This is a genomic window from Aeromicrobium sp. EU05-FHT14F07 (assembly GCF_058790455.1).
The window spans coordinates 333,949-391,619 of record NZ_JBYTCR010000001.1 but is presented as its reverse complement, the minus strand read 5'-3'; the positions used below and the strand labels follow the sequence as shown (position 1 = coordinate 391,619).

Genomic DNA, 57,671 nt, shown 5'->3' with positions numbered 1-57,671 from the left:
GGGCGCGGGTGACACGGCCTTGTCGTCGAGGACGGCGTCGAGCGCCTGGGCGGCGCCGAGCGGGTCGGTCGGGTCCTCGACCACGACGGGCGCGAGGTCGACGAAGACCGGCTCCAGCACGCGGGCGAGGGCGCCGGTGGGGACCGCACCCTCCCCGACGCTGATCCACAGCGAGTTGGCGCCGTTCTCGAGGTCGGTGACGACCTGCTCGGCGGTGACGTCGGGGTCGGGGTCGGTGAACCAGGCACGCACGTCCCAGCCGTCGAGCTCGCGCGTCGCGGCGCTGCCCCGCGTGAACGGCGCCTGCCCGGGAAGGCCCGTCTCCGGGAGGTCGGCCGTGAGGGCGGGGGTGCCCAGCGGGGTCACGCCGATGCCGTCGAGGGTGCGGCGGGTCAGCAGCCCCCACACGCCGGCGTCGGGGGCGTCGTCGGCGAGCTTCTTGGTCTTGCGCAGGACGGCAGCGGTGGCCTTCTCCCAGGCGGCGACGTCGGGGGCGACACCGTCGGCGAGGGGGACAGCGACCGTTGCCTCGGGGCCCACGCCGGAGCCGAGGTCGGATGCCATAGGGGGCATCGTAGGGCGGGCGTGTGAGCCCGGCCACCTCATGTGACGAACCCGACGGTGGGGGGCTGGAGCGGCCCTGGGAGGGCTGAGAGGATGGAGCGGTGAAGATCCCCGCCAGGTTGCTGCCCCAGGACGGACGATTCGGCTCGGGCCCCTCGAAGGTGCGCCCCGAGGCCCTCGCGGCGCTCGCCGCGTCGGGGTCGTCGCTGCTCGGCACGTCGCACCGGGCGGCCCCGGTCAGGAACCTGGTCGCCTCCGTGCGCCACGGGCTGGGCGACCTGCTCGAGCTGCCCGACGGCTACGAGGTCGTGCTCGGACTCGGCGGCTCGCACGCGTTCTTCGACGCCGCCGTGCACGGCCTGGTCGAGCGTCGCAGCCAGCACCTGGTGCACGGCGAGTTCAGCCGCAAGTTCGCGACGGCCGCCGCGCGCGCCCCCTTCCTGCAGGATCCCGACGTGCTGGAGTCGCCGCCGTCGACGCACCCCCTGCCGCGCGCGAACCCCGACGTCGACGTGTACGCCTGGGCCCACAACGAGACGTCGACCGGCGTGATGGTCCCGGTCGAGCGCGTGCCCGACGCCGACCCCGACGCCCTGGTGCTCGTCGACGCCACGTCGGCCGCCGGCGGCCTGTCGGTCGACCTCGAGCAGACCGACGTCTACTACTTCGCGCCGCAGAAGTCCTTCGCCTCCGACGGCGGCCTGTGGATCGCCGTCATGTCGCCCGCGGCCGTCGAGCGGGCGGAGCGGATCGCGGCCTCGGGCCGCTACGTCCCCGCCTTCCTCGACCTGCCCACCGCGATCGAGAACTCCCGCAAGGACCAGACGTACAACACGCCCGCCGTCGCCACCCTGGTGCTGCTCGACGAGCAGGTGCGCTGGCTGAACGAGCAGGGCGGCATGGACTTCGCGGCACGGCGTGTGCGCGACTCCAGCGCCCGGCTGTACGAGTGGGCGGAGGCGTCGACGTTCGCGTCGCCGTTCGTCACCGCCCCCACGGAGCGCTCGTTCGTGGTCGGGACGATCGACCTCGACGCGTCGGTCCCCCAGAAGGACCTCACGGGTGTCCTGCGTGAGAACGGGGTCGTCGATCTCGACGGCTACCGCGGCCTGGGTCGCAACCAGCTGCGCGTCGGCATGTTCCCCGCGGTCGAGCCCGACGACGTCAGCGCCCTCACCGCCTGCATCGACTGGGTCGTCGAGCGGCTCTGACCGGCCCCCGCGCCCGAGCCGGTTTGCGTGGGGCCCCACGTAACCCGGCTCCGCCCCACGCAAACATCGCCCCGATCCGCACGTTCGCGTGGGGCCCCACGTCAACGCGCACCGGACGGCGGGGTGGGTCAGGGGGTGACGACGGTGGCGGAGCGGTGCAGCTCGCGGTGCTCCTCGTAGATGCGAGCGTTGCGGTGGAGTCCCTCGACCTCCTCGTCGGTGAGCTCGCGCCGCACCTTGGCGGGCACGCCCGCGACGAGCGAGCGGGGCGGCACCTGCATGCCCGCGGTCACGAGCGCGCCGGCCGCGACCAGCGACTCGGTGCCGATCACGGCGCCGTTCATGACCACCGCGCCCATGCCGACGAGGCAGTGGTCCTCGACCGTGGCACCGTGCACGACGGCGTTGTGGCCGACCGACACGCCCTCGCCGAGCACGACGGGGTGGCCGCGGTCGACGTGGAAGGCGCAGCCGTCCTGCACGTTCGAGCGGGGTCCGACGGTGATCGGCTCGTTGTCGGCCCGCAGCACGGCCCCGTACCAGACGCTCGCGCCCTCCTCGAGAACCACGGAGCCCACGAGCGTGGCGTTCGGGGCCACGAAGGCGCTCTCGGCCACGCGCGGACGTCGGTCGTCACCCAGGTCGATCAGCATGGGTCCGACCCTAGCCAGCGACTCAGGTCAGCCACCGGGTGATCGGGTCGATCGCGAAGTAGATGACGAAGAGGGCGGTGACCACCCACATGAGCGGGTGGATCGAGGCGATGCGCCCGCGCGTCACCCGCAGCACGACCCAGGCGATGAAGCCGGCACCGATGCCCGCGGTGATCGAGTACGTGAACGGCATCAGCACGATCGTGAGGAACGCCGGGATGGCGATGTCGGGGTCGTCCCAGCTGATGCCCGTGACCTGCGACATCATGAGGAAGCCGACGAGCACGAGCGCGGGGACGGCTGCCTCGTTCGGGATGTGCTGGACGAGCGGGGCGAAGAAGGTGGCCAGCAGGAACAGCAGCCCGGTGACGATGCTCGCCAGCCCGGTGCGGGCACCGTCGCCCACGCCGGCCGCGGACTCGATGTAGGACGTGTTCGACGAGACGCCCGCCGCGCCACCGGCCGCCGCCGCGATGGAGTCAACGACGAGGATCCGCTGCGCGCCCTCGGGCGAGCCGCCCTCGTCGTTCAGGCCGGCCTCGGCGCCGATGGCCGTCATCGTGCCCATGGTGTCGAAGAAGTCCGCCAGCAGGAGCGTGAAGACCAGCAGCGACGCCGCGACGACGCCGACGCGCTCGAAGGAGCCCAGCAGCGAGAACTGGCCGAGCAGGCTGAAGTCGGGGGTCTGGACGATGGTGTCGGGCAGCGACGGGACGTTCAGGTTCCAGCCCTTGGAGGTGGGGTCCCCTCCCCCGCCGGGTGTGTCGGTGATCGCCTGGACGACACCGGCGAGCACCGTGGTCGCGAGGATGCCGATGAGGATCGCACCGGGCACGCCGCGGGCGTGCAGGGCGATCATGAGCAGCAGACCCAGGCAGAAGACCAGCACGGGCCAGCCGGCCAGCTCGCCGCCGATGCCGAGCCCGATGGGCGGCGCGGCGTTCCCGGTGGTGCGCACGAACCCGGCGTCGACCAGGCCGATGAGGGTGATGAAGAGCCCGATGCCGACAGCGATGGCCGTCTTGAGCTGCGCGGGCACGGCGTCGAAGACCGCCTTCCGGAAGCCGGTGAGCACGAGCAGCAGGATGACGAGACCCTCGATGACGACGAGCCCCATCGCGTCGGCCCACGTCATCTGCGACGCGACGGAGTAGGCGACGAACGCGTTGAGGCCGAGGCCGGTGGCGATCGCGAGCGGGAAGTTCGCGACCGCGCCCATGAGGATGCTGAGCACGCCGGCGGCGAGGGCCGTGCACGCGGCGATCGTCGTGAATCCCGAGCCCGGCTCGCTGCCGCCGCCGAGGAAGGTCCCGTCGGCGTCCGGGACACCGGCCAGGATGATCGGGTTCAGCACGATGATGTAGGCCATCGTGAGGAACGTGACGACGCCGCCACGCACCTCCCGGCCGACGCTGGAGCCGCGGGCGGCGATCTTGAAGTGGCGCTCGAGCACGGTCGTCATGGCCCGCAGCATGCCAGACCGGGACGTCCGGCACAGCGCCGTCCCCGTCTCGTGGACGTCGGTCGGCGACGTCGGGAGCTGGCGCCCGCTCAGTCGTCGTCGCGGCGCGTGATCCACACGCCGAACGCGGCGAGCAGGAGCACGGCGAGACCGCCGACGGCGACGACGAACCAGGGACGGCCCAGCTCCGTCGGGGCCGGTGCGCTCGGCGTCGCCGCGGCGGCGGAGGGCGTCGCCGTGGGGGTCGGCGTGGCCGACGGCACGGCCGCCCCGGCGCGCTCGGGCGAGAAGCCGACGCGCTGCAGCTGCCACGGGCTGCCCTCGCTGCCAATGAGGTAGGAGGCGCCGGACGGCTCGAAGGCGAGCGTCTCGCCCTGGGGTTGCTCGGGCAGCGCCTCGGTGCGCACGAGGGAGAGGTCGGAGGCGTCCAGCACGGCGGCGGCGATGTAGTTGCGCACGACGACGTACCGGCCGTCCGGGCTGGTGGACGCGTCGGTGGCCATGAGCAGCGTGGGGGCGCCGACCGGCTCGGGCACGTTGGTGCGCTGCGTCGACAGCGCGTCCGGGAAGCGGAGCACCTGGCCGGACAGCAGGTCCTTCGTGACGAGCAGGAACCGGCCCTCGCCGTCGACGGCGAGCGACTCGACGTCGTGCGGCCCGTCGGAGTAGCCCACCGGGTACCGCGTGGAGCGCACGGTGTGGTCGCCCGGGCCGGGCTCGTCGATGGCGTAGATGGCGGTGTCGCGACGCTGTGCGGCGTTGTCGCCGACGTCGCCGATCCAGAGCTTCCCGTCGTGCAGGGTCATGGCCTCGGTGTCGACCCAGGGCGTGCCGCTGACGGTCGTCGTGCCGACGACCTCGCCGGTGGAGATGCGCACCGCGTAGACGACGTCGGCGTTGCCGGAGTCGTTGATCGTGTACGCCAGGTCGTCGTGCACGGCGCTGACCGCGAGCCCGCTGGACTCGCTGATCCGCGGGTCGCGCACGGTGCTGACCACCCGGGCCGCCACGGCCGTCTCGTCGCCGTCGGCGCGCGGCAGCGTCTCGAGCGGTCGGGCGTCGGCGTCGCGCGTGAGCGAGACGACGGCGGCCACGACGAGCAGCACCACGAGGAGGGCCGGGAACAGCAGCCGGCGACGGCGGGGGTTCATCGGCTCCATCCTCCCAGCGGCCCGCGGGGGACGCACGGGTGCGGTCCGTCACGGGCCGGCGGGCGCCCGGACGCCGAACGCTACCCTGGACCGGTGAGCGACGAGTCGGAGTGGACGCTGCGCGACGGCGACGGCCCTGAGACGGTCGAGCGCAAGCTCGGGCACCGCGAGCGCGAACGCCTGGAGCGGGCGGCGCGCCGCCACGAGCTGGGGCGCCCCGAGGTCACCGAGCTCGAGATCGGTCGCACGACGCACAAGGTCGCGCAGGTCGAGCCCATGGACCTCGACGGCGTCCGCACGATGACGGTCGGCACGATCCTGTGGGGCGTCGTGGCCGTCGCGCTGGTGCCGTTCCTGGGCACGCTCGAGGAGCAGGGCCGCACGTGGTGGCTCTGGACGGCGATCGCCGGGTTCGGCCTCGGGCTGCTCGGCATCGAGTACTGCCGTCTGCGTCGCAACGCCCTGCGGCACCAGCCGGGCCGACGCCGCGACGGCTGACCCCGTCGCGTGGCTAGAGCTCGTCGACGTCGACGGTGTCCCACACCGGCGGCGGCAGCTTCTGCGGGCCCGCGGACCGGCTGAGCCGGGCGCCGGAGTGCGCACCGCACCCGTGGTCGAGCGCGACCACGCGTCCGTCGTCGTTGGCGGAGCCGTTGGCGCACACGCCGAACCGGTCGGAGAGCGGACCAGCGAGGCTGACGAGGAAGCCGCAGGAGTCGCAGGTGCCCGGGGCCTGCTTCGTCATCGGGGTGTCGGGGCCCTGCTCGCCGTCGTTCCAGCGCTGGGCAGCCAGGTCGCGCCCCTCGAGCGAGAGCACCCAGGTGCGCCCCAGGCCGACCTCGCGCGCGAAGGCGCGGTCGACGGTGTCGAGGTGGTCGCCGGCGGACCAGGCGGGCACGAGACGTGCGTCGTCCTCCTCGGGAGGCAGCACGTCGCCGGGGCTGAGGTCGCCGGGCTTGATGCGGTCGCGGTAGGGCGTCCAGGCGGGCGCGACCACGGCGTCGTCGCCGGGCAGCAGGACGACGTCGTTGACGGTGACCGCGTCGTCCTCGACGCCCGCGGACAGGCTCACCGCCCAGGTCCAGCCGCGGTAGCCCGGGCCGGTGCAGGCGAACAGGTGCGTGGCGAGCCGGTCGCCGTCGTCCACGACCCGCAGGTGCTCACCCACGGCCGACTCGTCGGTGGCCTCGAGCAGGGCGGCGCGGGCCACGTCGTGGGCGGCGCCCAGGGCGGGGTGGGTCGTCATGGCTCGATTGTCCCTCATGGGTCCAGCCGACCGCCAACCCCCGTGCCCGACACGGGACGAGGCTCACCCGGTCGGGCGGGGCGGCGTGGGGCAGGATGTGGTCATGGCCCCGACGAGCGACGGAGACGATCGCACGCCCGGCCCCGACTGGCCGGGTCCTGCCGACGGTCGTGCCGGTGGGCAGGCCGGCGAGCAGGACACGCTCGACGACCTCGGACCGGACCAGGGAGCCCAGGCCGGGTCCGACGCCGGCGCACCCCCGCCCCGACGCGGCGCGAAGGTCGCGTCGGGCCTGCGGCGCACCGGACGCACCGTGGCACGCGGCGGCGCGGGCGCGGTGGCGGGCGCGCGCCGCTTCACCCACGCCGGCGGCGCGGGCGAGTCGGGGCTGTCGCGCCTGCTGGAGCTGCACGCCTTCAACACGGCCGGCGACGCGGCCGTCGCGGTCTCGCTCGCGGGCACGCTCTTCTTCACGGTGCCCACGGAGCAGGCGAGCGGCCAGGTGGCGCTCTTCCTGGTGCTGACGATGCTGCCCTTCGCGTTCGTCGCCCCGTTGATCGGCCCGTTCCTCGACCGGTTCCGACGCGGCCGACGGTGGGCCATCGGCGGCACGCTCGCGATCCGCGCGTTCTGCTGCTGGGTGCTCGCCGGTGCCGTGGCTGAGGAGTCGCCCGCGTTCTACCTCGCCGCCCTCGGCTGCCTGGTGGCCTCCAAGGCGTACGGCGTCACGCGCGCGTCGGCCGTCCCGCGCCTCCTCCCCGAGGAGTTCACGCTGGTCAAGGCCAACTCGCGGATCTCGCTCACCGGCACCGCCGCGGCGGCGGTCTCGGCCCCGTTGGCCGTGGGCGCTGCCGCCCTCGGCGCCGAGTGGTCGCTGCGGTACGCGTTCGTCCTGTTCGTCGTGGGCACCGTGCTCGCGGTCCTGCTGCCCGCCCGCGTCGACTCCAGCGAGGGCGAGGAGCAGGTCGACCTGTCCGACCTCAGCGGTCGCCCGGCGAAGCGCGGCATCACGGTCTCGCGGCACGTCGTCGACGCGCTGCGCAGCAACGCCGGGCTGCGGCTCATCACCGGTTTCCTCACGATCTTCATGGCGTTCACGCTGCGCGAGCCGCCCGCGTCGCTCGGGTGGACGGGCAACGCGACGATCCTCATGGGCCTCGTGATCGGGGCGGCCGGCGCCGGCAACACCCTCGGCGTGGTCATCGGCTCGTGGACCCGCTCGCGCAGCCCGCACCGGGTGGTGCTCGCCGTCCTGCTGGTCGACATCGTGGCGCTGGCCGTGGCGGCGGCCTTCTTCCGCTGGCCGGTGGCCGCCCTGCTGGGCCTGACCGTGGGACTGTGCCAGTCGCTCGGCAAGCTCAGCCTCGACGCGCTCATCCAGCGCGACATCGGCGAGGAGGTGCGCACGAGCATGTTCGCGCGCTCGGAGACGCTGCTGCAGCTGTCGTGGGTGATCGGGGGCCTCATCGGCATCGGCCTGTTCACGCTCGACGCCGACGTCGCCGTCGCGATGTTCGTCACGGTCGGCGTCGTGGTGGCGTGGGGCGTGTTCGTGCTGCGCCAGGCGCACCTGACACGGAGCACCCCGACGGAGCCGGTGGGCCCGGTGCCTCCTCCCGCGTCCTGACCTCAGACGGTGACGAAGCTGCGCATCCCGATCGAGCCCATGTCGATGGAGGCGTTGAAGAAGCGCACGTCCTCGTCGGGGTGGAGCAGGCTGAGTGCCGCGACCATGGGCCGGTAGTGCTCGTCGGTGGGCACGGCGATCCGCGCCTCCCGCCAGGTCCCGTAGGGGTTGAGCAGCTGGTCGAGGCGACGGTCGGTCAGCGCGGCCGCGGTGTCGGCGTCGAACTGCTCGGCCCAGTCCCAGGCAGGTGCCTCCGGCTCCCAGCGGGCGCGACCGAGCGCGTGCACGATGTTGCCGCTGCCGATGAACAGCACGCCCTGGTCGCGCAGACGGCGCAGGCGGCCGTACAGCTCGTGCAGCCGCGGCAGCGGCAGGGTGTCGTCGATGCTGATCTGCAGGACGGGGACCTGCGGCGCGGGGGCGAGGTACTTGAGCACCGACCAGGTGCCGTGGTCGAGGCCCCACTGGCTGTCGAGCGCGGCCTCGTACTCCGCGAGCCGGTGGGCGAGCAGGCGGGCGACCTCGTGGTCGCCCACGGTGTCGTACTGCACGCGCGACAGCTCCTCCGGGAAGCCGCCGAAGTCGTAGATGACCCGGTTGCGCGGCGCGTCGGTCACGTGCGTGCGCCCGGGCGTCAGCCAGTGCGCACTGACGACCACGATGGCCTGCGGCTCCGGCAGCCGCTGGCCCTCCGCCCTCCAGGTGTGGGTGTAGTGGCTCTCCCGGATGGCGTGCATGGGGTTGCCGTGGCCGACGAAGAGCACCGGCATGCGCTCGCTCGGGCGCAGTCGCTGCTCGAGGTCGCTCAGCCGGTGCTCGGCCCGCGGGCCCGAGGGAATGGTGGTCACGCGGTGCTCCCGTGCTCAGGTAGTAGATCCTTCAACTACCAGGGTACGCGGCGCGAGGCGTTCGCACCAGCGCCCGGGCCTAGCCGTCCAGCTCGGTCGCCAGCGCACGCAGCAGCTGGGCGACGGGCTTTGCCGAGCGGGCGTCGGGGTGACGGCCGTGGCGGTACCCCTCCCCCAGCCCGTCGAGCAGGCGGATGAGGTCCTCGACGATCGTCACCATCTCCTCCGGCTTCTTGCGCCGGGCGCGCGCCTGCGTCCGCGAGACGGGGGCCGAGCCCTCCAGGACGCGCACCTGCAGCGCCTGGTCACCGCGCCGTCCCTGCGCGACCCCGAACTCGACGCGCGTCCCCGACTTCAGGGCGGTGACGTCGGCGGGCAGCGCGTCCGAGCGGACGTAGACGTCGCCGCCCTCGTCGCTGCTGATGAATCCGAAGCCCTTCTCGGTGTCGTACCACTTGACCTTGCCCGTGGGCATGCGCGTTTCCTTCTGTCGGGGGGATCGGAGAGGTGTGGGACCAGCCTAGGGCGTGGTGCCCTGCGGTTCGTCCTCGTCCTTCTCGAATCGGGCCTCGATCACCTGGAAGCCCTTGTGCCGCTGCGCCTTCGCGTACGCCGTGTACGCGCGCTTGTCGGCCTCCGTGAGCTCGACGTTGTCGGTGAACGGCGTCAGCAGCGCCCGCGGGTAGAGGCGGCGGCGCAGCACGACGTTGACCTCCAGTGCCATGACGACGAGCACGGCGGCGACGAAGATGAACGCGAGCAGGCCGAGGACCAGGGCGAAGGTCTGGTTGACCGTCTGGCTCGCCCGGTTGATCACGCGCGTCACGTAGGAGTTGCCGGCCAGCTGCAGCAGCTGCCAGCCGACCGCCGCGAAGACCGCGCCCGGGAGCACCGAGCGGGTGTGCGCACGGCCCGCGCTCACCAGGCGGAAGAGGCCGACGAAGATCGCGGCGGTCAGCACGAAGCCGGTGCCCCGCACAATCCACCCGGTGGCCGGTCCCACCAGTCCCCCGAAGGCGTCCGGGTTGGCCAGCACCGACGTCGCGACGGCGAGCACGAGGATGCCGATGCCCGCGATGGCGAGGAAGATCAGGCTGCGCAGCCGCATGAGGAACGGGTTCGCGCGACTGTTGCGCGGGACCGACCACGCGATGTTCGCGGCGTTCTGGGCGGCCTGGCCGAGCCCCATCGCACCGTAGAGCGCCGCGAGGGAACCGACGACGATCGCCGTCGTGCTGCCCTGCAGGCCCTGCTCGCTGCCGAGCTGGTCGCCGACGATCGGGAACTGGCTCAGGGCCGTGTTCAGCAGGCTCTCGCGCAGCTCAGGGTCGCCCTGCAGCACGAAGCCCAGGATCGACGTCGAGATGAGCAGGAGGGGGAACACCGCGACGAACGCGTAGTAGGTGACGATCGCCGCCAGGTAGGGGCCCTGGTCGTCGAAGTACTTGTAGACGACCGCCAGGGGCAGCCCGACGACCGGGTGTCGACGCTGGAAGCGGTCGACCTTGTCGATGGCGCTCATGCCAGTTCGAGGTGCTCGGCGGCAGACGCCAGCACCGCCGCGAACCGGGCCTCGTCGAGCACGGCGCCCTCGCGACGCACGGCCTCGGGGTCGACCTCGAGGAGGCGGTTCACCCGCACCTCGCTGGGCCGACCCTGCGCGTCCCACGCGCCGGAGCCGATGTCGAGCCAGAAGCGACCGTCGCGCGCCTCCTGGGCCGCGTCACGGTCGTGGTCCTTGGAGGTGAGCATCAGCCCGACGAGCCGTGTGCCGTCGCGTCCGACGACCAGGACCGGCCGGTCCTTGCCCTGCGTCGGGTCGTCCTCGTACGGCACCCAGGTCCACACGATCTCCCCCGGGTCGGGCCGTCCGTCGGGCTTCGGCGCATACGTCACGTCCACGGCGACAGCCTCCCACACGCCTGCGGCACGGGCCGGGTGACGCGATCAGCGGAGGGTTCCGCTGGTCGAGTAGCGGCGACGGCGAGCGCCAGCGAGCACGTGGCTGCGATGGAGCCGTCGCAGTGGGGCGTAGCCGCGACGGAGCGAGACCACCCGGCAACGGCTCAGCGTCGGCCGGCTCCCAGCGTTTGCTTGGAATGGTCTCGATACGTCGCCGCCCGATACTCCGTCGCGGCGTCGACTACTCGACCAGCGAAACCTCCCGCTGGTCGAGTAGCGGCCACGCGCGACGAAGGAGCGCCGTGGCTGCGATGGAGCCGTCGCAGCGGAGGGCGTAGCCGCGACGGAGCGAGACCACCCGGCAACGGCTCAGCGTCGGCCGGCTCCCAGCGTCCGCTGAGAGTGGTCTCGATACGTCTCCGCCAGCTCCTCCGTCGCGGCGTCGACTACTCGACCAGCGAAACCTCCCGCTGGTCGAGTAGCGGGCACGCGCGACGAAGGAGCGTCGTGGCCGCGTATCGAGACCACCCGGCAACGGATCAGCGCGAGCCGGCTCCCAGCGACCGCCCGGGAGTGGTCTCGATACACCTCCCCTCGCTGGCGCTCGTGGAGGCACTCGACCAGCGGAGGGGTCCGCTGGTCGAGTCGTGCGGTCCCGCTGGGGCTCGTCCGGGGTCAGTCGAGCTCGGGCAGCTCGCGCTTCATGACCTTGCCGGTGGGGTTGCGCGGCAGCTCGTCGAGGAACTTGGTCCGACGCGGCACGGCGAAGCGGGCGACCCGCTCCTTGGCGTAGGAGACGACCTCGTCCTCGCTGAGCGACTCACCGTCCTTGACCACCACGTAGGCGGCGAGGCAGTGGCCCCAGTCGGGGTCGGGCACGCCGACGACCACCACGTCGGTGATCGAGGGGTGGCCGATGAGCGCGTCCTCCAGCTCGCGGGGGAACACGTTCTCACCGCCGGAGATGATCATGTCGTCGTCGCGGCCGGCGACGAACAGCCGCCCGTCCTCGTCGAAGTAGCCGAGGTCGCCCGTGTGCATGAGCCCGTCACGGAAGTCCTTGGTGTTGCCGTCGGTGTACCCACCGAACTGCATCTCGTTGCCGACGTAGATGACGCCGGTCTCGCCCGGCGGCAGCTCGTTGCCGTCGGTGTCGAGGACCTTCGCGACCGTGCGCCACGGCACGCGGCCCGCGGTGCCGGGCGCCGCGCGCAGGTCCTCCGGCGAGGCGATCGACACCCACCCGGTCTCGGTGGCGCCGTAGAAGTTGTAGACCGAGTCGGTGAAGCGGTCCATGAAGTCGATCGCCAGGTCGCCGGCGAGCGCCGACCCGCTCGAGGCGGTGATGCGCAGGGTGGAGACGTCGTACCGGTCGGCCACCTCGCGGTCGAGGTTCACGAGCCGCTGCATCATCAGCGGCACCACGACGAGCACCTCGGCCTTGTACCGGTCGATGTCCTGGAGCACCTGCGCCGGGTCGAACTTCCGACGCAGGACGTAGGTGGGGACGGTCGAGAGGCCGAAGCCGAAGTTGATCAGGCCCCACGAGTGGAACAGCGGCGCCGCCAGGACGACGGTCGAGTTGCCGCGGTACGGGATGGAGCCGAAGAAGGTGAGGAGCGGGTCGAGGTTCTCCGGTTCCTTGCGGTTCGCGCCCTTGGGCAGGCCGGTGGTGCCGGAGGTGAAGATGACGATGCCACCGGGCTTGGACGGCTTCTTGTGGTCGTCGCTCGGCTGCCCCTCCGCGAGGCCCGACAGGGTCGGCAGGCCGTGGGAGTCGTCGTCGGACCAGGCCACGACGACGAGGTCGCGGTCGATCTCGGACGTCACCTTCAGGAACTCCTGGTCGACGATGGCGAACTTCGCGCCCTCGCGTCGGGTGAGCTCGCCGAGCTGGGAGGCACTGGCCATCGTGTTGAGCAGCAGGACCTTCGCACCGATCTGCATGATCGAGACCATCGAGACCACCATCCAGCGGTGGTTGCGTCCCATGAGGGCGACCGCGTCGCCGACCTGCACGCCACGGGCCTTGAGCGCCGCCGTCGTGCGGTTGATCTCGTCGCGCAGCTCGCCCCAGGTGATCTCGCCGGCGTCGTCGATGATCGCCGTCTGGTGGGGGAAGCGGGCGGCCGCGGCGCCCACCGCCGACGGGAAGCCGGGGCCCCAGGTGGCGAGCTTGATGCCCGCCTTGAGGAGCCGGTGGGGTGGCTGGACCTTGAGGAGCCCGATCTGTCGCAGGACCTTCAGCTTGTAGGCGATGTCACTCATGCGGTCCGGCGGCTCCTCGGTCTCGTCACGTCAGGAAACGTCACAGTAACAGTGGGTGACACCGAGTGGCGGGTTCAGAGAGCGCCGTCACGTACCAGCACGGCACGCACGGTCCGCAGCAGAATCCGGGCGTCGAGGCGCAGGCTCCAGGTGTTGACGTACTGCAGGTCCAGCCGGATCGACTCCTCCCAGCTGAGCTGCGAGCGGCCGCTGACCTGCCACAGCCCGGTGAGACCGGGGCGCACGTGCAGCCGACGCCAGACCCACTGGCTGTACTGCGCCGTCTCGCGCGGCAGGGCGGGCCGCGGGCCGACCAGCGACATGTGGCCGAGCAGCACGTTGACGAGCTGCGGGAGCTCGTCGAGCGACGTGCGACGCAGGACGCGTCCGACGGGCGTGACCCGGGGATCGTCGTCGAGCTTGAACAGCGGACCCGCGCCCTCGTTGCGGACCACGAGCTCGTCGAGCCGCTCCTCGGCATCGGCGACCATGGTGCGGAACTTGAGCATCGTGAACGGCGTCCCGTCGCGTCCGGTGCGCTCCTGGCGGAAGACGACCGGGCCGGCCGAGGTGAGCCGCACCGCGAGCGCGATGGCGAGCATGAGCGGCGACAGGACCACGAGACCGACGAGTGCGGCCGTGCGGTCGACGACCGACTTCACCGCGACCGACACGAGGTGCTCGTTCGGCGGCCGCATGGTCAGCGCGAGCTGGTCGGCGACCATGCGGGGGCGCATGTACTCGACGTGGTCCTCCATGTCGGCGAGCACGAGGCACTCGACGTCGGCACGCTGCAGCGCCCAGGCCAGGTGGCGCAGCGCGGGCGTGGTGAGCGCGTGGTCGGACGCGATGACCACCGACCGGGCGCGCTGGCGGTAGACGGTCGCCATGACGTCGGGCACGATCCGCGACAGCGACCCGGCCGACCCGAGCGGGACCGACTCGGCGTCGCCGCGCCAGACGCACGAGGCGACGACGTCGACGTCGTGCCGCCCGGCCCACTGGTCGGTCAGCCGCCGGACCCGCCGCTCCTCGCCCACGAGGACGGTGGGGGTGCGACGCCTGAGGACACGGTGCGCGACGCCGTAGCCGACGAACACGAGCGCGGCGGCCAGCACCGCGAGCAGACCGCGGCGCAGGTCGGGCGTGCTCTGCACGCCGAGCAGCAGACCCGCCACGACGGCCGCGCCGACCACGCCGAGCAGGCGGACGACGGGGGTGAGCGAGCTGGCGCGGTCGGCCGCGGGCTGCGCGAGCCAGCTGTAGACGAGCCATCCCGCGACGCCGACCACGACGGCACGGCCGACGTCGCCGTCGAGCCCGAAGTGGACCGCGAGCACGAGGGCGGTCGCCAGGGTCAGGAGGTAGCCGATCATCCCCTGCCGGACGGCGTCGGTGACGACCCGGACCACGCTGCGCCGGCGACGCTGGGCCCGGGCGGCGAGGAACTCCTCGCCGGCGGGAGCCCGCGTGCTGCGCGGAACGCCCAGGCGCGTGCGCCCCTCGGCGTCGCGGCGCGCCTCGGGCAGGTCGCCGAGCAGCCGGGTGGCCTCGACGACGCCGGCGGTCGGCTCCATCTCCTCCGACCGGGTGCGCAGGGTGCCGGCGGCGACCTCGTCGAGCAGCCGGTGCAGCTGGTCGCGCGACTCCGCGACGTGCACGAGTCCCATCTCCGCCAGCCGGCGGCTGAGCACGACCTGGTGGTCGTCGACGACCTCGTCGTCCACAGGGACGCGCGGCACGACGATCGGGATGCGACCGGCGCGGCGGGCGTCCATGACCCCGCCGGCGCCACCCTGGAGCACGACGACGTCGGCCCGGCGGTAGTGCTCGAGCAGCTCGTCGGGTGCCATCATCGTGCGGTTGTCGGCGCCGTCGATCGGTCGGGTCGAGCCGTGCTGGAAGACCACGGCGGCCTCGCGCTCGTCCGCCCAGGGCTCCAGCCAGTCGACGAAGCGGTCGAACGGGTGGTGGTAGGTCCCGACGCTCGCGACGACGCTGAGCCGCTCGGTCACAGCACCAGGCCGACGGTCTGGGCGCGGGGCAGCTTCTCGGTGAGCTGGTCCCACTGCGTCAGGTACTCGTCGACGAACGGGTAGACCAGCCGGCCGGTCAGCGAGGGCTTGTCGATGCGGTCGATCGTCTCCAGGAAGATCGACCGGGCACCGACCCGGCGGGCCTGGCGCAGGAACGGCACGGCGACGGCGGCACCGGTGCTGAAGACCACGTCGGGGCGCCACTCGTCGATGACTCGACGGGCCAGCACCATGTTGCGGGCCAGGTTCGGCAGGTTGCGCTGCGTGGGCCACGCGCACTCGATCACGCGCTCGTCACGCAGCTTCAGCCGGGCGTCCTCGGTAGGACCGGTGACCCAGAGGCGCTCGTGCTCGCCCCACCAGGGCTCGAGGGCGAGAGCCTGGGCGAGGTGGCCGCCGGAGGAGCAGGCGATGAGGATGCGCATGTCAGATGCCCTTTCCGAAGCGTCGCGCGACGGTGACGACCGCGCCGGGGGTCAGCAGACGCAGACCGACGGCGAACGCCAACCAGGCGCGCAGGGTGGTGGGGCGCAGGGCGAGGGCCTGCCGGGCGTGCCGGCGGCCGGCCCGACGCTGGCCGGACGAGACCTCGCCGAACGCGATCTGCGACAGCATGCGCGCGTGCGCGGCGTCGTCGTCGGCGAACTGTGGGTGCTTGTGGAGGAGGTAGGTGAGCGCGGCGGCGTAGTCGGCCCAGCGCCCGAAGAAGTAGGACTGGCCCTGCCAGCGCACGCGGACGAGGGGCTCGTTGACGAGCCGGACGGGCGCGAGCCGCGAGGCCGTGAGGAGCACGTCGGTGTCCTCGGCGTAGCCCCGCGGCAGGTCCTCGTCGATCATGCCGATCTCGTCGACGAGGGCGTCGCGCCGGAACACGAAGCTGCTCGAGTGCAGGCCCCCGAACCGCTCGCGCACGAGCTCGGCGTGCGAGACGACGTCGGTGGGGACGAGCCGGTCGGTGAGGCGCTCGCCGTCGTCGACCTGCATCGCCGTGGCCACCAGCCGGGCCTCGGGGTGGTCGCGGAAGAGCGGCATCTGGGCGGCCAGCTTGCCGGGCAGCCAGGTGTCGTCGTCGTCCAGGAAGGCGACGAACGGGTGGCTCGCGGCCAGGATGCCGGTGTTGCGGGCTCCGGCGAGACCACGGACGCGGTCGTTGACCACGGCGCGCAGACTCTGGCCCGGCAGCAGCGCGACGTCGGGCAGCACCGGCTCGCAGGCGTCGAAGACCACGACGACCTCGACCGGACCGGCGTACTCCTGGGCCAGGACGCTGCGGACGGCCTCGGCCATGAGCGTCGGACGGTCGTGGGTGGGCACGACGGTGGTGACGGGCGGGGCGTACGGGCTCGTGGCGGCGTCGACCGTCCGGACCGCGGTCTGGACGCTCACGCGAGGCCCTCCAGCTCGGCACCGGTGAGGTGGGCGCGCAGCATCGTGCTCGACGTCTGCCGCGTGTACGGGTAGTAGACGACGTCGACGCCGATCTCGCCCATCGTGCGCTCGAGCCGGTAGCCCTTCGGCGTGCCCTGCCAGTCGTCGCCCTTGAAGATCACGTCGAAGGGACGCTGCTCCCACACCATGCGCTTGTCCTCGGAGCGGTCGATGACCACCTCGTCGACGATGCCGAGGGCGGAGATGATGTCGATGCGCTCGTCGCACGGGACGACGGGCTGCCGGCCCTTGAGGATCTCGACGTACTCGTCGCTCGCGACGCCGACCACCAGGTGGTGGCAGCGGTGCCGCGCACGGCGCAGCAGGTTGAGGTGGCCGACGTGGAACATGTCGAACACGCCGCTGGCGTATCCCACCCCGTAGGTCGTGCGCGTGATGCTCACTGGTTCTCCGATCCCCTGGACGTTCGTGCATGCCTGGAGAGCGGAGGAGGGCGGACACGTGACGCAGGACCACGCCGAATCGGGCGTGTCGGGCGTCACGAACGCGAAGTCAGGACTTCAGTCCCCCGAAGGTCGAGGCCGGAAGACCCTGACGTGGTCGATCTCGAAGGTCGCGGGCAGCCGCGTGGTGCTCGGACGGTCGCGGTCGAGACGACCCCAGTAGTCGCTGCCGACCTGCAGGTTGAGCCGGATGTCGACCGGGCCATCCAGGGCTCGGCGCAGGCGCGGCTCGCGGTCGAGGTCGACGAACCCGGTCGTGCGACCGTCGAGCGAGAACCGCAGGCAGCCGGGCGTCCAGTCGACGGCGTAGGTGTGGAACCCGTCGGCGAGCGGCTCCGCGGCCCGGCCCCACCCGCCCACCCGGCGGTACCCGGGTGGCGCGGTGGTGTCCTCGTGCACCGTCCACGCGTACTGCTCGGCCATCGCGGTCCGCTGCCGGGAGGTGGGGGTGCCCCACGCCTCGACGACGTCGATCTCGCCCGGGAGGTCGGAGGCCCGGAGCCAGAACGCCGGCCACAGCGCACGTGAGCGACCGGGCTCGACGGGCAGCCGGGCCCGCACCTCCCAGCGACCGTGCTGCTGGGCGAAGTGGCCGATGGTGTCGAGGTAGCCGGTGGTGACCGGTCGCTCGGGGTCACCGGCCTGGTCGGCACGTGCCGTGATGCGCAGCCGGCCGTCCCGCACCTCGACCGCGTCGGCCTGGATGCGTGCCTGGTCGAAGGACAGCGTGGTGTCGTCGCGGACCGTCCAGCGTTCGGGGTCGACGCGGGTGCCGGAGAACTCGTCGTGCCACACCAGCCGACCCTGCGCGGGGTCGGAGAAGTCGAGCCGGTCGACGTCTCCCGACCGGCAGGGCACCGCGTCGGTGCTCGGCGCGGCGGCCCGGCCGGCTCCCGGCAGGTCGACCAGCCGCACGGTCACGAGGAGACCCGCCACGACGGCGACCCCCACCCCGACGAGCAGGATCCTGCGACGCACCCGGTGGCCTGAGGGCGTCAGGCGCGGGCGCCGGCGACGGCCTGCTGCGGCGCGACGACGCGGGCGTTGACGTCCTCGAGCTCGAGGTAGCTGGCCATGCAGGAGGGGCAGGCCTCGAGGTGCACGTGGATGCGCTTCTGCTCGCGCATGCCGACGGTGCGCCGCACGAGCGAGGCGAGCCGGGGCCGCAGCTGACGGCACTCGTCGCTGGCCTCGACGCCGTCGGCGGCGACGTGCTGGGCGAGGTAGGCCTCGCGCAGCCCGGCCCGGGCGCGGTAGACGAGCGCGGAGACGCCGTTGGCCGTGAGGCCCAGCCGGTCGCTGATCTCGTGCGGCTTGAGCCCCTCCACGTCGAGGTACCAGAGCACGGTGCGCCAGCGCTCGGGCAGCGACGCGAACGCCGACCGCACGAGGTCGCGCTCGAACGTGTCGAGCTGCCCGTGACCGAACGGCACCGCGGTGTCGATCGTCGCGAGGTCGTCGGTCGGCTGGACGCGCTGACGCAGTCGCCCGCGTCGGGCGGCCTCGTGGCGGACCGAGGTCAGCACGTACGCGCGGAAGGCGCGCTCGGGTCCGAGACCACGGCGGAGCTGGCCGAGCACCTGGGCGAAGGCCTCGGAGACGGTGTCCTCGGCCTCGCTCGGTGCACCGAGGCGCCGGGCGAGGCGCAGGGCCACGGGCCGGTACCGACGGAACAGCTCGGCGTAGGCGTCGTCGTCGCCGTCCCGCGCGAGGGACAGCAGGTGCGCGTCGTCGAGCTCTACGCCGGACGCGCGCGCAGGCATGCGCGATTCATCGATGGACATCTGAACTTTCCCCTGGATCGTTCCCAGCCCTCCACCGTGGTGACGGTCTCCGGCCGAGACTGCCCGCGTTCGTGACACAGACAGTTGCAACTCGGCCATAGTAACCGGGTGAGACAGCGGGTCAATGGCCCAACTCACAGGCACGGACGCCGCCTCGCGGCGTCATGAACGAGGTCGTCGTCGCTCCCAGTGCATGACGTCCCGCACCCGAGGAGCTCCTGCATGCAGTCCGCACCACCCCAGCCCGCCCAGCTCAGCGAGCTCGCGGGCACCCTGCGCCGCCGCTGGCGCGTGCTCGCGCTGGGTGCCGTGGTCGGCCTCCTGCTCGGCGTGCTCGCCTGGGTGCTCCTGCCCGTCACGTACACGGCCACGACGTCGGTGCGGGTCGTGCCCGTCGACGTCGGCCCGTCGGGAGGGTCGAGCCCGACCCTCGACGTCGCGACCGACGCCCAGCTGGTGACGTCCGGCGACGTGCTGTCGGCCGCTGCGGACGACCTGGACACGTCGGCGGGCTCGCTCAAGAGCGGCGTGTCCGTGACGAACCCGCCCGACACCGCCGTGCTGAACATCGCCTACACGGCGTCCTCGCCGCGCGCTGCGGCCGCCGGGTCACGCGCGGTGGCCGAGGCGTTCCTCTCGGTGCGCGGCGAGGCCGCGGCGAAGACGGTGAAGGACCTGCAGGAGGCCACCTGGGACCGCATCGACATGCTCGAGGACTCGGCGGACCGCTATCCCAAGGACTCCCCCGCCCGTGAGTCGATCCTCACCGAGGCCAAGACGCTGGGCACCCGCGCCGCGGAGCTGGCCACGGTCGACACGTCGCCGGGCCGCGTGCTCGGCGCCCCCGCCACGCCGTCCGCGCCGTCGTCCCTGGGCGTGCTCCCCCTCGGCGTGGCGGGCCTGGCGCTCGGCCTCCTGGTGGCGGTCCCGGTGGCCCTGACCCGTCGGGACCGGGCGCCCGACCCGGGCGTCATCGCCAGCGCGCAGGACCTCGGCCCGGCCCAGGGCTCGGCGGTGCTCGACGGTACGGCCGACGCCAGCCCGCAGGACACCTGGGACGTCGCGGCGCTGATGCTCGACGTCCCGGCGACCGCCCCGGCCGACGGTCCCGTCACCCTCCTCGTCGACGGGTCCGTCGGCACCGAGTCGGGCGCGGGACTCGCCGAGGCGCTGCGACGCCGCGGCCTCCCGGTGCGGCACGTCGACGCGTCGGTCCTGCTCGAGAGCAAGATCGCGCGCGGCTGGCCCACGGACCGCAAGAAGGCGACCTGGGCGGGCGAGCTCGTGGTGATCGACTCCTCCGAGCTGGCCTCCGACGCTCTCGTCGCCACCCTCGGCACCCGCGTCGACCACGTGGTGCTGGCGCGGTCGGTCGACGACGACGCGGTCGCGGCCCGGCGGGTGCGCAGCCTGCTGGCCGTGCAGGGCGTCGACGTCGCGCTGACGGTCCTGCTCCCGCGGCGCTGAGCAGCGCCGGGCGCGGTCCGTCGGGTCAGACGGCTCGGAGCCGGGCCAGGGCGACGAGGCCGATCCGCTCGCGCGCCACGACGCCCACGACGACGTGGACGAGCGCGACCGCGGCGGTCGTGGCGACGGCCACCGTCCACGACGGGCCCCACAGCAGCAGCGCGAGCGCGCTCGGGGCGAGCACGAGGACGACGGGCAGGGCAGCGGCCCAGAGGATGGGGCGCCACGGAGGCCGCACGCCCATCAGGACCTGCACCTGGTAGCCCACCACGAGGGTGTCGACGACGATCGTCACCGCCCAGGCGACGGCAGCGCCCTCGATGCCCCACCGCGGGACGAGCAGCGCCAGCAGGACGACGTCGAGGACGAGCGCCCCGGTCTTGTCGGCGAGCTGCCAGCTGCTGCGCCCGGCCATCAGCAGCACGCTCTGGACGGCACCGGCGGCCGTGGCCACGGCCATCGCGGCCGCGAGGACGCGCAGCGAGGTCGCGCCGGAGGTGAAATCGGGGCCGAAGATCGAGAGCACGGGCTCGGCGAACACGGCGAGGACGGCGTAGAACGGCCAGGCCGCCCACACCATGGCGGCCGTGACGACGCCGTACAGACGTCCGACGAGCGCGGTGTCGCCGCGGGCCGACGCGCTGCTGATGGCCGGTCCGACGGCGATGCGGGCCGCCTGCTGCACGACCTCCCCGGCGCGGGCGCAGCGCGTGACGACGGCGTACACGCCGGCCTCGGCCGGCGACGCGAGCACGCCGACGACCACGACGTCGGCCCACTCGAGGACCACCTCGACGCACGCCGTCGCGCCGCGTGCCGCGCTGAAGCGCCAGAACCCCGGGTAGGCGCGGCGCGGCGGCCGCGTCCGCGACACGTGCCGCAGCGCGAGCGCCGTGGCGACGACGAGCACGAGCGGCACGGGCAGCAACCAGGCCGCGACCACCTCGCTGACCCCCCAGCCGGCCAGCACGGCCACCCCGACCGCGACGACGCGCCCGGCGGGCAGCAGGACGTTCTGCAGCAGCGGGTAGGTCAGCGTGTCGCCGGCGCCGCGCGAGACCCCGAGGGCGAGCGCGGTCAGCGAGGCCAGCACGGCGAGCGGGACGGCCGCGACGACCACCGCGGGGGCGAGACCGTCGGGGGCCGTCGCGAGCGCGAGCGGCACCCCCACCAGCACGACGACCACCCCGCCCACCAGGACGGGTCCGACGGCGGTGCGCAGCACCCAGCCGGTGTCCTCCGGCCGTCCGCGCGCCCGGGTGGCGGCGACGAAGCGGACGAGGCCGGTGTCGGCACCGAGCTCGGCCGTGTTGGCGACCACCACGAACACGGCGACCACGAGGAAGTACACGCCTGACCCCTCGACGCCGAGGTGGCGTCCGACGAGGGCGGCGAGCACGAGGTTCACGACGGCGCCCAGCGCGCCGCCCACCAGGTTGGCGACGGCTGCCGCCCCGAGCCCGGAGCGCGCCCCCGCCGTCGTCGGCCCGGCCACCGCCTCAGTCATCGGCGTCGAGACCGTAGCGACGGCGCAGGAGGACCGCCGCGACGAGGGCGATGGCGAGCAGCTGCACGATGTCGAGGCCGTAGACCACGATCGCGAGGCTCGAGACCACGAGCGTGGCGTGCAGGGCGACGTCGACGTCGTCGCGGCAGACGCGGGTGCGCCACGTGGAGCCCCAGAGGAACAGCAGGAAGAGGCCGAGGCCGACGAACCCGAAGCTGAACATCAGGGTCCACACGTACCCCTGCGTGCCGACCGAGAGCGCCTGCTCGGCCGACGGCCGGGGTGCCCCGTAGCCGAGCAGCGGCGAGCGCAGCGTCCGCTCGATCGTCTCCGCGTACAGCGTGAACCGGGCGCCGTTGGACTGGCCGTACTCCTGACGGACCTCGAACTGCGTGAGGAGCCCCTGCCACAGGAGCACCGCGCCGGCGAGGAGCCCGAGCACCGACAGCGCCAGGACGGGCGCCGCACGGTCGCGCAGGGCGTAGCGGACGAGCACGTAGGCACCGGCGAGCGCGAGGGCCGCGAACATGCCACGGTTCGACGTCGCCATGGCGGGCACGACCATCACCCCCGCGCCCACGAGGATCGTGGCGCGCAGCAGCAGCGAGCGGGTGGAGAGGAAGCAGGCCAGCGCGACCGGCGTGAGGACGAGGATCGCGACCCCCCAGCTGTTCGCATACGGGAAGGGAGCCGACGGGCGCACGAACGTCTCGGGCGAGCCCCACGGGTGCTGCACCTCGGCGAACGGCGGGAAGAACAGGTCGCGGACGTAGGAGTTCTCGGCGATGGACCCGGGGAGCAGCATCCCCACCGGCGTCGTGAGGCGCGTCTCGGGCAGCAGCATCCCGAGCAGTCCGCCGACGATGACGAAGAACCACAGGAACGTCAGGCCGTGGACGACCCGCCCCCGGGTGAGCCGGGTGCGCGCCGCGACGGCGTAGACGAAGGCGACCGCGACGAAGGCCATGATCGCCAGGCGGAACGCGAAGCCGAGCAGCCGCGGGCCGGTGTCGATCATGACCGACGAGGCGAGCATCCAGAGGCAGAGCCCGACGATCGCTCCCACGCCCGGCACCCAGATGGCGCACCGGCGGGTCAGCAGGAAGCCGAGCATGACCATGGTCAGGGCGACGGCGCCGGGCACCACGGTGACGCCGAGCAGCCACATGAGGGGGAATCCCCAGAGCATGGTGAGCAGCGGCCACGCGGGGAGCGGGTCGGGCGGCAGCCGCGGCACGGGGACGGCGTCGGGCCTGCCGCTCGGTGCCGTGCTGTCCGACCCGGGGGCGGGCGGGGCCGTCGCGCTGCTCACAGCGTCCGCAGCGCGCGCAGGCGCCGCTGCAGGGTCATGACCAGCAGCACGAGGTTGGCGGCAGCCAGCAGGCCGTAGCCGAGCAGGAACAGCGGGGTGGCCGGCCACAGCAGGAAGACCAGGTTCTGCACGCCCACGTCGGCGGGGAGCTGCACCACCGAGGACCAGCGTCCCGCGGCGGAGGCGCGCGCACCGCGGTCGGGTACGAGCTGCTCGGCGAGGATCTGCGCGAAGAACCGCAGCGACGCGACGAACGCGTAGCCGAGCGGGAGCAGCGCCCAGGCGGGGTCGAGGTCGGTGTGTCGCAGGAGCGCCACGGCCACCACGAGGTGCAGGGAGAGGGTCCGGGCGGCGTCGACGGTGTGGTCGAGCCACTCCCCTGCTCGCGACCCGCCCCCGCGGAGCCGGGCGAGCTGGCCGTCGGCGGCGTCGAACGCGAAGGCGGCCTGCAGGAGCAGCACGACGACCACGGCCGCCAGGAGCGTCGGCGGGACGACGACCAGCAGCACGAGGGCGGCCACCACGAGACCCGCGCTGACGGCGGTCACCTGATCCGGCGTGGCACCGACGCGGTGCGCGAGCGCCGCGACCCCGCGGCCGAGCCTGCGGTTGACCACCCGCATGTAGAAGGGCACACCGGCACCGTCCTTCTGGGCCGCGGCGAGGCGGTCCCAGGAGGTGCGGACGTCGAGGGCGGTCACGGGGCGGGCCTCAGCGCGACGCCACGACGGACGCGTCGAGGCTCGCGTTCGGCGTGGACCGGTAGTTGGAGTGGACCTCGGCGGTCACGACGTTCGTCCCGTCGCGCAGCACCGAGGACGGCAGGTCGACGCGCACCGGCGAGGACGTCGCCGCCGCGGTGCTGGGCGCCGACCTCGCGTAGGTGGTCGACGCGACGGTGCCACCGGGCAGGTTGACCCGTGCCACCTCGACGCCGTTCACACGCACCAGCACGCCGTCGTCGGCACGGGTGGTCAGCACGTAGCGGGTGAACGCGTCCACCTCGGCCAGGTCGAAGCTGGTCCGGTAGTACGCCGTGATCGCTCGACGGGTGCCGCTGGGGACGTCGACGTCCGTCGCGATCGAGCTGCCGCCCCAGCCGAGCGGCGCGGGCCCGCGGTGCCAGCCGGAGGCGTCGAAGCCGTCGCTCGTCCAGGCCGGGTCGACGGCGTTCGCGTCGTCGAACCAGAAGGACCAGGTGGAGCCGGCGCGCAGCACGGTGCTGCTCGCCGTCGGGCGCACGACCGACGTCGAGGCGGACCAGTTGCCCTGGCCGTCGCTCGCGCGCACGAAGAACCGGTCGTCGACGTCCGACCCGGGCACCTGCACCGAGGTCGAGGAGGTCACGGCGACCACCCGGTCGTCGCGCAGCACCTCGTAGCGCACCCCGGCGGAGGACGAGGGCGACCACGAGACCGTCGCCGTCGACCCGTCCAGGGAGGCCGCCGCGGCCGAGGGCGCTCCGGGCGCGGTCGACGGGCGCTGGGCGAACCGCGCGAAGCCGCCGGAGAACTGGTTGGAGCCGCCCTCACGCACGCTCGTCTGGAGCGACCCGCCAGCCCAGAGAGTGCCGTCGGAGGCCACCTCGACGGCCCAGACGCCGTAGCCGCCGCGCGACTTCCACTGCGGGGCGAACGTGCTCACGAACGCACCCGAGGCCGCGTCCCACGCCCCGAGCAGCGAGATCTTCCCCGCCTGCCGCCACGGGACAGGGTTCTGGCCGACGCCCCAGGTGTCCCAGCTCGACGTGCCCTCGAAGACCCAGTCGCCGCAGTGGCACCCGCCGTAGACCACCCGTCCGTTGCTGCCGATCGCCTGCAGGTCGCCGCCCGACTTCGTGATGTTGGTGTCCTGCAGCGCCAGCGTGGAGCGGTCGTAGGAGAACATGCTGTGCTGCGACCCGCCCAGCCACACCTTCGAGGCCACCTGCTTCACGGCCTGCTGGTACGTCGCACCGGAGGTGCTGAACGTCGGGTTCCACGCGGGGTCCGCGACCGGCGCGCCGGCCGCGGTGCTGATCGCGACCCCGTTCTTGACCGCCGTCGACCCGGAGGCCGTCATGTAGCCGGCGAGGTAGACGCGGCTGCCGTCGTCGTCGACGTCGAGCGACGCGACCGCTCCGTTGAGGTTGGGGTTCCACTGCCCGTCGCCGTCGCCGGTCGAGAGCGTGACGCGTCCGGCGTTGCGGGCGAACCAGGACGACGTGCCCTTGACGAGGTGGGTGAAGCTGCCGCCGACGTAGAGCCGCCCGTCGGACACGTCGAGGCTGCGGACGCTGACCTTGCCGGAGCTGCCGCGGTTCTCGACGACGGTGCTCCACGACGAGGACAGCGCGCCGGAGGTGTCGAGCACGGCGAGGCCGGTGCGGCCCTGGCCGTTGACGGTGGTGAAGTCGCCGCCGACGGCGAGCCGACCGTCCGGGAGCGCCTTCAACGACCGCACCTGGTTGTCGAAGGTCGGCCGGAAGGAGGAGATCCACGCGCCGGTCGAGACGTCGAAGGCCGCGAGGTAGGACTGCGCCGCGCTCTGGGACCCGTCCTGGTTGCGGACCGTGGTGAAGTTGCCGCCCACGTACATGACGTCGCCGATCTGGGCGAAGGCCTGCACCTCCGTGGCCAGCTCGCCGGTGCCCGCGGCGCCGGTGCCGGTGACGCCCCACGGCTGGGCCAGGGAGCCGCCCCGCGCGACGGGCAGCGCCGTGACGGCTGCCGTCCCGCTGTCGGGCACCGCCGCGAACGACAGGTCAGCCTGGCGCAGCCTGGGCCGCAGGTAGACCTGCGTGAAGGGCGTGGCGTTGCCCGTGCTCTTGGAGTACAGGTAGCTCGACGCGTCGGTGGTCCCCTGGACGGCGGAGTTGTAGTTGAAGCCGCGGACCCAGCCGTTCCCGCTGTACTCGTTCGTCCAGACGCGACGGTAGTTCTGCGAGCCGCCGTCGTTCGTGCCGAAGTCGAGCGTGGTCTGGCCAGAGAACCGGGCGCCGTCGAAGGAGGAGCCGGTCAGCGGGTGGCCGGCGCCGAACGCCCAGGACCACGAGGCGAGCGAGCGGAGGGAGAAGCGGACCTCCTGCCACGAGGTGCCCTGCGCGTCCTTGGCGCGTCGCAGGCGGACGCCGTCGGGCAGCGCGTCGACCGCTCCGCCGCCCAGGAGGGCGTCGATGGTGGGCGACGACAGCCGGCGCGGCCTGAAGGCCGCCTGGCCGGTCACCGGCGAGGCGACCTGCGCCGTGGTGCCCTGGGCGTCGCCGTCCCAGCTCCACCCGTCACGCCCCCGGCCCACCAGCACCCAGCCACCACCGTCGGTCGTCATGTCGCAGTAGAACTGCGTCGGCGTCCGCAGCTGAGGCGTCAGCAACCAGTACACCCCGTCCGGAGACGACGGAGCCACCTGCTTGACCTCCCAGCACGACGCCGCCGCCGACCCCGCACTCGACCCGTCCGGCACCACCTCCACCGCACTCGCCACCGACGGCACCCCCACCAGGCTCGCGACGACGGTGGCGGAGACGACCAGGGTCGTCAGGGAGGTCTTGAGGTGCACGACTGTCCTCGGTGGGTCGAAGGGCCGGGAGGGGCGCGGGCCAGGAAGCCCACGGGGAGGGAGAGTGCGCAGCGTCGGCCTCATGACGCCGCAGTGACGTCCGGGGGCGGTGGGTCGCCTCACACGGGTCAGGACCGGACGGGCCGCACCACGCGGGTCGAGGCGGACCAGTTGCCCTGGCCATCACTCGCACGCACGAAGAACCGGTCGTCCGGGCCCGAGCCGGGCACGCGCACCGAGGTCGTCCACGAGACGGCCACGACGCGGTCGCCCCGCAGCACCTCGTACCTGACGCCGTCGGTCGGCGAGGCCGACCACGACACCGTCGCCGTCGACCCCTGGAGCGAGACTGCCGGTGCCGTGGGGGCCGCCGGAGCCCGGGTGGGCCGCTGGGCGAACCGCGCGAAGCCGCCGGAGAACTGGTTGGAGCCGCCCTCACGCACGCTCGTCTGGAGCGACCCGCCGGCCCAGAGGGTGCCGTCGGAGGCCACCTCGACGGCCCAGACGCCGTAGCCGCCGCGCGACTTCCACTGCGGGGCGAACGTGCTCACGAACGCACCCGAGGCCGCGTCCCACGCCCCGAGCAGCGAGATCTTCCCCGCCTGCCGCCACGGGACGGGGTTCTGCCCCGTGGACCACGAGTCCCAGCTCGACGTGCCCTCGAAGACCCAGTCGCCGCAGTGGCACCCGCCGTAGACCACCCGTCCGTTGCTGCCGATCGCCTGCAGGTCGCCGCCGGCCTTCGTGATGCTGGGGCTGCGCAGCGCGAGCGTGCGGGCGTCGTAGGCGAACATGCTGTGCTGCGACCCGCCCAGCCACACGAGCGACCCCACCTGACGGACCGCCTGCTGGTACGTCGAGGAGCTCTTGGTGCTGAAGCGCGGGCTCCAGGAGGGCGAGACCAGTCGTGCGGACGACGTCGTGACCGCCACCGCGTTGCGCACGGTCGCGCTGGCCTTGCGCGTCATGTAGCCGGCGAGGTAGACGCGGCTGCCGTCGGGCGACACGTCGAGGTCGGCCACGGTGCCGTTCAGGTGCGGCTGCCACCGGCTGTCGCCGCGCCCGCTGGGCAGCACCACCCGTGCGGCGTAGGGGAGCGCCGCGGCACCCGTGCCACGCACCACGTGCGTAAAGCGACCACCGAGGTACAGCCGGCCGCCGGCGACGTCGAGCGTGCGCACCGACGGGCGACGGTCGCCGCCGCGTCGCTCGACCCCGGTGGTCCACGTGCGGTCGAGGGTCCGGCGCGTCGTCAGCACGGCCAGGCTGGAGCGTCGCTGGCCGTCGACGCGCGTGAAGTCGCCGCCGACCGCGAGCCGGCCGTCGGGCAGTGCCTTCAGCGCGCGCACCTGTCCGTCGAGCTTGGGCCTGAAGGAGGAGATCCACTCCCCCGTCGAGGCTCGGAACGCGGCGAGGTACGCCTGCGCGACCTTGCGCGACCCGTCCTGGTTGCGGACCGTCGTGAAGTTCCCGCCCACGTACATGACGTCGCCGACCTGGGCGAAGGCCTGCACCTCCGTGGCCAGCTCGCCCGTGCCGCCCGCGCCCGTGCCCGTCACGCCCCACGTCTGCGGCAACGACCTGCTGCGGGCGACCGGGAGCGCCGTGACCGCTGCCGTCCCGCTGTCGGGCACCGCCGCGAACGACAGGTCCGCCTGCCGCAGCCGTGGCCGCACGAAGACCTGCGTGAACGGCGTCGCGTAGTCCGTCCGGGTCGCGTAGAGCGCGCTGCCGGGTGCGGTCGAGCCCGTCACCGCGCTCCCGTAGCCGAAGCCGCGCACCCAGCCGTTGTCCGCAGACTCGAAGGTCCACACGCGGCGCAGCCGATCGGCCGCGCCCGTCGACGTCGTGCCGGCGTCGCGGGTGGTCTGGCCCGAGAACTGGACGCCGTCGAACGACGAGCCGGTCAGGGGGTGGCCGGCACCGAACGCCCACGACCACGACCCCATGGACCGCAGCCGCCACCGCACCTCCTGCCAGTCCGTGCCGCCCGCGTCCTTCGCGCGTCGCAGGCGGACGCCGTCGGAGAGCTGGTCCACCCGGCGGCCACCGAGCAGAGCGTCGACCGTCGCCGACGACAGCTTGCGCGGCACGAAGGCGGCCTGCCCCGAGACCGGCGAGGCGACCTGCGCCGTGGTGCCCTGGGCGTCGCCGTCCCAGCTCCACCCGTCACGCCCCCGACCCACCAGCACCCAGCCACCACCGTCGGTCGTCATGTCGCAGTAGAACTGCATCGGCGTCCGCAGCTGAGGCGTCAGCAACCAGTACACCCCGTCCGGAGACGACGGAGCCACCTGCTTGACCTCCCAGCACGACGCCGCCGCCGACCCCGCACTCGACCCGTCCGGCACCACCTCCACCGCACTCGCCACCGACGGCACCCCCACCAGGCTCGCGACGACGAGGGCGCAGGTGAGCAGGGCTGTGGACGTGCGGGGGCGACGCATGGGGGTTCCTCTCCGGCGGCACGGTCGTCGGGGGGATGGGGGGACCGCGCTCCACGGGGTAGGAACCTCGAGGATCCCGATCATGACGCGGGTGCGGACTTTCCTGCGTCGCCCTCAGGCGACGGGCGCGAGCGCGGCGGTCTCCTCCTCCGTGAACACCCGCGACCGGATGATGAAGCGGTGCCCCGTGGGGCCCTCCAGGGAGAAGCCGGCACCGCGGCCGGGCACGACGTCGATGGTGATGTGCGTGTGGGACCAGTAGCGGAACTGCTCGCGCGAGATCCACACCGGCACGAGTCCCTCGGGGTCGACGTCGCTCGCGCCGACGTCGAGGTCGCCCAGGTGCACGTCGGACGCACCCGTGAGGAAGAACCCCTGGGTGTAGCACATCGGCGCGGACCCGTCGCAGCACCCGCCGGACTGGTGGAACATGAGCGGCTTGCCGTGCGTCTCGCGCAGGCTGCGCAGCAGGTCGGCCGCCGCGTCGGTCACGTCGACTCGTCGGGTGGTCACGTCGAGCACCTCCTCGTCGGTGGTGGGTGGGACGCCCGTGCCCGGCACCTCTCGACGAGGGACCGGGCACGGGCGGTGGGGCTCAGAAGAAGCCCTGGGCGTTCTGCGAGTACGAGACGAGGAGGTTCTTCGTCTGCTGGTAGTGGTCGAGCATCATCGAGTGGTTCTCGCGACCGATGCCGGACGACTTGTACCCGCCGAACGCGGCGTGCGCCGGGTAGGCGTGGTAGCAGTTCGTCCAGACGCGACCGGCCTGGATGTCACGGCCCGCCCGGTACGCGGTGTTCGTGTCGCGCGACCACACGCCGGCACCGAGCCCGTAGAGCGTGTCGTTGGCGATGCTCATGGCGTCGTCGTAGTCCTCGAAGCCGGTGACCGAGACGACCGGGCCGAAGATCTCCTCCTGGAAGATCCGCATCTTGTTGTGACCCTGGAAGATCGTCGGCGCCACGTAGTAGCCGCCCGAGAGGTCGCCGCCGAGGTCGACTCGCTCGCCGCCGGTGATGACACGGGCGCCCTCCTGCACACCGATGTCGATGTAGGACAGGATCTTCTCCAGCTGGTCGTTGCTGGCCTGCGCGCCGATCATGGTCTCGGTGTCGAGCGGGTTGCCCTGCTTGACCAGCTTGGTGCGGTCGGTCGCGGCGGGCAGGAACTGCTCGAGGATCGAGTTCTGGATGAGCGCGCGGCTCGGACAGGTGCACACCTCGCCCTGGTTGAGCGCGAACATCGTGAAGCCCTCGAGCGCCTTGTCGTAGAACGCGTCGTCCGTGCGCGCGACGTCCTCGAAGAAGATGTTGGGGCTCTTCCCCCCGAGCTCGAGCGTGACGGGGATGAGGTTCTGGCTGGCCATCTGCATGATGAGGCGGCCGGTGGTCGTCTCGCCGGTGAAGGCGATCTTGCGGATCCGGCTGCTGGACGCCAGGGGCGCGCCCGCCTCGGCGCCGAACCCGTTGACGACGTTGACCACTCCGGCCGGCAGCAGGTCGGCGACCAGCTCCATCAGCAGCATGATCGACGCGGGGGTCTGCTCGGCGGGCTTCAGCACGACGGCGTTGCCGGCGGCGAGGGCCGGGGCGAGCTTCCACACGGCCATGAGCAGCGGGAAGTTCCAGGGGATGATCTGGCCGACGACGCCGAGCGGCTCGTGGAAGTGGTAGGCGACCGTGTCGTCGTCGATCTGCGACAGGTGGCCCTCCTGGGCACGGATCGCGCCGGCGAAGTACCGGAAGTGGTCGACGGCGAGGGGCAGGTCGGCCGCCATCGTCTCGCGCACCGGCTTGCCGTTGTCCCACGTCTCGCCGACGGCGAGCATCTCGAGGTTCTGCTCGATGCGGTCGGCGATCTTGTTGAGGATGTTGGCGCGCTCGGCGACCGACGTCTTGCCCCACGCGGGGGCGGCCGCGTGGGCCGCGTCGAGGGCCTTCTCGATGTCGTCGGCGTTGCCGCGGGCGATCTCGGTGAACACCTTGCCGTTGACGGGCGAGACGTTCTCGAAGTACTGGCCGCTCGACGGGGCGACGTACTCGCCGCCGATCCAGTGGTCGTAGCGGGGCTTGTAGGAGACGACGGAACCGTCGGTCCCGGGCTGGGCGAACACGCTCATGGAAGTGACTCCTCGCGGGGTGGGATCTGGTGCGCGTGACGCTAGTCACAGGTTCGTTGCAACGACGTTGGGCCGGCGTTGCAACCGCTGCAACCGCACCTCCCCTCGCCGCGCCCGACTACTCGACCAACGGAAGGTTTCGCTGGTCGAGTAGGCGCCGCGCGTGAGGAACGAACGCCGCGGCGCCGTATCGAGACCACCCGGCAACAGCCCCGCGCGACCTAACTCCCAGCGAAAGCCCGGAGTGGTCTCGATACGCCCGGAGCACGCTCGTCCCTCGCGGCTCCGCGCTACTCGACCAGCGAAACGTCCGCTGGTCGAGTAGCGGCCACGCGCGACGAAGGAGCGCCGTGGCTGCGTATCGAGACCACCCGGCAACAGCCCAGCGCGACCCAACTCCCAGCGAAAGCCCAGAGTGGTCTCGATACGGCGACGTCTGCTCGTTCCTCGCGACGCCACCTACTCGACCAGCGAAACCTTCCGCTGGTCGAGTAGTCAGGACGAGCTTGCGAAGTCCTGACGTATCGAGACCACCCGGAAACAGCCCAGCGCGACCCCACCACCAGCGACCGCCCAGAGTGGTCTCGATACGGCGACGTCTGCTCGTTCCTCGCGACGTCACCTACTCGACCAGCGAAACGTCCGCTGGTCGAGTAGTCCGACCGGCTGGGGGCACCTCCCGCTTGCGGGGGCCGAAGGAGCGCGGTCGGACGTATCGAGACCACCCGGCAACAGCCAGGCGCGAACCGGCGCGAGCGGTGGTGTCAGCCGAAGAGGCGGTCGAGCTTGTCGACGTGGGCCGCGACCTGGGCGTGGCGGGGCGAGGAGACGGGGAGGATCTCGAGCGCCCGCGACCACACGCCGAGGTCCTCGCGACCGTGCGGCGTGTCGGCGAACGACAGGAGCGCGTCGGCGTCGTCGCAGGCCAGGAGGGCGGAGACCAGCTCCAGGTGCAGGTCGTCGCGCAGCTCCTCGACGGCCGGGGCCGACGACGACGGCAGCACCGGACCGCGGTAGGCGGCGACGGCGCTGCGCAGACGACCCTCGCGCAGCAGGTCGCGCACCTCGTCCACGTCGGTCCGCACGGCGCTGCGCAGCCGGTAGGGCCGCGACGCCAGCTCGAGCGGGCCGAGCACGCCGCGCAGCCTCGAGAGCTCGGCGCGGATCGTGACCGGCGCCTGGTCGTCGTCGCTGAGCGCCACGCCCAGCTCGGCGGCCGTCATGCCGTCGGGTGCCCGCGACAGCAGCAGGAGGAGCTCGCTGTGCCGGCGGCTCAGTCGCGAGGTCAGCGGCCCCACCTGCAGGGTGGCACCGTGCACGCCCAGCACGTCGAGCCGCGGCGCGGCCCACCCGCTCGCCACGTGCACGGGGGCGGTCGTCGGCTGCAGGCGCGCGATGCGCAGCTCGGCCTCGACCGCGGCGGCGGTGGCCCGGACGAAGCCGAGTCCCTGCGCCGTGGCGACCTCGGCGCCTCCCGTGACGTCGAGGACGCCGAGCACGGCACCGGTGTCGGGGTCGTGGATGGGTGCCGCGGAGCAGCTCCACGGCGTCACCTGGCGGCCGAGGTGCTCGGGGCCGAAGATCTGCACGGGCCGGTCGATCGCCAGGGCCGTGCCCGGGGCGTTCGTGCCGGCGCTCGTCTCGCTCCAGTCGGCGCCGGGGACGAAGTGCATCGCCTCGGCCCGCGAGCGCAGCGACGCGGCACCCTCGACCCACAGCAGCTGGCCGGCGGCGTCGCTCACGGCGACGAGCAGGCCCGCCTCCCCCGCCGACTCGACCAGGAGTCGCCGGATGACCGGCAGGCCCGCGGCCAGCGGGTGGTGCTCGCGGATCTCGCGCAGGGCGTCGTCGTCGAGCGTGATGCGCGGCAGGTCGGTCTCCGGGTCGAGCCCGTCGGCGAGGCTGCGCTGCCACGACTCCCGCACGACGTCGCGGACCGGCGCGTCGGTGGCGCCGGACGCCAGGAACTCCTCGTGCGCCCGCCGCAGCCGCCGGGAGAGGGCGTCGGGGTCCGAGCCCGGCGGCATCGCGAGGTCACGTCCGTGGTGCCTCGCGCGCGGCTCGGAGGTGCGTGCCATGCCGCGAGTGTACGTGACGCGGCTCACGCCCAGAAGGGACGGAGCGGGACGCTCAGGCGTCGCGACGCTGGAACGCGACGGTGGCCAGGACGAGCAGCACGACGACGAACACGGCCATCGTGATGCCACCGCCCACGGCCCCGAAGGGCTTGTAGCCGAACACCTGGAACGCGTCGTCGAGCGAGACGCGCGTGTACATCTGTCCGCCCGCGTCGTACGGCAGGAACTTGAGGATCTCCACGATGCCGCCGCGGCTCGTCGGGTCGCTCGAGGACGCCTTGATGGCCAGGACGACCGCCTTGACGATCCCCTCGATCAGCGACGGCACGAGCAGCAGCAGGGCGACGGCGGCGGTCTGGTTGCGGGTGAGCGTCGCGAACGCCAGGCCGGAGAGCGAGAACAGCGTCGTGTACAGGACCGTGCCGAGCGTGATGTCGCGCAGCCCGCCGACGCTCGGCAGGCCGACCCCGAAGAGCACCGCGCTGAGCAGCGCGATGCCGATGCAGACGAGGGCCGCCACGAGCGAGAGGACGGCCGTCGTGACCACCTTGGCGAGCATCACGTGTAGCCGGCTGGGCAGGGCGGTCAGCGTCGCGCGGATCATGCCGTGGCGGTACTCGTGCCCCATGGAGAAGACGCCGAACAGGCCGATCACGTAGGCGATGAACAGCGGCGCCACGCCGAGGGTGGCGCCGACGGTGACGAGGATGGCGAAGGTCTGGTCGCCGCCGGACAGCGGACCGGTCTCGGGCAGGTTCCAGGCGATGAGCACGGTGAGCAGCAGCTGGAACCCGAACGCGACGCCGAGGATCCAGTAGGTGGACCGGATGGTGCGCAGCCGGGTGATCTCGTAGCGGAGGGCGTCGGTCATCGGGCACCTCCCGTCTCGCCGGCCGGACGGTCGGCCGTGATCGCCCCGCGGTACTCCTCGTCGAGGCCGGTGGCGTTGAGGAACGCCTCCTCGAGGGTCGCGCGCCGGACCGACAGCTCGTGCACCCGGGCGCCGTGCTCGTGCGCGAGGTCGCCCACCCGCGCGGCGTCGAGACCGGTGACGCGCTGGAGTCCGTCGGCGTCGGGCGTGAGGGCCCCGCCCGCGGCGACGATGGCCGGCGCGAGGACGCCGAGGTCGGGTGTGCGCAGGAGCACCTCGGCGGTGCCGCCGTGCTCGACGAAGTCCCTGACCGGGCCGCTCGTGAGCAGTCGTCCGCGACCCACGACGACGACCTCGTCGGCCAGCTGCGCCATCTCCTGGAGCAGGTGGCTGGAGACGAAGACCGAGCGCCCCTCCGCCGCGAGGTGGCGCAGCAGCTGGCGCAGCCAGGTGATGCCCTGCGGGTCGAGCCCGTTGCTGGGCTCGTCGAGGATGAGGGTGTGCGGGTCGCCGAGGAGCGCGGCGGCGATGCCGAGCCGCTGGCCCATGCCGAGGCTGAACTTGCGGGGCCGTCCCTTGGCCTGGGCCGCAAGACCGACGAGCTCGAGCACCTCGTCGACGCGGCGCCGCTCGATCCGGTTGGCCACCGCGAGCATCTGCAGGTGGTGGCGCGCCTGCCGGGTGGGGTGGAAGGGCTTGGCCTCCAGCAGCGCGCCGACGTGGCGCATCGGCTGCTCGAGCTCGGCGAACGTGCGCCCGTCGAACGTCGTGCGACCTTCTCCGCGGTCGAGGCCGAGCATGAGCCGCATGGTGGTCGACTTGCCCGACCCGTTGGGACCGAGGAAGCCCGTGACGCTCCCCGGTTGCACCGTGAAGCTCAGGTCGTCGACCGCTCGCCTCGTGCCGTAGCTCTTGCCGAGCCCTCGTGCCTCGATGACTGCCACGGGCCCAGCCTGCCAGACGTCGGGGCCTCGGGGCTGCGTACCGCGCGCCGGGTCAGGCGACGATGCGGGTGACGGGCAGGCTGGAGTCGACGGGCAGGTCGAGCGACGACGGGGCCACGCCGCGGGCGACGACCTCCGCGCCCAGCGCCGCGACCATGGCGCCGTTGTCGGTGCACAGGCCCGGCCGGGGGATGCGGACCTCGATGCCGGCCGCCTCCGCGCGTGAGAGCACCATCTCGCGCAGCCGCCCGTTGGCGGCCACGCCACCGCCCACGACGAGCGTGTCGACGTCGTGGTCGCGGCACGCCTGGACGGTCTTGCGGGTCAGGACATCGACGACGGCGTCCTGGAAGGAGGCGGCGACGTCGGCGACGTCGATCTGGCGCCCCATGCGCTGCTCGTGCTGCACGTGCCGCGAGACCGCGCTCTTGAGCCCGGAGAAGGAGAAGTCGTAGCGGTGGCGCTCCGCGTCCTTGGCGGCGGTGAGACCACGCGGGAAGGCGATCGCGGTGCCGTCCCCCTCGCGCGCCACCCGGTCGACGTGCGGACCGCCCGGGTAGGGCAGGCCGAGCAGGCGGGCGACCTTGTCGAACGCCTCACCGGCCGCGTCGTCGATGGTGGTGCCGAGCATCGTGATGTCGGAGGCGATGTCGTCGACGAGGAGGATCTCGGTGTGGCCGCCGCTGACCAGCAGGGCGGCGACGCGGCGGTCGAAGCGGCCGTGCTCGAGCTGGTCGACGGCCACGTGGGCGGCGAGGTGGTTGAGGCCGTAGAGCGGCTTGTCGTGCGCCACGGCGAGCGCCTTGGCCGCGGCGACGCCGACCAGGAGGGCACCGCTGAGGCCCGGTCCGCACGTGACCGCGATGGCGTCGACGTCGCGCACGTCGAGACCCGCCTGCGCGTAGGCCTGCTCGAGCGTGGGCACCATCGCCTCGAGGTGCGCCCGGCTCGCGACCTCGGGCACGACGCCGCCGAAACGCACGTGCTCCTCGACGCTGGAGGCGACCGCGTGGGCGAGGAGCTCGGTGCCGCGGACGATGCCGACGCCGGTCTCGTCGCAGGACGACTCGATGCCGAGGACGAGGGGTTCGCTCACCGGCCCAGTGTCCCAGACCGGCCGCCGACGACGGCCCGCGGCTCAGCCCTGCGGATCGGTCCCTCGCTCGGTCGCACGGGCCGCGCGGCGGGCGGCCTTGGCGGCCTTCTCCTCGGCGTCGAGGCGTGCGGCCTCCTCAGGGGTGGGCGCGAGTCCGCCGTACCGGGCGGGAGCCCACCACTGGCCCTCAGGCGGGATCGGGTACTCGCGGATCGCCTTGTCGAGGAGGGCGGCCATGGCCTCGCGCAGCTGCTGGGTCTCCGCGACGGGGTCCTCGCCGGTCACCGGGATCGGCTCGCCCACGTGCAGCGCGATCGTCTTGCCCCGGCCCCAGATGTCGGACTCGTGGTCCTTCGTCTTCAGCAGCTGGGTGCCCCACGTGACCATGGGGATCAGCGGCACGCCGGCCTCGGCGGCCATGCGGACGGCGCCGGTCTTGAGCTCCTTGATCTCCATGGAGCGGCTGATCGTGGCCTCGGGGAAGATGCCGACGATCTCCCCGGAACGGGCGTACTCGACGGCCTTGTCGTAGGACGCCTGTCCGGCGTCGCGGTCGACCTCGATGTGGTGGAACGAGCGCATGAGCGGCCCGCTGATCGCGTGGTCGAAGGCCTCCTTCTTCGCCATGAAGCGGACGAGCCGGCCCGACGGCTGCGCGGCGAGCCCGTCGAAGACGAAGTCGACGTAGCCGATGTGGTTGGCGGCCAGGATGGCGCCGCCCTCCCGCGGGACGTGCTCCGTCCCCGACGTCTGGAACTTCATGCCGAGGACCTTGAAGAGGGTCTTGGCGGTGACGATCACCGTCGGGTACGTGTAGTCGCGCATCGGCTCAGGATAGTGCACAGATGTGCACCCAGGGGTACGAGCGCGGGACCGTGGTCAGACGTCGGGCGTGCCGGCGCTGATGTCGTCGGGGGCATCCTCGACGACGTGCACGGCGGCCTCCTCGGCGCTCGCGGCTGCGCCGTCGATGCCCACCTCGTCGCCGACGAGAGCCTTCTCGGTGTCCTCGCCGAGACCCTCGTCGGGCGCGACGAGGCGGCCGGAGCGGTCGTCGCCGATCTCGGGGTCGCCCAGCTCGTTGGCGTTGCCCTCGGGGTCGACGTCGGCGTAGGGGTCGACGTCGGGCTCCTCCTGGGCGATGCGCTGGTCGAGCGTCTCCCCCTCGAGGGCCTCGTCCGCCGTGGTGCCGAAGCCCTCGCCCGGGCCCCACTTCTCGGCCGGCGAGTAGCCCTCGTCGAGGACGTCGTCGACACCGCGGTCGACGAGCGTGTCGTCGGGCTGGAGCTGGTCGAGCACCTCCGAGTCGTCGCGGTTCTCCTGGGTGTCGTCAAACTCGAGGGGTCCGTCAGTCATGCGTCCAGCCTTCCACGGCGCCGACGCGACGCAACCGCTGCGACGACCGCGACGAGCACGATCGCCGCGACCGCGACGGCGACCGCCTGGCCCCGGTCCGTGCCGCTGCGCAGCGCAGCGAGGAAGACGCCCGCCCCCACGGTGCTCCAGACGGTGGCCCAGAGCGCCGCGCCGGGCACGAGCCCGACGAGGTAGCGGGGCACGGACATGCGTGCCAGGCCGGCGCCGGCGTTGACGACCGTCTGCGCCCCGACGGTGAGGAAGCTCGCGGTGACGACCGGCGGTCCCCATCGCTCGACGCGGTCGACGGCGGCCTGGAGGCGCGGGCCGGGCGCTCGGCGACGCAGCACGCCGGCGGCCACGAGTCGACCGATGCCGTAGGTGGCGCCTGCACGCAGCAGCACGATCGCGAAGAGCGTGAGCCAGGCCCACGCCCACGGCCAGGAGCGGATCTGCTCGGTCACGGCCGCTCCCCCGTCAGCCCGACCTGCAGCACGAGGGCGTCACGGCCGCCGGCGTAGTAGCCGCGTCGCCGGGAGAGGTGCTCGAACCCGTGCGCGGCGTAGAGCGCGAGGGCGGCCCCGTTGTCGGCGGCCACCTCGAGCAGCATGCGGTCCGCGCCACGGTCGCGCGCGGCGGCCCGGCCGGCCTCGACCAGCTGCGAGGCCAGGCCACGCCGGCGGTGCGTCGACGCGACGGCCACGCGGTGCAGGTCGGCGACGTCGGCCACCACGCCGACGTCGACGTACCCGACCACGGTGGCGTCGGTCTCGGCGACGAGCACCGCCCGGTCGGGGTGCGCGATCTCCGCGCGCAACGTCGGCTCGGACCACGCGTCGGCCGCGAAGGCCTGCCCCTCCAGCGCGAGCAGGACGGGCAGGTCGGTCTCGAGCGCCGGCCGGATCACCGCACCGGTGCCGCTGGCTGCGCGTCGGGGCGGCGCAGGTAGAGCGGCTCGAGCCCGAGCACCTCGACGTGCCCCCGTACGACGCCCTCGGCGAGCGCGGCGGCGGACGGGTCGAGCGGACCGTCGGCGGCGTCGAGCAGGTCGGCGTAGAGCGTGGCGCCGCGTCCGACGACGGGCAGGCCGGGGTGGAGCCTCGCGAGCTCGGCGGGCTTGTCGACGTGGGGACCGTCGACCCGGCGCGGGACGCCGTCGGCGTCGGGCACGTACCGGGCCCAGTAGACCTCCTTGCGCCGCGCGTCGATGGCGACGAGGTGCTCGCTTCCGAGGCCGGCGTCGAGGGCGAGGGCGTCGAGCGAGCAGACGCCGTGGCTCGTGAGGCCCAGGGTCGCGGCGAGCGTGCGAGCGGTCACGATGCCGACGCGCAGCCCGGTGAACGGTCCCGGACCCACCCCGACGGCGACGTCGGTGAGGTCCGCGGTGCCGCGCCCGGCGTCGGCGAGGGCGTCGCGCACCGCCGGCGCGAGCAGCTCCCCGTGCGCCATCGTCCCCTCGCCCCGCGCCGACCCGACGACCCGGTCACCGTCGTGCACGGCGACGCTCACCGCAGGTCCGGACGTGTCGATCGCGAGCAGCAGCACACGGGTGAGCCTACCCTCACCTCCCGCCCCGTCCCGTCGGGCCGGAGCTGGAGGTCGGGCCGGCTCGGCGTCGTCCTGCGGGCGCGTGGGCGCGGGTCGGCGTCGTGCTGCGGCTGCGTGGGCGCGGCTTGCTGCTCGGGTGGGGGTGCGTCGGCGTGGCTTGTCCCTCGGGTGGGGCTGCGCTGGTGCGGCTTCGACTCGTCCTGCGCTCCGAAAGGGCCTCGACCGGGCGGCTGGGCGGGGGCCGGCTTCGGGTCTCGGGCTGTGGCCCGCGTGGAACGCAAGAATCTGCGTTCGTGCGCTGGGACTCCAAGGATGCTGCGTTTGCTACGGGATCCCGTAGCAAACGCAGAAGCCTTCGCCCTCGAACGCGCGAAGGCAGAATCGTGGGCGCCCTTTGCGTTGGGGAGACGAAGGATTCTTCCTTCTCGTGGAACGGTCCACGAGAAGGAAGAATCCTTCACACGTCTGGCCCCGCAGCGGTGGATCTGCCACCTCAAGAGCGCTCAGAAGGTGGCAGATCCACCGCCCGGACGCGCAAACGCAGAATCTTGCGCCGAGCACGCGCAAAGGAAGAATCCTGCGTCACCCGAGGGCCCAGACCGGCCCCCGAGACCCAAAGCCACCCCCGGACCCGCTGCCGGTCGAGGCCCTTTCGGAGATGACACCCAGCGCCAGCCGAAGCAGCGCACCAGCACGACGAGACCCCCGCAGGCAGCGCACCAGCAACCACAGACCCGAGGAGGCAGCGCACCAGCAAGGTCACGACGCCCCGGACTGCTCGGGCTCAGTCCTCAGCAGGCGCCTCGTCGGCGATCGGCTCGTCCTTCGCCTCGTCCTCCGGCTCCTCGCGCGGCGGGCCCTCGGCGAGCAGTCTCTTGAAGGCTGCCTCGTCGAGGATCGGCACGCCCAGCTGCTCGGCCTTGTCGGCCTTGGAGCCGGGGTTGTCGCCGACGACGACGTAGTCGGTCTTCTTGCTCACCGACCCGGCGGCCTTGCCGCCGTGCTCGAGGATCGTCTCCTTGACGGAGTCGCGGGTGAAGTCCTCGAGCGAGCCGGTGACGACGATGGTGAGGCCGTCGAGCGTGCCGCCGCCGGTGGACGCCGCACCGGGACCAGGGTGGTCCGGGATCGCGAACCGCACCCCGGCGGCACTCCAACGGTCCAGGATCTCCTGGTGCCAGTCGACGGCGAGCCACTCCAGCAGCGAGTCGGCGATGATCGGGCCGACACCGTCGACCTGCGCGAGCGTGTCGCGGTCGGCCTCGCGGATCGCCTGCAGGGAGCCGAAGTACTGCGCCAGCGCTCGCGCCGCGACCGGGCCGACGTGCCGGATCGACAGCGCCACGAGCTGGCGCCAGAAGTCCTTCGTCTTGGCCTTCTCGAGCTCCTCGACCAGCGTCAACGCCTGGGCGGACGGATGCAGGACGCGGTGGTCCTTGCGCACGCCCGCGGCCCGACGCTCGGCGGGCGACGCGTCCTCGTACCCGGGCGGGTAGGTCACCTCGACCCGCTGGAACGGCGCACGACGCACCGGCTCCCCCGTGCGCTCGTCGATGCGCGGCTCGCCGGTCTCCGCGTCGCGCACCACCACCTCGATCGGCACGAGCGTGTCGAGGTCGAGGTCGAACAGGCCCGCCTCGCTGCGCAGCGGAGGCTCCTCCGGGACCGTCGGCTGCGTGAGCGCAGCGGCCGTGACCTCGCCGAGGGCCTCGATGTCGAGCGCACCCCGCGACCCCACGTGCTCGACGCGACCGCGCACCTGCGCCGGGCAGGTCTGCGCGTTCGGGCACCGCAGGTCGACGTCGCCCTCCTTCATGGGGCGCAGCGGCGTGCCGCAGACCGGGCAGTCGTCGGGCATGACGAACTCGACCTCGCTGCCGTCGCGCAGGTCCACCACGGGCCCCAGCACCTCCGGGATGACGTCGCCGGCCTTGCGCAGGACGACGGTGTCGCCGATGAGGACCCCCTTCTGGCGCACGACGTCCTTGTTGTGCAAGGTCGCCTGCCGCACGACGCTGCCGGCGACCTGCGCCGGCTCCATGACGGCGAACGGCGTGGCCCGGCCGGTGCGGCCGACGGACACCACGATGTCGAGCAGACGCGTGTGCACCTCCTCCGGCGGGAACTTGTACGCGATCGCCCAGCGGGGAGCGCGACTCGTCTCGCCGAGCTCGGGGTGCAGCGCCAGCTCGTCGACCTTGACGACGACCCCGTCGATCTCGTGCTCGATCGCGTGCCGGTCCTCGCCGAGCTCGGCGACGCGCGCCAGGAGGTCCTCGACGGAGTCGTAGACCCGCGAGTGCGGGCTGGTGGGCAGGCCCCACGACGCGAGGAGCTCGTAGACCTCGCTCTGCGCGGCCACCGGCGGGCGCTCCCAAGCGCCGATGCCGTGCACGTAGAGCGAGAGCGCCTCGATCCGCGCCTCCCCCGCCTCGCGCTCGAGCCCGTCCTTCTTGCCCAGCAGCTGGCGCAGGCCGCCGCTGGCCGCGTTGCGCGGGTTGGCGAAGGCCGGGAACCGACGCGCGGCGGCTGCCTCGGCCCGGTCCTGCTCGACCCCTCGCCCGGTCATCTCGGCCACGACCCGGTCGCGCAGGTCGGCCTGGAGCGCGTTGAGCCGCTCGAACGCGGCGACCGCGATGAACACCTCCCCGCGCACCTCCACCAGCGGGGGGTGCCCCTTGCCCTCGAGTCGTCGAGGGATGCCCGGCAGCCGCACGGCGTTGGTGGTGACGTCCTCGCCGACCCTGCCGTCACCGCGTGTCGCGGCGCTGACGAGGCGGCCGTGCTCGTAGCGCAGGGACAGGGCCAGCCCGTCGATCTTGACCTCGGTGAGCCAGCGGACGTCCCGCCCGGCGGAGGCGCGGGTCTTCTCGCACCACGCGGTGAGCTCCTCGGGCGAGAAGACGTTGTCGAGGCTCAGCATGCGCTCCGCGTGCTCGACCGGCGCGAGCTCGGAGCTGCGGGCGGCGCCGACCGACAGCGTCGGCGAGTCCTGGCCCTGCACCTCGGGGTGCAGCCGCTCGAGCGCCTCGAGCCGGTGCATCCAGGCGTCGTAGGTCTGGTCGTCGACCCGCGAGTCGTCGTTGCCGTAGTAGGCGTCGCGAGCGCCGTTGATGCGCTCGACGAGCTGCTCGGCCTCGGCGCGCGCCTCGTCGAGGGTCAGGTCCAACGGGTTCTGCGGCGCCTCGGTCACGTCGTTCATCCTAGGACCGACCTCGGACGTCCACCCCTCGTCGACGGGACGTCGGACGAGCCGCGGGTGCGACGTCGGCACCGACCTGACACGGTGGACGCATGAGCAGCCGCCGTCTCGTCCCGATCGTCCTCGGAGCCCTGCTCGTCGTGGCGGGCCTCGTCGGGTTCTTCGTCCTCGACGGGCTGGCGGCCGACCTGGCGTGCGGGGTCGCCGTGGTGATCGGCATCGCCGTCGTGCGCCTCGGGTCGCGACCGGACCCCGACGAGATCGTCTAGCGGGACCTCAGCGGGCCAGTCCCACGGCCTCCGCCAGCACGCGGCGGGCGAAGGCGGGAGAGGCGCCGGCGAGACCGCACGCCGGCGTGACCACGACGCGGTCGTGCCAGGCGTCCTCGCCGAACCCGAGACGGCCGGTCCAGGCCTCGATCCGACGCCGCGCGGCGGCGGGGTCGAACGCGACGTCGCTCGACGGCAGCGCCCCGACCCAGAGGTCCGTACCCGCCTCGAACGCCTCGGCCCACGCGTCCAGAGCGTCGGCCGCCTCGACGAGGCCGAGGTCGAAGGCGATCGCGTCGAACCCGACGCCGCGCAGCAGCGAGACCGGCACGTCGGGCGCGCAGCAGTGCACCACGGGCGTCGCGCCGGCCTCGCGGACGGCGTCGACGACGACCCGCAGCAGCGCGTCGGCCTCGGGGAGGTCGATGGTGCGGTAGCGCCCGAAGCCCGACGAGGTCGGGACCCGCGCCGCCAGCACGGCGGGCAGAGCCGGTTCGTCGACCTGCAGCACGAGGGGCGAGCGCGGGAACCGACGACGCAGCGACGCCACGTGGTCGGCCGCTCCGGACGCGAGCGCGTGGGCGAGGTCGCGTCGCGCCCCGTGGTCCGCCAGGACCTTCTCGCCACGCTGGAGCTCGACGGTGGCCGCCAACGTCCAGGGGCCGGCCAGCTGCTGCTTGACGGTGCCCTCGCGGTCCTGGGCGATCTCCTCCAGGACGTCGAGGTCCTGGGCGAGCAGGGAGCGTGCGCGTCGGTGGTCGACCCCCGACGCGTCGAGCAGGCGCCACCCGGCGGGCTGCAGGTCCGCGCCCAGCCCGTCGAGCACGGCGAGCGACCTGCCGACCATCTGGGCGGCCACGCCCCGCGCCGGCAGCTCGGGGACGAACACGAGGTCGTCGAGGGTCCCGAGCACCATCGCCGCGCTCTCGGCGTAGTCCTCGCCGGGAAGGGAGCCGATCCCGGTCGCCCTCACCGGCCGTCCCCGGCGCCGACCTCGACACGCGCCGTGGCGGTGATGGTCGCCGAGCCGACCACGCGGGTGCCGACGTACACGACCACGGCCTGCCCCGGGGCGATGCCCTCGGCGGGGTCGTGCAGCCGCACCCGGACCAGGTCGCCCTCGACCTCGACGCGTGCTCGGTGCTCGGCACCGTGGGCACGCAGCTGCACGGTGCACTCGAGCGGGTCGCTCGGGGCCGTGCCGCACCACAGGGGCCGCCGAGCCTCCAACGCGTCGACGAGGAGGTGCTCGCGCGGACCCACGGTCACCGTGCCCGACACCGGCTCGATGTCGAGCACGAACCGCGGCTTGCCGTCGTCGGCCGGGACACCCAGCCGGAGGCCGCGACGCTGACCGATCGTGTACGCGTACGCGCCGTCGTGCTCGCGCAGGACGGCCCCGTCCTCGTCCACGATCGTCCCGGGGCGAGGGCCGAGGCGCTCCGCCAGCCAGCCGGCGTTGTCGCCGTCCGCGACGAAGCAGATGTCGTGGCTGTCGGGCTTGGTGGCCACCTGCAGGCCCCGCCGGGCGGCCTCGGCGCGCACGTCGGACTTGACCGAGTCGCCGAGCGGGAAGTACGAGTGCCGCAGCTGCTCCTGGGTGAGCACGCCGAGCACGTAGCTCTGGTCCTTCCCCGCGTCCTGTGCGCGGTGGAGCTCAGCGGTGTGCTCGGACGAGGGGCTGCCGGCGGCGGTCACCAGGCGGGCGTAGTGGCCGGTCACGACGCCGTCGAAGCCCAGCGCGAGCGCGCGGTCGAGGACGGCGGCGAACTTGATCTTCTCGTTGCAGCGCAGGCACGGGTTGGGCGTGCGGCCGGCGGCGTACTCGGCGACGAAGTCGTCGACCACCTCGTCGGCGAACTCGGTGCTCATGTCCCACACGTAGAACGGGATGCCGAGCACGTCGGCGGCCCGACGGGCGTCGCCGGCGTCCTCGATGGAGCAGCAGCCCCGGGCACCGGAGCGGTAGGAGCGCGGGTTGCGGCTCAGCGCCAGGTGCACCCCGGTGACGTCGTGCCCGGCCTCGACCGCCCGTGCCGCGGCGACGGCGGAGTCGACACCGCCCGACATGGCGGCGACGAGTCGTGCCATCAGCGTCCCCTGACGAGGGAGGCCGTGACGGCGCGCTCGTGCACCTGCGGGAGCGCGGCCAGCAGACGGTCGACGTCGGCCTCGGTGGTGGTGTGGCCGAGGCTGAGCCGCAGCGACCCGCGCGCGGCAGCGTCGTCGTAGCCCATCGCGAGCAGCACGTGGCTGGGCTGCGGCACGCCCGCCTGGCAGGCCGACCCCGTGGACACCTCGATGCCCTGCGCGTCGAGCAGCATGAGCATCGCGTCGCCCTCGCAGCCCGGGAACGTCACGTGGGCGATGTTCGGGAGCCGGTGGTGCGGTCCGGGCTCGGGGTCGCCGTTGACCACGGCGTCCGGGACGGCCTGGACGAGACCCGTCACCAGGCGCTGCCGGAGGCGCTCGATCCGCGCCGAGACCTCCGCCTGTCGCTCGACGGTGATCTCGAGCGCCCGCGCGAACGCAGCGATCAGCGCGACGCCGACGGTTCCGGAGCGCAGGTCGCGCTCCTGCCCGCCGCCGTGCACCAGGGGCACGGGGGCCACCTCGCGTCGCACCAGCAGCGCTCCCACCCCGACGGGCCCGCCGAGCTTGTGGGCGGTGACCGTCATCGCGTCGAGCCCCGAGGCGGCGAAGTCGAGGGGCAGGTACCCGGCAGCCTGCACGGCGTCGCTGTGCACCGGGACGTCGTGGCGCTGCGCCAGGGCGACGACCTCGTCGACCGGCTGCACGGTCCCCATCTCGTTGTTGGCCCACATGGTGGTCACGACGGCGACGGACGCGGGATCGGCCTCGATCTGCTCGCGCAGCCGCTCGACGACGACCCGTCCCTGCCGGTCGACGGGCGTCGTGTCGATACGGGCACCCTCGTGCGCGGCCAGCCAGGTGACGGGGTCGAGCAGGGCGTGGTGCTCGATGGAGCTGAAGAGCACCCGGTCACGCGCGGGGTCGGCGTCGCGACGTGCCCAGTACAGGCCCTTGATGGCGAGGTTGTTCGCCTCGGTGCCACCGGAGGTGAAGACGACCTCGGACGGACGGGCGCCGAGGCACTCCGCGATGACCTCGCGCGACTCCTCCACGACCCGACGCGCGGCACGTCCCGACGCGTGCAGGCTCGACGCGTTGCCCGTGCGCGCCAGCTGCTCGGTGAGCACCTGCGCGGCCTCGGGGTGCATCGGCGTGGTGGCCGCGTGGTCGAGGTAGACCGCGGGAGCCCGCTCGCTGTTCTCGGAGGTCATGACCCCACCAGGGTAGACCGACGCGCCACCGCGTCGTCGCGCGCTGGCGACGACGCGCTCACGGAGCGCAGACCTCGGCCAGCGCCTGCACGGCGTCCGCGAGCTGGTCGTCGGTCACCGAGCGCCCGAAGGTGAAGCGGACCGCCGTCTGCGCCACCTCCGCCGGCACCCCCATGGCGACGAGCACGTGGCTCGGCTCGTCGCTGCCCGCGTGGCACGCGGACCCGCTGGAGCAGACGACGCCCCGGCGCTCGAGGTCGAGCAGCACCGACTCCCCCGACCGGCCGGGGAGCACGAACGACGCATGACCGGGGAGACGCCGCGCAGGGTGTCCCGTCAGCGCGGAGCCCGGCACCGACTGCAGCACCGCCCCCACGAAGCGATCGCGCCGAGCAGCCACCTCCGCGGCCGACGTGCCGGCCGAGCGCGTGAGGCGCAGCGCAGCCGAGAGACCGACGGCTCCCGCCACGTCCTCCGTGCCGGAGCGTCGTCCGCCCTGCTGCCCCCCGCCGTGCACGAGCGGCTCGACGCGCACGCCTCGACGGACCCAGAGCAGCCCGACGCCCTTCGGCCCGCCGAGCTTGTGCGCGGAGAGGCTGAGCGCCTGGACGCCGAGAGCGCCGACGTCGAGCGTCAGCCCGTCGTGGGCGGCCCAGGCGGCCGACTGCACCGCGTCGGTGTGGAACGGCACCCCCCGTCGCGCCGCCACCTCGGCCAGCGCCGCGACCGGCTGGACCGTGCCGACCTCGTTGCTGGCGTGCTGCACGCTCACCAGCGTCGTGTCGTCGCGCAGGACCGCTGCGAGGGCGTCCGGGTCGACGAGACCCTCGCCGTCGACCCCGAGCTCGGTGACCTCGTAGCCGATGCGACCGAGCCAGCGCGCCGACTCCAGCACCGCCGGGTGCTCGACGGCGCTCACGACGACGTGGCGGCCCCGAGGCTGCGCGAGCGCGATGCCCTTGACCGCCGTGTTCGCCGCCTCGGTGCCGCCGGAGGTGAACGTGACCTCGCCGGGTCGCGCGCCCAGAGCCTGTGCGGCGTCGGCCCGCGCCTGCTCCAGCCCGGCGCGGGCAGCCTCGCCGATCTCGTGGTGGCTCGACGGGTTGCCGAACGCCGGGCCCAGGTAGGGACCCATGGCGGCCAGCACGTCGCGCCGCAGAGGCGTCGTCGCCGCCTCGTCGAGGTAGATCACCGTGCTGGTCCCGCCGCGGACGGCTCGGCACCCCGGCCCCCGCCGGGACCGCCGACCTCGAGGTCGAGCCCGAGGTCGAGCGCGCGGACGGAGTGGGTCAGGGCGCCGACGCTGATCACGTCGACGCCGGTGCGCGCCACGTCGCCGACGGTCTCGAGGGTGATGCCGCCGCTCGCCTCGATGATCGCGCGGCCCGCGACGAGCTCCACCCCGGCGCGCAGCTCGTCGAGCGTGAAGTTGTCGAGCATGATCGTGTCGACCCCGCCGGCGAGCACGGCCTCCACCTGGTCCAGCCGGTCGACCTCGACCTCGACGTGCGTCGTGTGGGGCAGCTGTTCGCGCGCGCTGCGGATGGCCGCGGTCACGTCGCCGACGAGCGCCAGGTGGTTGTCCTTCGCCATCACGGCGTCCGACAGCGAGAAGCGGTGGTTGCGTCCCCCGCCGCAGCGGACCGCGTGCCGCTCCAGCGCCCGCAGGCCGGGCGTGGTCTTGCGCGTGTCGACGACCCGCACGTCCGTGCCCTCGACCGCCTCCACGTACCGGGCCGTGAGGGTGGCGATGCCGCACATGCGCTGGACGAGGTTGAGGGCCACGCGCTCACCGCGCAGCACGGCCCGCGCGGGGCCCTCGACCGTCGCGAGGACGTCACCTGCGGCGAACCGCTCCGCGTCGGCACGCAGGACCTCGACCACGACGGCCGGGTCGACCACGGTGAACGTCTCGACGAGCACGTCGGCGCCCGCCATGACGCCGGCCTCGCGAGCCACGACCGAGGCTCGCGCGACGGCGGTCGCCGGCACGAACACCTCCGATGTCAGGTCGCCCGACGGTGCGTCCTCGTCGAGGGCGACGTCGACGACGCGACGTACCTGGCGCCGCGTCAGCACGACGCCCCCGCCGTCGCCCCGACGCGGGGCTGCGCGATGCTCCGGGCCAGGACCACGCCACTGTGCCGGGCCACCGGTCCGGGAGCGGGCGCGTCGGTGCGGAAGTGGCCGCCGCGCGACTCCCGACGCTCCAGCGCCGAGACGACCAGTGCCCGGCCGACGGTGCGCAGGTTCGCGTCCTCGACCGCCTTCACGTCGCCACCGGAGGCGACGCCGGCCTCCGCCCGCTGCAGGGTCTCGGCCGCGTGCCGCAGTCCCACCTCGTCGCGCCGCAGACCGGCCGTGTCCCACAGCAGCCGCTGCAGGTCGGTCCGGGTGAGCGGCAGCGGGTCGTCGACGTCCGCCGCAGGCACGACGACCGGCTCCGCCCACGTGTCGTCGAAGTCCCGCGCCGCCGCCGGCGCGGCCACGGCGGCCTCGACCACACGACGTCCGTACACCGCACCCTCGAGCAGGGAGTTGGACGCGAGCCGGTTGGCACCGTGCAGCCCGTTGCAGGCGACCTCGCCGACAGCCAGCAGACCGGGCAGCGACGTGCGTCCCCACAGGTCGGTGCGCACCCCGCCCATGAAGTAGTGGGCCGCCGGGGCGACCGGGACCGGCTCACGGGCCCAGTCGAGCCCGAACGAGCGGACGGACGCGTCAATGGTCGGGAAGCGGCGCGCGAGGAACTCGGCTCCCAGCGCGGTGGCGTCGAGCAGGACGGGCGCGCCGCCCTGGCGGCTCATCTGCTCGGCGATGCCCCGTGCCACGACGTCGCGCGGGGCGAGCTCGGCGTCGGGGTGGACGTCGAGCATGAACCGGTGGCCGTCGGCGGCGCGCAGCACCGCACCCTCGCCCCGCACGGCCTCGGACACGAGCGGGCTGCCCGGCACCGCGAGGGCGGTCGGGTGGAACTGGTAGAGCTCGAGGTCGGCCGCGACCGCCCCAGCGCGCAGCGCCATCGCCAGGCCGTCGCCGGTGGCCACCGCGGGGTTGGTCGTGTACGGGTACAGCTGCCCCGCTCCCCCGGTGGCGAGCACCACCTGGTCGCCGTGCACCACCGTGCCGTCGAGGAGCACGACACCGTGGACCACGCCGTCGTGGACGACGAGGTCGACAGCCATCGTCCGCTCACGCACCTCGACGCTGCTCGAGCGCACCCGCTCGACCAGGGCGTCGGAGATGGCCGCGCCCGTCGCGTCACCGCCGGCGTGCAGGATCCGTCCGTGGGAGTGGGCGGCCTCCAGACCTCGGGCGAGCTCGCCGTGGTGCACGTCGAAGCGCACCCCGCGCCGCACAAGGGCAGCGACGGCGTCCGGACCTGCCGCGCAGAGCACCTGCACGGCCTCCTCGTCGGACAGCCCGGCACCGGCGGCCAGCGTGTCGGCGACGTGGGACGCGACGCTGTCGGACGGGTCGGTGACCACGGCCACGCCGCCCTGGGCCCAGCTCGTGTTGCTGGTGACGAGATCGGCCTTCGTGAGCAGCGTGACCCGCACCCCGGGACGCGCTGCCGCCTCCAGCGCCGCGGTGAGCCCGGCGACGCCGCTGCCGACGACGACCACGTGGCTCACGTCAGGCACCCCTCCCGGAGACGGGGACCGGGGAGGCGTCCTTGGGCCGCGCGGCAAGCATGCGCTCGAGGGCGACCTTGGCGTCACGGGCGACGTCGTCCGGCACGACGATCTCGTTGCGGACCTCGCCCTCGATCAGGCCGTCGAGCACCCAGGCGAGGTAGCCCGGGTGGATCCGGTACATCGTCGAGCAGGGGCACACGACCGGGTCGAGGCAGAAGATCGTCCGGTCGGGGTGCTCCGCCGCGAGCCGGTTGACGAGGTTGACCTCGGTGCCGATGGCGATGACGTCGCCCGGCTGGCTGGCCGCGACGTACTTGCGGATGAGGTCGGTGGAGCCGGCGGCGTCAGCAGCGTCGACCACGGGCATCGGGCACTCGGGGTGCACGACGACCTTGACGCCGGGGTGCTCGGCGCGCGCCTGCTCGATCTGGGCGACGGTGAACCGCTTGTGCACCGAGCAGAAGCCGTGCCACAGCAGCACCTGCGCGTCGTGCAGCTGCTCCTGGGTGTTGCCGCCGAGCGGCTTGCGCGGGTTCCACATCGGCATGCGGTCCAGCGGCACGCCCAGGGCCTTGGCCGTGTTGCGGCCGAGGTGCTGGTCGGGGAAGAAGAGCACGCGGTGCGCCCGCTCGAACGCCCACTCCAGCACCGTGGCGGCGTTCGACGACGTGCAGACAATGCCCCCGTGGCGACCGCAGAACGCCTTGAGGGCGGCCGAGGAGTTCATGTAGGTGACCGGCAGGACCGGCACCTTGCCGCCGGCGTCCGGGCCCATGCCCGTGACGGGGTCGGCGTAGACGCGCTCGAGCTCCTCCCACGCCGTCTCGACGGACTCCTCGTCGGCCATGTCGGCCATGGAGCAGCCGGCGGCCAGGTTGGGCAGGATCACGTGCTGCTCCGGTCGCGCGAGGATGTCGGCGGTCTCGGCCATGAAGTGCACGCCGCAGAAGACGATCGTCTCGGCCTCGGGACGGGTGAGTGCCGCGTTGGCGAGCTGGAAGGAGTCGCCGACGAAGTCGGCGTGCTGCACGACCTCGTCGCGCTGGTAGAAGTGCCCGAGGACGACGAGTCGGTCGCCGAGCGCCTCTTTGGCCGCGCGGATCCGCTCGTGCAGGTCGGCGTCGTCCATCCGCTGGTAGGCGACGGGGAGCTGGCCGGGACGCACCACCGGCTCGGGGACGACGTCGTCCTCGGACGCGCCGGGTCCGTAGCCGGGGACGAGGTCGAAGAGCCAGGGCCCCTCGGCCAGGTCGGCGTCGCACGTGTCGCCGGGCCGTGCGGTGACGACGTCGTGGACGGAGCCGGTGGGGACGGGACCGGTGGACAGGGTGCTGGTCATCGGATCTCCTCGGGGAGAGCCGCGCGCCGGTACAGCGCGGGCGGACGGTGGCTCGTGCCGGTGAGGTAGGAGCCGGTGGGGGTGACGGTCCCGCTCGCCAGGACCTGGCGGCGGAAGTTGGCGGGGTCGAGCGGGCGGTCGAGCACGGCCTCGTGCACGGCGCGCAGGTCGGCCAGCGTGAACTCGGGCGTGACGAAGGCGAACGCGATCGGCGAGTACGTGATCTTGGCCCGCAGACGCGCCAGGGCGTAGTGGAGGATCGTGTCGTGGTCGAAGGCGAGCCCGCGCACGTCGTCGGCGACGAACCACTCGACGTTCTCGCCGTCGGTGGCTCGGGCGTCCTCGTCAGGTCGGACCAGCGCCCAGTAGACGATCGAGACCACCCGGTCCTCGGGCGAGCGGTCGACCGCGCCGAAGGAGTAGAGCTGCTCGAGGTGTCGCGGCGCGAGGCCGGTGGTGCGCTCGAGCGTGTGGCGCGCCGAGGCGGCGAGGTCCTCGTCGGGGCGCAGCGGGCCGCCCGGGAGGGCCCAGCGACCTTCGTAGGGCTCGCGGATGCGACGCACGAGCGGCAGCCACAGGGTCGTGCGGCCCGTCGTGGGATGCGGGCGCAACGCGAAGATGACCGTGGACACCGCCAGGCTGACCTGGCCGGTGTCGGTCTCGACGTCGGTGCGCATCGCTGCTCCCTTCGGGTTGACCTGACCTTAACCCCACCTTCTGGTCGGCTCAACTCGAAGTGCGGCGCATCTCACCCCTCGGGCACCCGCCAGGATGGGAGCCATGCAGATCCGCCGCCTGACCGAGGCCGACGAGGACGTCATGCGACGCCAGTTCACCGAGGCGTTCGGCGCCTTCGACCCGCCGGAGCCTCCTGTCCCCTTCATCGTCGACGGGAAGCGCTGGTGGGGCGCAGAGGTCGACGGCCGCATCGTCGCGACGGCCCTGGACCGGGAGTACGAGTCCTGGTTCGGGGGCGTCCGCGTGCCGACCGCCGGCATCGGTGGCGTCACGGTCGCGCCCGAGCACCGAGGGGCAGGGCTGCTCCGTCCGCTGTTCACGGCCATGCTCGCCGAGGCTCGTGAGCGCGGCGCGGTCGTCTCGACGTTGTACGCGACGGCGCCTGCGCTCTACCGGCGGTTCGGGTTCGAGACCGTCACCTCGCTCGACGACGTGCGCCTGCCGACCCACGCGCTCGCCGTCGGCGGCAGCACCCCCGTGCGGCGGGCCACGGCGGCCGACGACGCCGCGATCCGCGCCGTCCACGACCGCGCGGCGGCACGTGAGAACGGACCACTCGCCCGCACGGGGCCGCTGTTCACGGAGTCGCCGACCCTGCGGGTCAGCGGCGTGACCGTGGCCGAGCGCGAGGGTCAGGTCGTCGGCTACGTGTCGTGGGACCGCGGCCGCGGGTACGGCGCCGAGGGCGAGCTGCTGGTGGGACAGCTGATGGCCGACGACGCCGACGCGTCGCGCTCCCTGCTGAGCCTGCTCTCGACGTTCGCCTCGGTGACCCCGACCGTCCGGGTCCGCACCAGCGGCGTGGCGCCGTGGCAGCACCTGCTGCGCCAGGCGCACCCGGAGACGGTCTCGTCGGCCCCCTACGCGCTGGCGGTGCTCGACCCGGCCGCCCTCGGCCTGCCCCGCGTGCACCCCGGCATCGACGCCCGCCTCCCGTTCTCCGTCGACGGACGCTCCCTCACCCTCGTGGTCGCCGACGGCTCCGGGCACGTCGAGGCGACGAGCACGACCGCGGGCGGCCGCACGTTCACGCGCGGCGGGCTGGCGCTCACCTTCGCGGGCACCGCGACCTCGGCCACCCTGCGGTCCCTCGGGCACGTCGAGGGCGACGCCGCCGACGACGTCACCTGGGACCTGCTGTTCACCCGCGGCCCGGTGACGGTGCACGACTACTTCTGACGCTCACCGGAAGTCGCGCGAGCGGTGCCGACCGATGGCCGCCGCCGTCTCGGGGTACAACGACTCGATCCGCTCGATCCGCTCCGCCCGCAGGTTCGTCGCACCCTCGACGTTCTCGACGATCCCCCGCACGACCACGCCGGCCGCGTTCTGCAGCACCCGACGGTGCTGGGCCCAGACGTCGGCGAACACCACCACGTTGAGCATGCCCGTCTCGTCCTCCAGGTTGAGGAACGTGACGCCCGACGCCGTGTACGGACGCTGCTTGTGGGTGATGAGCCCGGCCACCCGGATCCGCCGACCCGTGCCGAGCGACGCGCACTCCTGCACCGCACGGACCTCCTCGCGCACCAGCAGGGGACGCAGGTGCACGAACGGGTGGTCGGTGGGCGAGATGCGCGTGGCCCACAGGTCGGCCGTGGTCAGCTCGACGTCGCTCATGCCCGGCAGCATCGGCGGCGGCGCCTGCACGGCCGTGCCCTCCAGCAGGTCGGGCGCGTCGGTGTAGCCCGCGTTCCACAGCGCCTGGCGTCTGCTGAGGCCGAACACGTCGAACGCCCCTGCCGTGGCCAGGGCCTCCATCTGCGCCACCGACAGCCCCGTGCGGCGCACCACGTCGGCCATGTCGGTGAACGCACGCTCCGCCCGGGCCGCCACGACGCGCTCGGCGTCGGCCTGTCCGATGCCCTGCACCTCCGTGAGCCCCAGCCGCACCGCGTGGTGGCCGTCGCGCCGGTGCTCGGCCAGCCGGGCCTGCAGCACGTCGCGGGCCTGCGTGTCGTCGAAGTCGCCCGTCGGGGGCTGCTCACGGTGCGTGCAGGTGGCGAGCCCCGTCGGTGCCCCGGCCCCCCGGCCCGGGACGAGGAGCTCCAGGTCGGCGTGCACCTGCGACCGGGCGATGCAGGGTCGCCGCACCTCCACCCCGTGCCGACGGGCGTCGGCGGTGAGCGACTGCGGGGAGTAGAAGCCCATCGGCTGCGAGCGCAGCAGTGCCGCCAGGAACGCCGCCGGGGCGTGCAGCTTCAGCCAGCTGCTCGCGTACACCAGCAGCCCGAAGCTCAGCGCATGGCTCTCGGCGAACCCGAAGTTCGCGAACGCCTGGATCCGTTCGTAGATGCCGTCGGCCGTCTCCCCCGTGATGCCGTGCCGCTGCATCCCCGCGTACAGGGTCTCGCGCAGTCGCTCGATCCGCTCCGTCCCCCGCTTGGAGCCCATCGCCCGTCGCAGCAGGTCCGCGTCGTCACCCGTGCAGTCGCCCACCGTCATCGCGATCTGCATGAGCTGCTCCTGGAACAACGGCACGCCCATCGTGCGCTCCAGCACCGGCTTCAGCAGCGGGTGGATGTAGTCGACCGTCTCCTTGCCCAGCCGGCGACGGATGTACGGGTGCACCGCCCCGCCCTGGATGGGACCCGGCCGGATCAGCGCGATCTCGATGACGAGGTCGTAGTAGGAGCGCGGTCGCAGTCGCGGCAGGGTGCCGATCTGGGCGCGGCTCTCGACCTGGAACACGCCGACGGAGTCGGCCAGGCACAGCATGTCGAAGACCCCCGGCTCCTCCTTGGGGATCGACGCGAGGTCCCACCGCTCCCCCGTGTGCTCGGCCAGCAGGTCGAACGTGTGCTGGATCGCCCCGAGCATCCCGAGGCCGAGCAGGTCGAACTTGACCAGTCCCATCCACGCGCAGTCGTCCTTGTCCCACTGCAGCACCGTGCGCCTGTCCATGCGGGCCCGCTCGATCGGCACCACCTCGCCCACCGGTCGCTCGGTGAGCACCATGCCACCGGAGTGGATGCCCAGGTGACGAGGCGTCTTCAGCAGCTGCTCGGCGAGCTGGCGCACCAACGGCGGCAACGGGTGGTCCTCGGCCGTCTCGATCGCCCGCCACGACTCGATGCCCTTGCTCCACGCGTCCTGCTGACCCACCGAGTAGCCCAGCGCCTTGGCGACGTCGCGGACGGCCGACCGCGGCTGGTAGCTGATCACGTTGGCCACCTGGGCGGCGTTGCGCCGGCCGAACTGGTCGTAGACCCACTGGATGATCTCCTCCCGACGGTCGGCGTCGAAGTCGACGTCGATGTCGGGCTCCTCGTCGCGGGTGGCGGCCAGGAACCGCTCGAACGGCAGGTCGTAGCGCATCGAGTCGACCGCGGTGATGCGCAGCGCGTAGCAGACCGCGGAGTTCGCGGCCGAGCCGCGACCCTGGCACAGGATCCTGCGACGCCGGGCCTCGGCGACGATGTCGTGGACGATGAGGAAGTAGCCGCAGAAGCCCTTCTCCTCGATGACGGCCAGCTCACGCTGCAGCCGCTCCTCGGCGCGGTCACGGTCGTGCGCGTAGAGCTCGTCGGCACCCTGGCGCACCAGCTCGCGCAGGTACTCCATCGGCGTGTACCCGGCGGGCACCTGGGTCTGCGGCAGTCGCGGTGCCGCTCGCCGCAGGTCGAAGGCCGCGGCCCGGGCGACGTCGACCGAGCGCGCCACCGCACCGGGGTACCGACCGAACCGCGCCTGCATCTCCGCGCCCGAGCGCAGGTACGCCTGGCCCGACGCCGCGAGCCAGCCGTCCATGTCGGCCAGGCTGCGTCGGGCCCGGACGGCCGCCATCGCCTGGGCCAGCCGGGTGCGCCCCGGGGTCGCCGCGTGCACGTTGCCGGTGGCCACCACGGGCAGGCGGTGCTCGGCGGCCAGGCCCGCCAGCACGTCGTTCACGGTGGAGTCGGTGGGTCCGGCGTGGTGGGTGAGCTCGACGTCGACCGCGTCGGCGCCGAAGAGGTCGACGAGACGGCGCAGCGCACGGGACGCGTCGGCCGGGCCGCCGGCGGCGAGCGCCTGGCGCACGAAGCCCTTGCGGCAGCCGGTGAGCACGTGCCAGTGCCCGCGGCCCTGCTCGGCCAGCTGCTCGAGGTCGTAGACCGGGCGCCCCTTCTCGTCGCCGGCCAGCTGCGCCTCGGTGATGGCGGAGGCCAGCCGGTGGTAGCCCTCCACGCCGCGGGCGAGCACGAGCAGGTGGCTGCCCTCGGGGTCGGGCACCCCCTGCTGCGGTGCCGTGAGGCCGAGCGACAGCTCCGCGCCGAACACCGTCGGCAGCCCCAGCTCCTGCGCCGCCTCGGCGAAGCGGGCCACGCCGTAGAAGCCGTCGTGGTCGGTCAGGGCCAACGCCTCCAGCCCGAGGGCGACGGCCTGCTCGACCAGGACCTCGGGTGCGCTGGCGCCGTCGAGGAAGCTGAAGTCGCTGTGGCAGTGCAGCTCGGCGTACGGGACGGTCGGCGCCTGGTCCGCGCCGTCCTGCCACCGGCCGCCACCGTCGTCCGTGGCGTCGGGAGCCCGGTAGCGCGCGCGCTTGCGGCTGAACGCGGGACCGTCCCCGCCGTCGGGGAAGCGACCGTCGACGGGGTCGGGTGCCAGGTCCTCGGTGCCGGGCACCGGGCCGCGCCGGTCGGCCCGCCGGTCCTGCGGGAGTGCGTGCGCCGGACGTCCGGAGAGCCGCGCCTCGAGCTCGCGCCAGGTGACGTCGGGGTTGTTCCAGCCCATCAGCGCCTCCCCCTCCCCCGCTGAGCGTGACGTTTCCGGGGTGGGCGACGCGTCTCCACCCCGGAAACGTCACACTCAGGGGGGTGGGTGGGCTCAGTCATAGCGGGCCTCGGTCCACCAGGTGCCGTTCTCGACGACCATGAGCCAGGCGGTCCCGTCGACGCCGACCACCTGGAAGCGGGCCACCCGACGGGCGGCGGCCTCGTCCCACCAGAGCTCGTCGACGGGCCAGGGACCGGCCCACGACGCGACGGGACGCCAGTGCTCGTCGCCCGTGGCGCGGAACCGCACCGGCTCGCAGCTGATCGCCCCGCGGCCGTCGACGCCGACCACCCGGTCGCCCGGTCCGACGACCTGGGCCGGCCTCGGGGCGGCGTACACGGTGGCCGGCGCCGGCGGCGGCACCGACCCGGGCCACGGGGCACCGACCGCCCGAGCCGGCTGCGCCTGCTCGCCCCACGTCGTCAGCAGGCGGCGGGCAGCCGGTGCCCGACCACCCTGGACCTGGGCCGCGAGCACCCCGTCGTGCCCGACCAGACCCTGCACCCGGGCGATCCCCCGCTCGACGCGCTCGTCGTCGGCAGCCAGGGTGCCGGCCCCGAACAGGACCGGGGCGTGCTCGCCCACGGGCGCGACCATCTCGGGCACCAGCCGCACGCCGCCGACCGGTCCGGGCAGCACCGTGCCCTGCAGCTGCCAGCGCACCCGGTCGACGACGTCGACGGCACCGAACCAGCGCGGGTGCGCCCAGCGTCGGGAGGAGGCGACGACGCCGTCGACCTCGACCTCGATCCCGAGCGCGGTGCACACGACACCGCGCTCGGCGAGGCGGGCGACGAACCGCTCGGCGACCGAGCGCAGGCTGAACGCGACGGTCTCGGCCCGGGAGACGGGCGGCTCGAGGACCAGGACGCCGCTCAGCTCGGGCGGCACCTCGCGGCGGGCGAGCAGCCGGGGGTCCTGCCCCGAGGCGAGCCGGTGCAGCAGGCCGCCGTGCGCCCCGAACCGGGTGTGGACGTCGGAGGGCCGCAGCGCCGCCAGGTGCGCGAGGGTGGTCAGACCCATGCGGCGCAGCAGGCTGACCACGTCGGGCGACTCGAGCACCTCGACCGGGAGCGGGGCCAGGAAGGCGGCGTCGGTGCCGGGCTCGACGACGTGGACGTCCTGCGGGGCAGCCCGGCGGGCGGCCTGCTCCGCGGCGAACAGGGTGTCGGCGACGCCGAGCCGCACGTCCCACACCGCGAGCGAGACGACCCGCTCGGCGACGACGGCCGCCGCCTGCTCCTCCCCGCCGTAGAAGCGGGCGGGCACGGGCAGCGCGCACAGCCCGGGACGCAACGGCGTGACCGCGGGGCTGAGCTCCTCGACGCCGAGCAGCACCTCCTCGAACGAGCGCGCCTCGACGTCGGGACGGTGGTCGGCCAGGTGCAGCTCGGGGCAGCGCGCCTGGGCGTCACGACGACGCATGCCGCGCCGCACGCCCTCGACCCGCGCGGCGTGGTTGCACGCCAGCACCTGGCCGCCCTCGAGCACAGCACCGG

Annotated in this window: 49 protein-coding genes (2 of these 49 only partly in view); 6 read left to right on the top strand and 43 right to left on the bottom strand. The window is 73.3% G+C overall.

Annotated features, from left to right (window positions below):
* On the bottom strand, positions 1-564 hold the 5' end (the start) of the coding sequence (locus AC3WRM_RS01950) for a methylmalonyl-CoA mutase family protein (RefSeq protein ID WP_492248945.1). 1,305 nt of this gene lie to the left of the window's left edge; only the first 564 of its 1,869 coding nucleotides appear in the window; its start codon is at positions 562-564; the stop codon falls past the left edge of the window.
* Between the two features lie 101 nt (positions 565-665).
* On the opposite strand from AC3WRM_RS01950, the gene serC reads away from it, so the two are divergent.
* Positions 666-1,775, top strand: a complete 1,110-nt coding sequence (gene serC / locus AC3WRM_RS01945; RefSeq protein WP_492248944.1) for a phosphoserine transaminase — start codon at positions 666-668, stop codon at positions 1,773-1,775.
* Between the two features lie 128 nt (positions 1,776-1,903).
* Here the strand turns inward: serC and AC3WRM_RS01940 are convergent, their stop codons facing one another.
* The 3 genes from AC3WRM_RS01940 to AC3WRM_RS01930 form a co-directional block, all read right to left on the bottom strand.
* Positions 1,904-2,428, bottom strand: coding sequence for a gamma carbonic anhydrase family protein (locus tag AC3WRM_RS01940; protein ID WP_492248943.1), 525 nt, complete (start codon positions 2,426-2,428; stop codon positions 1,904-1,906).
* A gap of 22 nt (positions 2,429-2,450) precedes the next feature.
* The gene (locus tag AC3WRM_RS01935; protein ID WP_492248942.1) at positions 2,451-3,890 is read right to left on the bottom strand and encodes an NCS2 family permease; all 1,440 of its coding nucleotides are present in this window, start codon (positions 3,888-3,890) and stop codon (positions 2,451-2,453) included.
* Positions 3,891-3,979: 89 nt separating this feature from the next.
* A complete protein-coding gene (locus AC3WRM_RS01930) occupies positions 3,980-5,041 on the bottom strand; it encodes a YncE family protein (protein ID WP_492248941.1) in 1,062 nt (353 codons plus the stop codon).
* Between the two features lie 93 nt (positions 5,042-5,134).
* Between AC3WRM_RS01930 and AC3WRM_RS01925 the strand changes: the two genes are divergently transcribed.
* Positions 5,135-5,539, top strand: coding sequence for a DUF2530 domain-containing protein (locus AC3WRM_RS01925; protein WP_236749741.1), 405 nt, complete (start codon positions 5,135-5,137; stop codon positions 5,537-5,539).
* A 13-nt stretch (positions 5,540-5,552) separates the two neighbouring features.
* On the opposite strand, the gene AC3WRM_RS01920 is transcribed toward AC3WRM_RS01925, so the two are convergent.
* Positions 5,553-6,287: a DUF3027 domain-containing protein gene (locus AC3WRM_RS01920; RefSeq protein ID WP_492248940.1), complete on the bottom strand. Its 735-nt coding sequence runs from the start codon at positions 6,285-6,287 to the stop codon at positions 5,553-5,555.
* Positions 6,288-6,390: 103 nt separating this feature from the next.
* Between AC3WRM_RS01920 and AC3WRM_RS01915 the strand changes: the two genes are divergently transcribed.
* Positions 6,391-7,914: an MFS transporter gene (locus AC3WRM_RS01915; RefSeq protein WP_492248939.1), complete on the top strand. Its 1,524-nt coding sequence runs from the start codon at positions 6,391-6,393 to the stop codon at positions 7,912-7,914.
* A 2-nt stretch (positions 7,915-7,916) separates the two neighbouring features.
* On the opposite strand, the gene AC3WRM_RS01910 is transcribed toward AC3WRM_RS01915, so the two are convergent.
* The 11 genes from AC3WRM_RS01910 to AC3WRM_RS01860 form a co-directional block, all read right to left on the bottom strand.
* The gene (locus AC3WRM_RS01910; RefSeq protein WP_492248938.1) at positions 7,917-8,762 is read right to left on the bottom strand and encodes a dioxygenase family protein; all 846 of its coding nucleotides are present in this window, start codon (positions 8,760-8,762) and stop codon (positions 7,917-7,919) included.
* A gap of 79 nt (positions 8,763-8,841) precedes the next feature.
* Positions 8,842-9,237 carry a cold-shock protein gene (locus AC3WRM_RS01905; protein ID WP_492248937.1) on the bottom strand — a complete coding sequence of 132 codons (396 nt, stop codon included), beginning with the start codon at positions 9,235-9,237 and terminating at the stop codon, positions 8,842-8,844.
* A 45-nt stretch (positions 9,238-9,282) separates the two neighbouring features.
* Positions 9,283-10,284, bottom strand: coding sequence for a YihY/virulence factor BrkB family protein (locus AC3WRM_RS01900; RefSeq protein WP_492248936.1), 1,002 nt, complete (start codon positions 10,282-10,284; stop codon positions 9,283-9,285).
* Positions 10,281-10,664 carry a type II toxin-antitoxin system PemK/MazF family toxin gene (locus AC3WRM_RS01895; protein WP_492248935.1) on the bottom strand — a complete coding sequence of 128 codons (384 nt, stop codon included), beginning with the start codon at positions 10,662-10,664 and terminating at the stop codon, positions 10,281-10,283. The genes AC3WRM_RS01900 and AC3WRM_RS01895 overlap by 4 nt, the downstream gene beginning before the upstream one ends.
* A gap of 675 nt (positions 10,665-11,339) precedes the next feature.
* The gene (locus AC3WRM_RS01890) at positions 11,340-12,932 is read right to left on the bottom strand and encodes an AMP-binding protein (protein WP_492248934.1); all 1,593 of its coding nucleotides are present in this window, start codon (positions 12,930-12,932) and stop codon (positions 11,340-11,342) included.
* Positions 12,933-13,006: 74 nt separating this feature from the next.
* Positions 13,007-14,947 (bottom strand): exopolysaccharide biosynthesis polyprenyl glycosylphosphotransferase, encoded by a 1,941-nt coding sequence (locus AC3WRM_RS01885; protein ID WP_492248933.1) that lies wholly within the window; start codon positions 14,945-14,947, stop codon positions 13,007-13,009.
* Complete coding sequence (locus tag AC3WRM_RS01880; protein ID WP_067859612.1) at positions 14,944-15,393, bottom strand: glycosyltransferase family 28 protein; 450 nt, start codon at positions 15,391-15,393, stop codon at positions 14,944-14,946. The genes AC3WRM_RS01885 and AC3WRM_RS01880 overlap by 4 nt, the downstream gene beginning before the upstream one ends.
* 1 nt (position 15,394) lies before the next feature.
* On the bottom strand, positions 15,395-16,354 hold the full coding sequence (locus AC3WRM_RS01875; RefSeq protein ID WP_492248932.1) for a glycosyltransferase family 2 protein: 960 nt from the start codon (positions 16,352-16,354) through the stop codon (positions 15,395-15,397).
* Positions 16,351-16,800: an FAD synthase family protein gene (locus tag AC3WRM_RS01870; RefSeq protein ID WP_492248931.1), complete on the bottom strand. Its 450-nt coding sequence runs from the start codon at positions 16,798-16,800 to the stop codon at positions 16,351-16,353. The genes AC3WRM_RS01875 and AC3WRM_RS01870 overlap by 4 nt, the downstream gene beginning before the upstream one ends.
* Before the next feature lie 117 nt (positions 16,801-16,917).
* Positions 16,918-17,838, bottom strand: coding sequence for a glycoside hydrolase family 16 protein (locus AC3WRM_RS01865; RefSeq protein ID WP_492248930.1), 921 nt, complete (start codon positions 17,836-17,838; stop codon positions 16,918-16,920).
* A 17-nt stretch (positions 17,839-17,855) separates the two neighbouring features.
* Positions 17,856-18,623, bottom strand: coding sequence for an RNA polymerase sigma factor (locus AC3WRM_RS01860; protein WP_492248929.1), 768 nt, complete (start codon positions 18,621-18,623; stop codon positions 17,856-17,858).
* Between the two features lie 243 nt (positions 18,624-18,866).
* Here AC3WRM_RS01860 and AC3WRM_RS01855 point away from each other — a divergent pair, with 243 nt between their 5' ends.
* Positions 18,867-20,111, top strand: a complete 1,245-nt coding sequence (locus AC3WRM_RS01855; RefSeq protein WP_492248928.1) for a Wzz/FepE/Etk N-terminal domain-containing protein — start codon at positions 18,867-18,869, stop codon at positions 20,109-20,111.
* 25 nt (positions 20,112-20,136) lie between these two features.
* Here AC3WRM_RS01855 and AC3WRM_RS01850 read toward each other — a convergent pair whose 3' ends face one another.
* The 17 genes from AC3WRM_RS01850 to ligA all read right to left on the bottom strand — a co-directional run bounded on the left by AC3WRM_RS01850 (position 20,137) and on the right by ligA (position 42,128).
* Positions 20,137-21,618: a lipopolysaccharide biosynthesis protein gene (locus AC3WRM_RS01850; RefSeq protein WP_492248927.1), complete on the bottom strand. Its 1,482-nt coding sequence runs from the start codon at positions 21,616-21,618 to the stop codon at positions 20,137-20,139.
* Positions 21,611-22,930: an O-antigen ligase family protein gene (locus tag AC3WRM_RS01845; protein ID WP_492248926.1), complete on the bottom strand. Its 1,320-nt coding sequence runs from the start codon at positions 22,928-22,930 to the stop codon at positions 21,611-21,613. The genes AC3WRM_RS01850 and AC3WRM_RS01845 overlap by 8 nt, the downstream gene beginning before the upstream one ends.
* The gene (locus tag AC3WRM_RS01840; protein WP_492248925.1) at positions 22,927-23,631 is read right to left on the bottom strand and encodes a CDP-alcohol phosphatidyltransferase family protein; all 705 of its coding nucleotides are present in this window, start codon (positions 23,629-23,631) and stop codon (positions 22,927-22,929) included. Before AC3WRM_RS01840 ends, AC3WRM_RS01845 begins: the two co-directional genes overlap by 4 nt.
* A gap of 10 nt (positions 23,632-23,641) precedes the next feature.
* Positions 23,642-26,467, bottom strand: a complete 2,826-nt coding sequence (locus AC3WRM_RS01835; protein WP_492248924.1) for a fibrinogen-like YCDxxxxGGGW domain-containing protein — start codon at positions 26,465-26,467, stop codon at positions 23,642-23,644.
* A gap of 128 nt (positions 26,468-26,595) precedes the next feature.
* Complete coding sequence (locus AC3WRM_RS01830) at positions 26,596-28,914, bottom strand: fibrinogen-like YCDxxxxGGGW domain-containing protein (protein WP_492248923.1); 2,319 nt, start codon at positions 28,912-28,914, stop codon at positions 26,596-26,598.
* Between the two features lie 114 nt (positions 28,915-29,028).
* Positions 29,029-29,427 carry a DUF779 domain-containing protein gene (locus AC3WRM_RS01825; protein ID WP_492248922.1) on the bottom strand — a complete coding sequence of 133 codons (399 nt, stop codon included), beginning with the start codon at positions 29,425-29,427 and terminating at the stop codon, positions 29,029-29,031.
* A gap of 82 nt (positions 29,428-29,509) precedes the next feature.
* Positions 29,510-31,033 (bottom strand): aldehyde dehydrogenase, encoded by a 1,524-nt coding sequence (gene adh, locus AC3WRM_RS01820; RefSeq protein WP_492248921.1) that lies wholly within the window; start codon positions 31,031-31,033, stop codon positions 29,510-29,512.
* 764 nt (positions 31,034-31,797) lie between these two features.
* Positions 31,798-33,111 (bottom strand): GAF domain-containing protein, encoded by a 1,314-nt coding sequence (locus AC3WRM_RS01815; protein ID WP_492248920.1) that lies wholly within the window; start codon positions 33,109-33,111, stop codon positions 31,798-31,800.
* 52 nt (positions 33,112-33,163) lie between these two features.
* Positions 33,164-33,982, bottom strand: a complete 819-nt coding sequence (locus AC3WRM_RS01810; protein WP_492248919.1) for an ABC transporter permease — start codon at positions 33,980-33,982, stop codon at positions 33,164-33,166.
* The gene (locus tag AC3WRM_RS01805; protein WP_492248918.1) at positions 33,979-34,926 is read right to left on the bottom strand and encodes an ATP-binding cassette domain-containing protein; all 948 of its coding nucleotides are present in this window, start codon (positions 34,924-34,926) and stop codon (positions 33,979-33,981) included. Before AC3WRM_RS01805 ends, AC3WRM_RS01810 begins: the two co-directional genes overlap by 4 nt.
* 52 nt (positions 34,927-34,978) lie before the next feature.
* Positions 34,979-36,022, bottom strand: a complete 1,044-nt coding sequence (gene tsaD / locus AC3WRM_RS01800; RefSeq protein ID WP_492248917.1) for a tRNA (adenosine(37)-N6)-threonylcarbamoyltransferase complex transferase subunit TsaD — start codon at positions 36,020-36,022, stop codon at positions 34,979-34,981.
* A gap of 42 nt (positions 36,023-36,064) precedes the next feature.
* Positions 36,065-36,847, bottom strand: a complete 783-nt coding sequence (locus AC3WRM_RS01795) for a lysophospholipid acyltransferase family protein (protein WP_492248916.1) — start codon at positions 36,845-36,847, stop codon at positions 36,065-36,067.
* A gap of 54 nt (positions 36,848-36,901) precedes the next feature.
* On the bottom strand, positions 36,902-37,378 hold the full coding sequence (locus AC3WRM_RS01790) for a DUF5709 domain-containing protein (protein ID WP_492248915.1): 477 nt from the start codon (positions 37,376-37,378) through the stop codon (positions 36,902-36,904).
* Positions 37,375-37,842: a DedA family protein gene (locus AC3WRM_RS01785; protein WP_492248914.1), complete on the bottom strand. Its 468-nt coding sequence runs from the start codon at positions 37,840-37,842 to the stop codon at positions 37,375-37,377. The genes AC3WRM_RS01790 and AC3WRM_RS01785 overlap by 4 nt, the downstream gene beginning before the upstream one ends.
* Complete coding sequence (gene rimI, locus AC3WRM_RS01780; protein WP_492248913.1) at positions 37,839-38,285, bottom strand: ribosomal protein S18-alanine N-acetyltransferase; 447 nt, start codon at positions 38,283-38,285, stop codon at positions 37,839-37,841. The genes AC3WRM_RS01785 and rimI overlap by 4 nt, the downstream gene beginning before the upstream one ends.
* Positions 38,282-38,923, bottom strand: a complete 642-nt coding sequence (gene tsaB / locus AC3WRM_RS01775; RefSeq protein WP_492248912.1) for a tRNA (adenosine(37)-N6)-threonylcarbamoyltransferase complex dimerization subunit type 1 TsaB — start codon at positions 38,921-38,923, stop codon at positions 38,282-38,284. The genes rimI and tsaB overlap by 4 nt, the downstream gene beginning before the upstream one ends.
* Before the next feature lie 787 nt (positions 38,924-39,710).
* A complete protein-coding gene (gene ligA / locus AC3WRM_RS01770; RefSeq protein WP_492246652.1) occupies positions 39,711-42,128 on the bottom strand; it encodes an NAD-dependent DNA ligase LigA in 2,418 nt (805 codons plus the stop codon).
* Between the two features lie 92 nt (positions 42,129-42,220).
* On the opposite strand from ligA, the gene AC3WRM_RS01765 reads away from it, so the two are divergent.
* Complete coding sequence (locus AC3WRM_RS01765) at positions 42,221-42,397, top strand: hypothetical protein (protein WP_492246653.1); 177 nt, start codon at positions 42,221-42,223, stop codon at positions 42,395-42,397.
* Between the two features lie 7 nt (positions 42,398-42,404).
* Here the strand turns inward: AC3WRM_RS01765 and AC3WRM_RS01760 are convergent, their stop codons facing one another.
* The 8 genes from AC3WRM_RS01760 to AC3WRM_RS01725 are packed head-to-tail and all read right to left on the bottom strand — an operon-like array spanning position 42,405 to position 51,356.
* Positions 42,405-43,370, bottom strand: coding sequence for a uroporphyrinogen decarboxylase/cobalamine-independent methonine synthase family protein (locus tag AC3WRM_RS01760; protein ID WP_492246654.1), 966 nt, complete (start codon positions 43,368-43,370; stop codon positions 42,405-42,407).
* A complete protein-coding gene (gene mnmA, locus AC3WRM_RS01755) occupies positions 43,367-44,488 on the bottom strand; it encodes a tRNA 2-thiouridine(34) synthase MnmA (RefSeq protein ID WP_492246655.1) in 1,122 nt (373 codons plus the stop codon). The genes AC3WRM_RS01760 and mnmA overlap by 4 nt, the downstream gene beginning before the upstream one ends.
* Positions 44,488-45,702, bottom strand: coding sequence for a cysteine desulfurase family protein (locus AC3WRM_RS01750; protein ID WP_492246656.1), 1,215 nt, complete (start codon positions 45,700-45,702; stop codon positions 44,488-44,490). The genes mnmA and AC3WRM_RS01750 overlap by 1 nt, the downstream gene beginning before the upstream one ends.
* Before the next feature lie 58 nt (positions 45,703-45,760).
* Positions 45,761-46,894: a cysteine desulfurase family protein gene (locus AC3WRM_RS01745; protein WP_492246657.1), complete on the bottom strand. Its 1,134-nt coding sequence runs from the start codon at positions 46,892-46,894 to the stop codon at positions 45,761-45,763.
* On the bottom strand, positions 46,891-47,781 hold the full coding sequence (gene nadC / locus AC3WRM_RS01740; RefSeq protein WP_492246658.1) for a carboxylating nicotinate-nucleotide diphosphorylase: 891 nt from the start codon (positions 47,779-47,781) through the stop codon (positions 46,891-46,893). Before nadC ends, AC3WRM_RS01745 begins: the two co-directional genes overlap by 4 nt.
* A complete protein-coding gene (nadB, locus tag AC3WRM_RS01735) occupies positions 47,775-49,337 on the bottom strand; it encodes an L-aspartate oxidase (protein ID WP_492246659.1) in 1,563 nt (520 codons plus the stop codon). Before nadB ends, nadC begins: the two co-directional genes overlap by 7 nt.
* 1 nt (position 49,338) lies before the next feature.
* A complete protein-coding gene (gene nadA / locus AC3WRM_RS01730; protein ID WP_492246660.1) occupies positions 49,339-50,679 on the bottom strand; it encodes a quinolinate synthase NadA in 1,341 nt (446 codons plus the stop codon).
* Positions 50,676-51,356, bottom strand: a complete 681-nt coding sequence (locus tag AC3WRM_RS01725) for an NUDIX hydrolase (RefSeq protein WP_492246661.1) — start codon at positions 51,354-51,356, stop codon at positions 50,676-50,678. Before AC3WRM_RS01725 ends, nadA begins: the two co-directional genes overlap by 4 nt.
* A gap of 103 nt (positions 51,357-51,459) precedes the next feature.
* Here AC3WRM_RS01725 and AC3WRM_RS01720 point away from each other — a divergent pair, with 103 nt between their 5' ends.
* Positions 51,460-52,596 (top strand): GNAT family N-acetyltransferase, encoded by a 1,137-nt coding sequence (locus AC3WRM_RS01720; protein WP_492246662.1) that lies wholly within the window; start codon positions 51,460-51,462, stop codon positions 52,594-52,596.
* A gap of 3 nt (positions 52,597-52,599) precedes the next feature.
* On the opposite strand, the gene AC3WRM_RS01715 is transcribed toward AC3WRM_RS01720, so the two are convergent.
* Together AC3WRM_RS01715 and AC3WRM_RS01710 are read right to left on the bottom strand one after the other, a co-directional pair.
* Positions 52,600-56,130, bottom strand: a complete 3,531-nt coding sequence (locus tag AC3WRM_RS01715) for an error-prone DNA polymerase (protein ID WP_492246663.1) — start codon at positions 56,128-56,130, stop codon at positions 52,600-52,602.
* 93 nt (positions 56,131-56,223) lie between these two features.
* Positions 56,224-57,671: the 3' portion of a DNA polymerase Y family protein gene (locus tag AC3WRM_RS01710; protein ID WP_492246664.1), read on the bottom strand. The gene runs 73 nt beyond the window's last position; only the last 1,448 of its 1,521 coding nucleotides appear in the window; its start codon lies beyond the right edge, outside the window — the gene reads right to left on this strand; it ends in the stop codon at positions 56,224-56,226.

Bases quoted from the DNA above. Each gene is read 5' to 3' on its own strand.
- AC3WRM_RS01940 (WP_492248943.1), bottom strand. From the start codon at position 2,428: ATGCTGATCGACCTGGGTGACGACCGACGTCCGCGCGTGGCCGAGAGC.
- AC3WRM_RS01935 (WP_492248942.1), bottom strand. From the start codon at position 3,890: ATGACGACCGTGCTCGAGCGCCACTTCAAGATCGCCGCCCGCGGCTCC.
- AC3WRM_RS01930 (WP_492248941.1), bottom strand. From the start codon at position 5,041: ATGAACCCCCGCCGTCGCCGGCTGCTGTTCCCGGCCCTCCTCGTGGTG.
- AC3WRM_RS01920 (WP_492248940.1), bottom strand. From the start codon at position 6,287: ATGACGACCCACCCCGCCCTGGGCGCCGCCCACGACGTGGCCCGCGCC.
- AC3WRM_RS01915 (WP_492248939.1), top strand. From the start codon at position 6,391: ATGGCCCCGACGAGCGACGGAGACGATCGCACGCCCGGCCCCGACTGG.
- AC3WRM_RS01905 (WP_492248937.1), bottom strand. From the start codon at position 9,237: ATGCCCACGGGCAAGGTCAAGTGGTACGACACCGAGAAGGGCTTCGGA.
- AC3WRM_RS01900 (WP_492248936.1), bottom strand. From the start codon at position 10,284: ATGAGCGCCATCGACAAGGTCGACCGCTTCCAGCGTCGACACCCGGTC.
- AC3WRM_RS01890 (WP_492248934.1), bottom strand. From the start codon at position 12,932: ATGAGTGACATCGCCTACAAGCTGAAGGTCCTGCGACAGATCGGGCTC.
- AC3WRM_RS01880 (WP_067859612.1), bottom strand. From the start codon at position 15,393: ATGCGCATCCTCATCGCCTGCTCCTCCGGCGGCCACCTCGCCCAGGCT.
- AC3WRM_RS01860 (WP_492248929.1), bottom strand. From the start codon at position 18,623: ATGCCTGCGCGCGCGTCCGGCGTAGAGCTCGACGACGCGCACCTGCTG.
- AC3WRM_RS01855 (WP_492248928.1), top strand. From the start codon at position 18,867: ATGCAGTCCGCACCACCCCAGCCCGCCCAGCTCAGCGAGCTCGCGGGC.
- AC3WRM_RS01850 (WP_492248927.1), bottom strand. From the start codon at position 21,618: ATGACTGAGGCGGTGGCCGGGCCGACGACGGCGGGGGCGCGCTCCGGG.
- AC3WRM_RS01830 (WP_492248923.1), bottom strand. From the start codon at position 28,914: ATGCGTCGCCCCCGCACGTCCACAGCCCTGCTCACCTGCGCCCTCGTC.
- adh (WP_492248921.1), bottom strand. From the start codon at position 31,033: ATGAGCGTGTTCGCCCAGCCCGGGACCGACGGTTCCGTCGTCTCCTAC.
- AC3WRM_RS01815 (WP_492248920.1), bottom strand. From the start codon at position 33,111: ATGGCACGCACCTCCGAGCCGCGCGCGAGGCACCACGGACGTGACCTC.
- AC3WRM_RS01810 (WP_492248919.1), bottom strand. From the start codon at position 33,982: ATGACCGACGCCCTCCGCTACGAGATCACCCGGCTGCGCACCATCCGG.
- AC3WRM_RS01795 (WP_492248916.1), bottom strand. From the start codon at position 36,847: ATGCGCGACTACACGTACCCGACGGTGATCGTCACCGCCAAGACCCTC.
- AC3WRM_RS01790 (WP_492248915.1), bottom strand. From the start codon at position 37,378: ATGACTGACGGACCCCTCGAGTTTGACGACACCCAGGAGAACCGCGAC.
- ligA (WP_492246652.1), bottom strand. From the start codon at position 42,128: ATGAACGACGTGACCGAGGCGCCGCAGAACCCGTTGGACCTGACCCTC.
- AC3WRM_RS01765 (WP_492246653.1), top strand. From the start codon at position 42,221: ATGAGCAGCCGCCGTCTCGTCCCGATCGTCCTCGGAGCCCTGCTCGTC.
- mnmA (WP_492246655.1), bottom strand. From the start codon at position 44,488: ATGGCACGACTCGTCGCCGCCATGTCGGGCGGTGTCGACTCCGCCGTC.
- AC3WRM_RS01750 (WP_492246656.1), bottom strand. From the start codon at position 45,702: ATGACCTCCGAGAACAGCGAGCGGGCTCCCGCGGTCTACCTCGACCAC.
- nadA (WP_492246660.1), bottom strand. From the start codon at position 50,679: ATGACCAGCACCCTGTCCACCGGTCCCGTCCCCACCGGCTCCGTCCAC.
- AC3WRM_RS01725 (WP_492246661.1), bottom strand. From the start codon at position 51,356: ATGCGCACCGACGTCGAGACCGACACCGGCCAGGTCAGCCTGGCGGTG.
- AC3WRM_RS01720 (WP_492246662.1), top strand. From the start codon at position 51,460: ATGCAGATCCGCCGCCTGACCGAGGCCGACGAGGACGTCATGCGACGC.
- AC3WRM_RS01715 (WP_492246663.1), bottom strand. From the start codon at position 56,130: ATGGGCTGGAACAACCCCGACGTCACCTGGCGCGAGCTCGAGGCGCGG.